The following is a 50922-nucleotide window of genomic DNA, read 5'->3' on the forward strand; positions in this document are numbered from 1 at the left end:
AACTCTTTCTTCAACTCTTCTTCAGGTCAATATTTATTCAAGCACTCATCGCGGAAGCGAAGCATCATACACAGAATCGACTAATATCAGATATTGGGGTTCATGGCATAAGGAGAAGACCGTGGAGATGATCCAGAGCGCGTGGAGATCTAGTGGGCTAGAAGGCGACGAGGTTGCCTTATTCGCAGCTGCCATCAGCATTGTTGCTGCATGTCTATCGTGGGTTAGCTTTAAACGCACCCTTCAACTCGATGAAAATAGCACTGCCGCCGCATTATTCTTGCAGCTGCGCTCTCAATATAAGGATTTCTATTCAAGGCTTCATGAAAGGATTCAGGACCTGCACTATGCGGACGAGATTAATCTTCCAAAGAGTTGGGGTTTATACACGGAAGAACAAAAGCTCTTAGCCAAAGAATATTGGATAATTTCATTCAACGAGTGGTTTGCCTCAACCAAGTTCGCAACCGCTTCATCAATCTCTCTGTGGGAGGAATTTTATGGTCCCGCCATTGCCTCAGCCCTCAGACATTATGTACTTCGTCGTGCACTTGAGGAGGCCGTTGACAGTCTTTACTCTTTTGGCCGTGATGAGCACAAGTTTGTTGCCGCCCTCTACGCAGTGATTGAAAAAGATATAGTGAGACTCCTCCTCGGACAAGATCCCGATAATCTGTCATTGCGACACGCAGAATTTGCCGATATGGAAGACCTAGGTAAAGGTGAAAAGACCGACCAGGATTTCTTTGAGTCAGTTAAACAAACCTACAATTTGCAGCCAGACCGAAATTACGCTGACCTTCAGGATTCAGTCGTCGATCTTAGCAAACTGGACTGCCGTCTGGATCACGTAAGAAACCTGTTCACTTTGCTCTCCAAGCTGACGACGCGTGCAGTGCCGATGAAGTTCGATTCGCCTGCACAATCAATTGCCAGTAAAGCCAGCCAGTTTCTTATTTCGATGGATCCTGGGCCCCAGAGGGATCTGTATAGACGTCTATTGGCGGAATTTTATGACATCTTTGGCATAGATCTGCGCCACCTTGCGGAGGCCGAAAAGCGTAACCTTGTGCCCATCCCGCTGGTGCATGAGCAGATTAAGTCGTCGGTCGACATCGCTGCGGCTGAGGCCTTGCTGGTTTGTATTGTAGCCGCCCAAGCATCTTTTTCGGGTAACTATGGCGTTGCGGCTGTTGCATTCAACGCGCAGGGCTTTCCAGTTGCCATTGGCGAAAATGCGATTTTTAAACCGCGTTTTGACAGTCAGGCTCATGCAGAAATGGTGGTGATGAATAAGCTTGAACGGCGCGTATTGTTTGACGATCTACCCGAATGTCGGGTGGTGACGTCGCTAGAACCTTGTCCAATGTGTTTCAGCCGGCTGATATCCTCAGGCGTCAGAACCGTTCGCTTCCTATGTACAGACGAAGCCGGCGGCATGGTTCACATTAGTGATCAGCTACCGCCGGTGTGGAAAAACCTCTTCAATAGTGGAAGGGATTTCAACGAGAGTGAAGAGATACCCCTTTATAGTACGAGGCCGACAATAAAACTTGGCAGCGCCACCGATCCGAATCAAAATATCAAGACATTTAGTCAGTTGGCCCAGGCGATATTTGAGCATGATCGCCACAAACTAGATGTTTTGCTCGAGAGGGTGAGTACAGTGGTTCAGTGATTTTGGAAACCATCTTCAAAGTTTCACGATTAGCGACCAAGAGTCGTCGTCCCAGTGACTGGGCCTTTTAAGAGTCTTTGCTTAATTCGTGTGCTTTGCTATCGCTTGCTCTATCAAAGTAAATCATCAACAGACCCGGTGGTTCATAAGAAAACAGATTTGGACTCCCGATAACTCTGCATCCATTCTGTTGTTATATCTGATAAAAATCGGGTATTTGAGCAGCAGCTATAAAAACTGGTTCTTGAGCCATGCATGTGCTCCGAGCAAATCAAACATACGACGCCCATAACCTTCCGTTAGTAAATCCTCCGGTAACAGCTCGTCAAACTTCTCTATGTGCTTTTCCGGCACCATGTCGGCCAATTCATATTCCGATGGCAGCTCTTTCTGAAGGACCCCTTTAAAACATGCTAGGACATCATCAGATGAGGTCTTCTGAACTTCGATAGCGCCAGCATAATGACTTGCCTGGAATCCGGCTCTAACGAGGATCGCGGAAAGGGTATTTACCACTTTGTCTCCCAGCCAGGGAAACACATATACATGCCCATGTTGCTCTATCACTGAACTATTACTCAGGCCCGTACGTTCAAAAAACTCAACTCCTTCCTTAAAAAGACTGCGAGCCTCGCTATCGGCGAAGTCGACCTTGCCATTGGCGGTAGCTATACGGTAGTCCCCGGATTTATAGATCGAGAACATTTCTTTTCGGATAATGTCGTGAATACCTAGCCCTTCACCACCAAACCTTGGTGGCTTGCCACCCTTCGTTTGTTCGACATAGATGACCTTGCCATCGGTATCCACGTCGATGACTTTCCATCGTCTACCAGCAAAGATAATGTGTTGGTTGGGCAGAATCATGGCGTCAACAGGGAGTTGCCCAATCGTCTTTGCCCCGTTGACTACGCGGAACTCCTCCGGAGTCTTAAAAACAGCATAGAAAGTGTACTGGTTGACTAGTCTTTCACCCTCAATACCAAGTACCAGTTCTCCGCTACCGAGCTGGGTAACACAATCTTCCGCACCGAGATGGCGTAAAAGCGCCATGAATTGTGAAGGGCTAATCTGTTGAAATGGCCCCTGACGACAGAGCAGGGCATACAATTGATCAGCGCGAATCCCCCCCCACTGGGCAATTGTGGCCATAATTTGGTGCACGAGTGTGGAAAAGTGAAACTGTCTCGTGTCCGCCGGTTCGAACCATTTGTCAGTAATCATTAGTCTAATCATCGCCAGCGACTGAACAAGCTCCATGCGCAATCTATCATTAGGACTTGATTCCATTTTGATATCGCTTTCGGAAATCAACATTCGCAGAATTGCTGGATCGCCTCTTCGGCCTGACCGGCCCATGCGCTGGCGCAAACTTGATACTGAGTGGGGAGCTGTTACTTGAATGACCGAGTTAACCTTGCCGATGTCAATTCCCAACTCTAGGGTCATTGTGCAAATCGCTGTAGTCGGCAACGTTTCTTTTTGTAGACGTGATTCCAGCCCCTCACGAAGTTCTTTCGACAAAGATCCGTGGTGCGGAAAGAACTCATTTGGTACGACTGCTGTTTCGCAAAAATCGCTGAGCTGAGCTGCGATAGCTTCTGTTCGCTGACGACTGTTTGCGAACACTAAGTGAGACCCACCTCGACAAAGAGTATAAAGCTCCTCACAAATCCGATACTCGGCCGGGACCCGAGGATCATTTGCTTTAAGATCAACCGGATCCCGATATCCCTTGACCTGCATTTTCAGCGTGGCCTGCCCTTGGGAGTCTGTGATAGTGATACACGGCATGCTGCCATTTGGCCGCAATGATCGTGGCACAGACCCCAAGTCGCCCAGAGTTGCGCTAAGTGCCACTCTGGGAATTGGGTATTCCATACGCACGAGCAGGTGGTCTAACCGGTTTAACAGTGACAATAACTGCTGGCCACGCTCCGTACCGATGAATGCGTGAAACTCGTCGATCACAATGTATTTGGTATTAGCAAAAGCGTGACGAGCCCATCCGGCGTGTTTGATAAGCATCGCCTCCAAGGACTCTGGCGTAATCAGCAGAATTCCTGAGGGGTTCTTCCGAGCGCGATTTTTTAAGCTTTGCGAAGCGTCGCCATGCCATGGGGTTACTGGCATTGCCATCATCTCGCAAAGAATATCCAAGCGACGATACTGGTCATTGATCAATGCTTTGAGAGGGCTCAGATACAGAATACCAAAGCCCTCGTCGTCATCTGCAACCGCAGACATTGCCGGAAGAAAGAAAGCTTCAGTTTTACCAGCAGCGGTTGAGGCGCTTATCAGAACATCCGTGTCGCCGGACAGGATTGGATCTATTGCTTTTTTTTGGATCTCCCTGAGATCAGGCCAGCCTTGTTTGAAAATCCATTTTTGGATACGCCTGTCCAGCTTCTGATATTCATCCATTAGATTTTAAATCCGGCTAGTCCATCGTCGTCTGCTTGATAGTTTCCAGAGACCGGCCCGCGCTCGCTGTCATCAATTTCGATATCTACATCGCTGGGTAGATCCTCCTCAAGCTGTACACTTGCCACCAAGTCTGACCATTGGATCTCTGGGTTCTGATCCATGGTCGATAGCATGTCGAGGAAAGCCTTTATAATGCTTCGAGGTGTTCTGAAGTAAGCTTCCCCAACATTCTGATGACAGTGATTGAGAAAGGATTTTAAGGCGTCATCAGGAACCAGATATTGCTCTGGGTCACCGCTGGAAAACACATGCCTAAGGTTTCTTAAAAGAATGAACAACTCTTCCGGTGTCAGGCTTGCCAGGTGCAGGGCGGGGGAAGAATAATCAGCAACCCCTGCACGTTGAGCGAAACTGTTTTCAGCCAATCTGGATTGAAGAGCCTCGTAACTGTAAAGGCCTTTTCGAGGATCGAGAAGGAACTCCGGTGTGCCACCGAGTAAAAACCCGAGGCCTTCAACGGATCCTTGCAAACAGTCATTGAGCATCCGGAGAATTTGTTCGTAGTTTGAAGTCCGAGCCTGAGTGGAGTTCAATTTGTACAGGTTAACCATCTCATCAAGATTAACGAGCAGGCCAGTGTAGCCAGCCTGGCGCACAAACAAACTCATCAACTTAAGTGAGTCATAAAACCCTGCATCATCAATGATTGTACGGACGCCAAGATCGCGGCGGGCATCGGTTTTAGTGGAATATTCAGCACGTAGCCACCGAATAGCATTCGCTTTGAGGTCGTCATTACCTCGTTCATGGCCATTCCAATAGGCCTCAATGACAGTGGCAAAGTCGTAACCGCCTACCATTTCAGATAGCTTAGAGAGTTTGCTGTGAATTACGGCATTTACCGTCTCATTATCACTATTGGCTTCTTTACGCGCCTGAGTGACAAATCGCTCAACAACACTGGTCAGCGCGTTTCCATCAGGTTTATTGCGGGTAGACATATTCCGCATCAGTTCCGAGTATAAATTACGCGCTTGACCAGACGATGCTTGGATCCTCCGGTCAGGAGACAGGTCTGCGTTTACAGTAACCATTTTTTTTTCTAACGCTATGCTTCGCACAACGCTCAAAAAAAACGTCTTACCTGAGCCATATTCACCGATAATCAAGCGGAACGCAGATCCGCCGTCTGCAATCCGCTCAATGTCGCGGTAAAGAGCTTTAATTTCATTCACACGACCCACTTGGATATGCTGAATACCAACCTTCGGTGTAACGCCGGATCTAAGAGACTGAATGATCGAGTCCCTCTCCCTTGGCCGGATGCGCTTCTCTCTCATGAATTAACGCTCCTTATCGGTTTGCGATGTCTTCGGCGACATCGAGCATGACTAATATGTCCTCATCGTCCTCGAACACAGGCTCGTCTGAGAGATCAAAAGACCAATCATTGATTGTTTCCAAGGCTCCATCCACCATTAACCCTAGTACTTCGCACATGGACTCAACTTCTGCACGGGCCCACTTTTCTCGTGTAATCAATTGTTCAAATAGCCTGCGATGTTCGGGATCCAGATTGCCCTCATCGCTTTCTTCCAGTTCTCCTTTGGGTTCTGGCTCATCGATCACCAAATCGTCTTCATCGGACTCTGTAAAGATCGACCCAAGCATTTCCTGCACGTTTTTGGTCTCGGATTCATGCAGGGCTAATACGCTTTCATCCAACCTAAAGCCAGGAGTCCTAGCAGGCTCCGAAGAACTTGCAACCTCCGTCGCGCGCCCCGGCAATTTCGTAGCCGTTAAACCATGAATATCACTGGAAACCAGTGTCTTATCTAGACCAAGGGTAGTGTATAGTTTCTCCATTTGTTTTATTTCGTCTGGACTGATATTACCATCCGCTAAGGCGACACTGACTAAGATTCTGCTTATTCCATGCTTGCCTGTATCACTGAGGTTTTCAATTTGCCGCTTTAAACTGGTGCTATTCTGAGGTGAGTTCAATCGCCAGGTAAGATATGCATGGAGGCTTGCCCTCGCGCTTTTGGATAAATTTGATTTACTCTCAATCAGTTCTTTCAGGACGATGACTTCCGCGTTATGCACGTGATCGTCGATCTTGGCTACCATTGCTCCAAGCCGCAAAGCCATACCCACTTCATTAAAGGTCTTTGACGGCTCCTGAAGGTCTTTATGACCTCCAAGAAACAACACCACATTGCCAGTAGGTGAAGGCTTGGCATGATGAAAGCGTGGATCTGGAGCTATACCAAACTCCGTCCTGTCGAGAACTGCTTGAATGAAATCGACTTCTCTTTTATTTACCTTCTCCACCGGAGTGTCTGAAAGTTTTGACCAGAAGTCCGAGAAGGACGTTAGACCCTGGTTCTGTTGAACGACTGTATTAGCCCATTCTGCAAAAGAGGAGAGGGGGGGTGAACCGGAAACATCTGCCAGTTCAACTGGTAGCAGTAGTAATCCTTCAATGTCATCACGAGAGTTCCCTTCCTTGCCCAAATAACGACTATAAGAATCGAGCTTTTCGGATGCTACGTCTGCTAACTTAATAAGTTTATTCGCTACAGATTTTAAGACTGTAGGATCAGGCACATCAGTTTCATCAAGAGTGGTTTGGGACAGAGATCCACTAGCTGGACGGTATGAAGGTTGTACAAGGGTTTTGTTGGGTTTGACCTTCAATCCCTCAGCATATTGTTCTCTATAAAGGTTGCAGAAAAGTTTTTTGAACTCAGCGCGGCACCGACGTGCAGGAGTTCTCGGAACAAAGTCGGTAAAATTTAACCAATCGAAAGCCATTTTAGCGGGTATCGGTTGGCCAGCCTGAACCAGTCTTCCCGCAGACAACGAAAACAATAATCGGAGGTTATGCTCATCTACTTCATCACTTGAAATGGAGATTTGCTCAGGACGCAGAAGCTTCATCCATTCAAGAAGACGAAACGCATAATTGTTGAAGGCTGGTTTTTTCCCGTAGATTGTCAGCAGACGCCGTATTTCTGAAGCTATAGCTGCGAATTCTGTATCGTCTACTCGACCAGACACTAGTGAGTCAACGATGATGCGACGTTCCAGGCCATAAAAATAAAGGAACACGTAGCCAAGCAGGGCATCGGGATCTTCACGCCTAGATGAGAGCCAGTTTAAGTAGGCACCTCGACATTTTGGTGACAGGCCGCTGTATCTGGGCCAGTAGCCCAGGGATTCATCTGAATCCCGGCAGGTTGCTTGTACAACTTCCAAGCTTTCATCAATCAACGACGCTTCGGAGCCATACTGATTCGTTGCACTTAATCTGCCACCAAAATAGAAGTTCCCCCCCGCGATCTCATAACCAGCAACTTCTACAGACTCCTCAGGTGATACCCATCGTCCGGGGCTTTTGTTGCGGCTTTTCTCTTCTGTTTGTCCGAATGAAATGGTGAAAGTTGCCAACCCATCTTCATCATCACCGTAATCCGATGAGCCACGGACATCACGATACTGTGGTCGCTCGTGCTCTCGTGCGTTGATCGCTGGAGCATGCTTGTTGCCTGACTTTCGAGATAAGGGAGCAGGTTTTTTCGAAGGTGATAGATTTCGAAACTTTGAGAGAACTAGCCCGATTATAATTACCACCCCCACTATGACTATTGCGTCCATCCGAGATTCCTCATATCCAGTTCCTTGAAAAAGCAGGCAACAGCTTATAGCAGGCTAACAGACTTGCAATGTTAGGTCAGTGTTGTAACTTCAATCACGAAACTCATCGCTAGGAATTCATTCGATTTTTTACGCCCAGAGCACGCATCCCTTCTGCTATAGAAGGGAGTTGGTAAAGGCACAGTGGAGGTTAAAATGAACACCAAGTCACTAATAAAAAGGTGCAGCTATGGGTGAGGCACGCCGAAGAGGAACATCGAGAGAAAGAAAATCAGCGGCAACAGCACGATCTAAACGTGAGCTGATTGAAGCGGCAGGTGGAAGAGATGAAATCAGGGATAGCCATATTCGATCTGGTCTTGAACTGTTGAAAGAAAGGCTCCGAGATGGGGAGTGGAATAACCGTCGGAAAAAAATTATCAGCGCTCTCAACACCAATCCTCAAGGTCGTCGTTTAGAAAACGCTAAGTCCATAAGAGTTAGAGAGGATGAGATCGGCTGGTATATTTTTTTAGCGGAGCAATGGCTCAACGATCCTTTATGCATAGATGTAAATCAAGCGGCTCGCAACCTTCCGTTTGTATCTAGTCTAGGTGAGAAATCCCAATACCGGCATCGCATTACTGGCCTTGAAGAGAAACTTGACGAATTGCTGGGGAAATTCAAATCTGAACCAGACGGTACTATTTTTGAAATACTGACAGCGTTTTCTTATGCGGCTGAGGGATGGGACGTTGAATTTTTGGCTGAGATCCCTGGAAAAAAAACGCCAGATCTCCTTGTTAAAAAGGATAATCGCGAGCTTTTTATCGAATGTAAACGCCAATCTAGGCGTTCTGACTATGCGGAAGATGAGCGAAAAGAGTTTTTAAGGCGCTGGGATAAAGCAAAAGGCGTAGTTTTTAAAAATAAACAATGGCTTTGGTTTAAATGCGAAATTCACACAGAAGTAAAACTGCTGCCTGAAAACTTTTTGAAGGACATTTTTGAAAAAAGCCTGCCAATATCGCAGGATGAGGTTTTAGTTTTTGATGGACCAGAAGCCACCGTTTCCGCGAGAAGAATCGATTGGCGGCCTATAAAAAAACACTTTTCTGAAAATCTTGTGAAACAAAACTCCCCGACGCTAAACGAAATCCTCGGTGGTGATTGGGCGCTACCTACAGACTGCGTGACTGTTCAGATGATTGCAAAAAGCAGCCAAGTCGTAGATTGCGACGCTGATATATTAGGGTGTTACATAGAGGATGTTGATTGGGTTTGTGGGATATCCCGGATAGTCGACTCCGAGGATGCAATTAACAGCAAAGCTCGCGATATTAAAAAGCTACTAGCCAGAGCTGTAAAGCAAGTCCCAAAAGACAAGGAGTCTATTATACATCTTGCGGTAGAGACGCTTGAGGGGAATAGCGTAGAACACCGGAGGACAGAAAAAGTAATGGCGTCGATTCCAGCGTTCACGATAGAAAAATTAGTTTCTTGTGTTCGGCTACACAGTTTTCGACCTCAGGCTACAACCGACAAGTTGTGGGATTTTGAGGAAACTGTGCAAACTTTCAATCGAAGTTGGGCACGCTTGGAAGGAATTCCAGACGCTGTTGTGTTACCAAGTGAATCTGATCTCCGTGATGGCAATCACTGGGACTAGAGTTACCCTTGAAGCCAAAATGCAAGTTAACTCCGGCATCTTAATCATCAAACGACCTAATAGTACATCTTTTTCTCGGTTGATTGATTGCATCGAAAATGCCCGAGCCATATATACTTTCCGCAAGAACGTGTCTACGGTCTGACAAGGATGTATCCGAATGATAGAAATACATGCCAAGATAAGAGAGTGGCTCCTTACACAACCGAATTGGTTGCAGGAGGCAGCAAAAAGGCTTTTAACGAAAGGTGAAATGGATCAGGACGACATTCTTCAAGTAAGCGAACTGCTGAAAACCGACGATAATCCAGCTTCCAACAATCAAACCGAAAGCTTTTTTCAAAACTTCGCGCTCACATCCAATTCTAACGAAACAGTACGAATCAGCAGCATAAGTGAAGTAAAGGGAATCGAAAACCTGTCTCCTCGGGTGCCTTTGGAGCTTGGAAGTGGGAACCTGACTGTAGTTTATGGTCACAATGGCTCGGGAAAATCGAGCTACACGAGAATCCTTAAAAGAGCATCGGGTAATCCCAGAGCAGTTGTATTGAAACCAAATGTTTTTACTGCAACGCCCGTAGAGCAATCCTGTAAGATTACTTATCAAGTTGGCGAGAAGTCTGAATGCCGTGAATGGAGCGCCAACTCAACCCCTATCGACGGAATTAGGGCACTCGATATTTTCGATACTGACGAAGCGCAGCACTACCTTTGCAAGGAAAGCGCCGCTTCATATATTCCCCCAGTTGTGGCGTTGTTCGAATCTTTAGTGTCTGTCTCCAACAGGATAAAGGAGCTACTACTAGCCGAGCAAAACCAATTAATTAGCTCGCTGCCAGTCCTCCCGGTAGCTTACTCCAATACCAATTACGGAAAACTTTATCGATCACTGACTGCAAACTTCAATAAATCGGAGCTAATGGGACTAGTCTCTTGGACGGAGCCAAACGAATCTGATCTAAAAATGATGACGGAGCGTCTTAATGTTAGTGACCCTAGCGCCGCAGCAGCAAAAAAGCGGACCACGAAAGAACAAGTCGATCGCCTCCTCGCCAGCCTGGAGCAATCGGCCTTGGCTTATGGTGCCGAAGGCCTAGAGTCACTCTCTATCCTGCGCAACAACGCGATACGCAAGAGAAGAATTGCCAGCGAGGCCGCCCAAGTTGTTTCCGCGAAGCTAGAAGGAGTTGGCGCACCGACTTGGCAAGCTCTGTGGGAAGCGGCACGAAACTTTTCTGAAATGGCGTATCCTGGAGCAGTTTTTCCAGTAACCGGTGATGGGGCGCGCTGTATATTATGCCATCAAACCTTGGAAGCAAATGCTCAGGAACGGCTCAACGACTTCGAAACGTTCGTTAAAGGTAAGCTTGAAGAAGATGCAAAGAGTAGTGAGTCCACGTACAAGCTTGCTTTAGAACATCTGCCACGTGTCCCAACGCAGAATGAAGTAAGTACCCAATGTGAAGCCGCAGGACTATTCGGACAGGACTGGAAAGAGTGCCTTTGGTCGTTCTGGAGCGCCGCCTTAAAAGCACGGCAACAACTCTTTGATTACTCTGAGCATCACATCACCCCAGTTGCTGACATATCGCCAAGTCTAATAAATCTGAAGGCCTATTCTGAAAACCTAGCGGGCGAAGCGGCTCAGTATGATCAAGATGCGTTGAATTTCGACCGGCAACAGGCACAAAAAACTAAATTGGACCTAGAGGCGAAGCAATGGATTTCAGCGCAAGGATCGGCAGTAAGTAAAGAAATTGAAAGACTGCAACGCTTTCAAATCTATGAGCGCTGGAAAGCACAGCTCAACCCGACAAAAATTTCCCGAAAAGCGGGCGAGATTTCAGAACTGGCAATTACCAAGGAATACGTGAAGCGTTTTAATGACGAGCTAACAAGGTTGGGTGCCAAACGGCTCAAAGTTGAACTTGCTAAAACTCGCGTTAAAAGTGGAACCGCTCTTCATCAACTGCAATTGAAAAACGCACAGAAAAAAGAAATGCCTGATGCTGTTCTCAGCGAAGGAGAGCGGCGAATTGTTTCTTTAGCAGCGTTTCTCGCTGATGTTTCGGAAAAGCCGCAAACCGCGCCATTTATCTTTGATGACCCAATTTCATCTCTTGACCAAGATTACGAATGGCACGTGGCTCAAAGACTCGCTAGCTTGGCGAGAGATCGGCAAGTAATTGTTTTCACACATCGCCTATCTCTCTTTGGCACTATGGAGGATGTGGCTAAGAAGTTGGGTTCGAATTGGAAAAATGCAAACTACACAGCTTTATGCATCGAAGCGTACGGTGGAATTTCCGGACATCCTGTGGATCCAGCGACGTGGAACGCCAAGACAAAAGCTGCCAACAATATCCTTTTGACTCGATTGCACCATGCAAAGAAAGCAGGAGAGCAATCTGGGAGGGAGGCATACACCCAATTCGCGCAAGGAATATGCAGTGATTTCCGAAAACTACTTGAGCAGACCGTTGAAGATGATCTTTTGAACGAGGTTGTCAAACGCCACCGCCGAAGTATTACTACTGATAACCGCCTGGAAGGCCTTATTCACATCGAGGCGCAAGACTGCAAGTTCATCGATGATCTGATGACGAAGTATTCGTGTTTCGAACACAGTCAATCCCAAGAGATGCCTGCTTTTATCCCAGAGGAACCTGAATTGCGAACCGATATTGAGTCTCTGAAGATCTGGCGAGAAGACTTGGTAAAGCGCAGAAAAACAGCCGCTCCCTAAACCGAAGCCAAGGTCTTTGGACTGACCTTTTGTTGGGCGATGTCGCCTAACTCGACAATTTTCTCCATGAAAATATGAGGATAGGGCGGTTTCCTCTAAGTTGAATCATTTCACTCCAAAGTTTAATCACCATTTGGTCTCTGGTTCATGGCACAACATAATCAATTTAACATAATATACATTATGCGCAGTAGTAACTGTGGGTAAGAACGACGTTCGGTATAGTACTTCGGGTGGAAATCAGAATCTGCCATCTATTCCGGATTCTACTTTAAGTTTGTTAAGTTCATGCCAGTACGTCGTAAATACTTTCGTAATTGCCTGCCACGCGTGACCAAATGGCGACCTGGCCGTCACCTTTTCTCTCTCGGATATCAACGTGCAGCATGTTGCCAGGCTGGGTATCTGTGTAAAGACCAATGCCGGTGAAGCCTACCTGCTTGGCTGTGTCGTAAGCGCGCTGGCGATCAGTGACGCTTTCCATGTAGCTGTAGTCGCCCGGACGAACTTCAATCAGCGGAAACACATCAACTGCGCGGACTTCACCCCACCTGTCGACGTTATGTTGGCTGGTGCCGTTTGGACCATCGTGTCGACCAATGCCTTTTGAGGCCGGGCTTATCCGAACCGGTGCACCCCAAGCTTCGCGAAAGGCGTCGAGCTTTACTAAAAGATCGGTGCTCATTAAGGAATACCAGTTGCGGAACTCTGAGGGTTTGAAGTACTTCAGAGTTGGGCGTGTTGCGGTTTTGGTTGTCATATTCATTTCCCCTGCCGCCAACAGTGAGTCATGTTGTTTATACTCTTTCGAGTAAAGACCGGTTATGTGTGTAATGCAAGCATATGACTGGCATTCAACCCCGGCCAGACACCAGCCAGGTGTAAAACCAGTAGCCGCAAACATTTCGTTTAAACTTTTCCACTCCTTCATAACTCTTGCGCAAGTTATAACTGATTGTTTGTTAATTAAATAATACGGAATCTGGTCATTTAAATGTCCTTGTTGTCAGGTAAGTGTATGCAAATAGCACATATACACATACATACACATTTAGGTACATTCGGTTACATGGTGAAGGTCAGGGAGTAAACAGACGTCCATCACCTGTACCAGAAGTAAACGGTTATAACGGCTGTAAAATGGAACCAGTCAGAGTTTTTCTGGAAAACGGATTGCCCTCTTTGGCTTAGCTTACGGGCAAGTCCCCCACCCTGCCGGTTCCTTATCTTTTTGTAAGGAGAAGCGCATGTCTAACTATCTGGCACCGGGTGTTTTTGTTGAGGAAGTCAGTTTTCGTTCCCGCTCCATTGAGGGAGTCAGCACCAGTGTTGCGGCCATGGTCGGGCCTACACGGTTCGGGCCAGTTCGGGGCCGCCCTGAGGTTGTAACCAGTTTTGCCGACTTCCGCCGGATTTATGGTGACATCCAGGATCTGACTCTGGGTGGAAAGCACACGCTTAATTACACCGCCATCGCTGCAAAGTCCTTCTTCGATAATGGTGGAAAGCTGCTTTACGTAGCCCGCACGGGGAATTTTCCGGATCCCGACAACAGCTTCGGTATTGCCAGCGACACCGACAACCACGTCACTTTCAGTAGCCGTTTTCCAGGTGCTATGGGTAACTTCACTCTGGAGTTTGATTGGCGTGACAGCGAAAACCTGTTGCAAATACAGCCAGTTTCAAGCCCCGCAGTTGACGAAGTCCTCTTTCTTGAAGCCACCGGAGTTACAAGTTCAGCCCGATCAGGGGCTAGCCCTGCTGATGGCGCCTTCCCTGTAACCATCCGCGCGCTGGTACGGCGAGTATCCGATACAGCCTACGCGATACATCAGAACCTCTGCCAGATTACCGATAAAGACGACGCCCCTGTTGATCCAGCCTCTTTCGAGACGAATGCGGAAGGAGAGGCCCTTCTGGAATCTGCCGGACTGTCACGCGATAAAACCGAATCGTTGCGTTTCTCAAGGGTCAGTATTCGCCAGCCGGCATCAGGCAGTCTTGATGGTGGCGCTTTCGGCGCGCTTAGCTTCTCAGCACCAACTGACCTAAGTGCCTTTTATGAAGGTGATCACTGGGGTGATCGGAACACGTTGCTAGGTGCCATCAATACTGAAGGAACCAGTTTCCAGATTAATAGCGAACTGAATGAGGGGGTCGACAGCAATATTGATTTGCCACTGGCCGCCCTTGCTGCTTCTGCGGACACTGTGCAAGCAGTAATGGTTCAGCGAACCTTTGACATTGCTGTACACAGCGGCGGGCCAGACGGGCCGATCGTTCACACCTACAGCGGAATCTCTACTGCCCATGATGCGGATAACGGTCTTCCGCACATACTTCCCTCAGAACCGGATTCCCGAAACGACCAACTCACCAGCCCGGTAGCCTGCGAATTTGCGGATGATATTTCCGCCGGTGAGGTGCTGCCAGCTCTTTACAACATGTTCGATGAAGAGGCCATGAATCCCAGCGGCCTCTCAGTTGAAGGCCCTCGTTTTCTGATTACCCTTGAAGGCGGTTCTGACGGCGACGCGCCTCAGGCACTGCATTACGGCGGTGCAACCGATGAAGTGAATGGCAGTAGTGGATTTGCCGCCTTGGAAGAAGTGGAAGATATATCCATTGTGATGGCCCCGGCTGCGGCAGCCGATGCGGATCAGCATCAGGCCGTGGTGGCAGAAATGCAAAAGCACTGCCGCCGAATGCGTTACCGCATTGGTATTGTAGACAGCAGGGAATCCATGGCGCTTTCTGAAGTGCGGGAGTTCCGCTCCAATTTCAATGACTCCCGGCTTGCACTTTACTATCCATGGGTAGTGATCTCCGATCCGCGGGGTATCCGCAAGACAATCAATGTGCCACCCGCAGGCTTTATCGCAGGCATTTACGCCTATACCGATGTTCAGCGCGGAGTGCATAAAACCCCTGCGAACACTCCTGTTATCGGTGCATTGCGCTTTGCGCAGGAGATCAATCAGTTCCAGCAGGAGCTATTGAATCCCACCGGTATCAATTGCCTTCGCTCATTCCCTGGCCGAGGCCACCAGGTCTGGGGCGGTCGGACCCTTTCTGATGATCCCGAATGGAAGTACCTGAGTGTACGGCGCTACTTCTTGTACTTGGAGCGCTCCATTGAAAAGTCCACCCAGTGGGCTGTGTTTGAGCCCAACGGTGAACGGCTCTGGGAAAACGTGCGCAATGCGGTGGACGCTTTCCTTTTCAATGAGTGGCGCAACGGCCGCCTGCTTGGTTCCGAAAAAACGGCCTGGTTCGTGCGTTGTGATCGCAGCACCATGACTCAGAACGATCTGGACAATGGCCGGTTGGTTTGTGAAGTCGGCGCAGCTGCACTTAAACCAGCAGAGTTCGTTGTCTTCCGGGTTGGCCAGAAAACTGCCGATAGTTGATAAACAAGGGCTCAAACGGAACCACCCGACACTGCTCACCTGAATCTTCAAGAAGGATCGCGATATGGCACAGTACAGAGAAACCCCATACGGCGTTTTCAACTACTTGGTTGATCTGTCGGATTCAGACGCCGGTGAAACTGAGATAGCCGGTGGCTTTTCCGAAGTTTCCGGTCTGAACATGGAAGTAACCGTCGCCGAATACCGGGCCGGTAACCATAAATCAAATTACGTTACCAAGGTTCCTGCCATCCACAAATCCGGTGATATCACCTTGAAGCGTGGAGTGATTGGCGCAGAAAACCTTTATAACTGGCTGGACCAGGTGCGATCCGGTGATGTGACTGCCAAGCGTAACGTGGTGATCAAATTAATGAGCGAGAACCATGGCGAGTTAGCAGTCCAATGGAAGCTGATCAACGCAATGCCCATTAAATGGACTGGGCCAACGCTGACTGCAAAAGGTGGTAGCGATGTAGCCATCGAAGAGTTGGTGCTTGCAGTTGAACACATCACCCAGGATTAGATTGCCTTATGCAAACCTTGCTGGCATCCCGGATTGAGCTAACCCCTCGCCCCCACCAGAACCATACTCCGGTTCTGGCGTGTGGTATGGCGGGTCATTGCCCCGGGAGAGTGCGTAAAGAACGACTTTTTGCTCTCCCTGAGGCGATCAGTGCAATCCGATCTGCCGGGTTTGATAGCAGGCTCGCTCAATTGGAGACGGCGGACGAAGCTATTTTCCATTTGCCAATCCCGCTAAATTCCAGTGCAGAATTTCATGACATATTCCCGGATGCCGCAACCGCCACAACCAGCTACCGAAGCACTCTGGCAGGATCAAACGCTTGGTTACCAGGCTGTGTCGATGATTTTTTCGCCAATGGCGGCTCCCGTTTATGGGTAGTTGCTGTACCGGAAGAGAATGACCACCAAGCATTTCTTCCCGACCCTGGAGTGGCACTTCATAACACAGGCTCTTTACGCGGCATCGCGTCGCTTCTGGTGATATCCGAAGTTGGACTGATAGTGCTACCGGATCTTGAACGCCTGCAAATTCCGGCAAAACTTCCGGGCGTACCTGCACCGGCCTATACCAGCGAATCTGTGCAATTCATACCCTGCTCCACTTCACTACCGGGTTCTGAAAGTAGCTTTCAACCATCGTCGCCACTGCTCAGCGAACCCCTCGAAACGGAAGTATTGTTGAAGGGTATCTTGCCATGGCTGAATCAGCACCGCCCAGACATACAATGGTTGTGGCCAGTCTCACTGATCTATGATCAGGATCGCCAGATACCTGCAGTCAGCGACAAGGCTCTGAATAAAATCCGCAATATAGCCAATAGCCCAAGTGGCCACCGGCTGCGGCAGTTGCAGTTTGTTTTCCCCTACCTGGCCCGAGCCGACGGCCAACTTTCAAGCCCCAGTGGAGTGCTTGCAGGTGCACAATCCAGAGTGGCTCAAACTCAGGGCCCTTGGCGATCCATTGCCGGCCAGGTTCTGGTCACCAGCGGCGAGCCTTTCCCGCTACAGTCGATCCCCTCACAAACGGCCTTGAGGAATAATCCGGGAATCAGTGTGTTAACCCGCAAACCTCAGGGCGTGATGTTGGATGATGAGCGTCTCGCTGTTCCCGCGCTGCACCCTGACGACTACAGTTATTTCCAGCAGCAGGACAGGTATGACTCGTTCAGAAGCGCCGAGATCATGAGGTTTCTGGGCCACCTGCGTCGCCAACTAAAACAACTGGGCGAACGCCTGGTGTTTCGCGCTGACCACCGTGATTCTGCTCCCAGGCTGGCTTTGGAAAACTTTCTGCGCCAACTGCATCGTCAAGGTGCACTTCGAGGCGGGCTCCCGGAAGAGGCGTTTTACATAGAGCAAATACAGAGCCAGGAGGGAGTGATCCTCATCGAAGTCATATTGGCCCCCTCGTTGCCCATCGACAGGATTCGCCTTACGTTCACCAACCGATTCGGCGAATGGCAGGGAGAGCTGAAAAATGACTGAATTCGTACCTTTTCGCTTTCTCGTCAACCTGCATGATAGCCGTTCCGGCGATCTTCTGTGCAGTGGGTCCTTCAGCGAAGTTTCCGGTTTTGAGCTAACCATGGAACCAAGAAGCATTGCTGAAGGCGGCCGCAACTGGGGTGAGCATCAAAGAAGCGGTGTTACCCGATTTGCTCCAATGGTTCTGAAGCGCGGGGTTACACACGTAAACGACCTCTGGAGCTGGTTCGATATTACCACTAGAGGGGCAAACTACGGCTACCGTATGCACGGAGAAATCATTCTGCTTGGTAACCCTCTTAAAGAGAGTGGAGGGTACGAATACAACCCGGTAATGACCTGGAAGCTTACTGGCGTATTGGCGACGCGATTCAAAGGACCTGACATGAACGCCACGGCAAGCCAGGTAGCTATTGAAGAACTGCATCTGGTACATGAAGGGCTGGAACTGAAAAGAACTCCAAGCCCCGGTTCGGGAACTGCAACGGAGGGCTCGCAATGAAGCAACCTGAAAGAGGCAGGCTGATACCCGTATCCGGAAAAGAGAATAGCCCCGACCTGGAAAACGCGGTAGACGTGCAATTCAATCCTACAAGTTTGAAGGTTGGGCTCTCCAATTCATTGAATACCGGTGAGCAGCAAAAATCTGGTAAAGCAGCTCAATATGTTTCATCCAGCTCTTCGAATCTCAGCATTGAGTTGATTTTTGATACTACCCTTCCCGATGACTATGTTGGAGAGCAGTCCAGCCAGGACGTTCGGCTTTTAACCCGAAAAATTCCCGACCGGTTCATGAAGCCCGGAGACCTCCTCAACGAAGACACAGAAGACAGGCAGGCACCGAGTCGCTGCCTTTTTCAGTGGGGAGCATTCGAGTTTGTAGGGCTGTTGGAAAGGTTCGATGAGACGTTGGACTTTTTCTCCCCCGAGGGAACGCCGTTAAGAGCAACTGTATCCCTAGCCCTGAAAGAAGACAGCTATCAATTCCGCAACCGTGATGCCGCTGCGACTGAACGGGCTATGCCAACGCTTACTTCAACCGGCAACAACAAACTGACTGGTTCACAAGAAAACACGCGTCCTGTTTCTGGTGCGAGCGACAGCGAAAAAGGAAACTGGCGCGATACCGCTCTTTACAACGGTGTGGAAAACCCCCGACTGCCATCAGGTAGTGAAATTGCCAACCCTCCCCTTTCCCCTGCCAAAGCGCTGGGGATGGCCAAAAGCCAGACTACCACCGCAGTTAAAAACGCAATGAGCACGGCCTCCCCGGCTTTTCGCTATGGAAATTCCTCCAGCCTCGGCAGCGCGATTGAGGGGGCATTCAGCCACAGCCTGAGGGCCGACCTGACAGACGGAGTCAGTGCAGAATCGTTGCGCGCTGCACGGGATCGAAACATTAAGGATTTACGGGAAAACATGGATCAACCCTGGATGGAAGGGCCGCGACGGGCGGCCAGGGATTCAGGTGTTGGGTTTGACTGAACGACACAAGGGCAACTGATATGCCATTGCTGATTGACGAAGTTATTGCGGAAGTGGCGAAAACACCCACTCCAGATAACCAGGCACAGGTAGCACCACGGGATAGCGGAAGCGATCAGAGCAACATGTTTGCGCAACTTGAAATACTGCGTGAGCGACAGCAGCGGTTGGAGGTGGACTAATCACCATGCAGAGCCAGCCACTGATTAATATTCGCCCAAGAATATCGGTAAACGGCGAAAACCGTGCCGACCTGGCAGCCCAGCTGAATTCTTTAACCATTCAGCTCCCCTGGCATGGCTGTGCCAGCGCCGAACTGTCAGTCACCAACTGGGGTCTTGCAGACGGCAGCCCATACCCATCCTGGTTGTTCAATCATATTTCCATGGGAGACCAAGTACATATTGCCCATGACACGCCTTCTATTACGCTGTTTGAGGGCGAAGTAACCGGAATTGAAGAGCAATACGGAGCATCCGCTCCTGTGCTGACCCTGCTTTTACAAGATCGTCTGCATTTGCTTGGCCGGCTTCGCCAGAGCCGTTGCCACGAAGACCAGACTCCTGATCAACTGCTGCAGACACTGGCCAGCGATGCCGGGCTGGAAGCAGATACCCGCGTGTCTGATGTGGCTGCAGACTGGCATCAGCTGAATGAAAGTGCCCTGGCTTTTGCCCTCAGGATTTGCCGGCGGTTCGATGTGGGTTTACGGCTGGATCGTGGAGCTTTGCGAGCCATGCCCGAGGACCCTGATCCTGAACCGGTTGTATTAGGACCAGGCAACGGAGCCCTGAACATCCGCATTTTGGCAGACCTGAACCACCAGTATCAGCATTCAAAGGTAACCGGATATAACCCCACCACCGGAGAACCTGTCGAGGCTACTGCCGATCAGCCCAGGCAATCTGCCCCGGGAAAAACAGCCGGTGACACCCTTGCGGATTTGGGTTGGGAGAGTAGCGACACCCTGCCCCACCCGATGGCACGCAGCCATTCTGAAGCAGAAGCTTATGCTTCGGCAGGGTTCCACAGACAAGCCCGTAAATTCCTCCACGGCGAACTGATCTGCATGGGTGAGCCCAATCTGAAGCCCGGCAAGGAAATCGAGCTTGAAGGTGTCTCACCCAGGCTTGCAGGAATCTGGCAGGTGGGCCTGTGCCGACACACCTTTGATAGCCGCAATGGCTTTCGCAGCCATGCAAAAATCCATCGCGCTCAATGGAACCCGGAACCATGAATAGCCACATCCCCGGAAACCTTCAGAGCCTACAACTGGCTGAAGTGATTGATAATGCCGACCCGGAGAACCGAGGTCGCATACGCGTTCGCTTCCACGCCACGGAGCTGGAGTGCTGGGCGAGCGTTATTGCCCCCTCTGCCGGCCAGGGCTATGGAGCCAGTTTTATACCTCGCTTGGGTGAAACCGTGGTAGCCGCCTTTGCAGCTCCGGACATGCCGCTGGTATTAGGCAGCATCTGGACTGGCACCGAGAGCCGCCCGGATGAAGCCGAGCCACAAGAGGAGCACTACGTGGTGCGAACGCCTTCCGGAACCGTTATGGAGTTTGACGATAGCGCCTCAGGCCCTTCATTCGAGGTTATAACCCGCTCGGGATACAGCGTTCGTATCAGCGAAAGTGGCGGAGGCGAAATCAACATAGAGCGAGGAAGCCAGAAAGTCACGCTCACATCTACCTCTATAGAAGTGAGTAGCTCGGGGCCCGTAGAAATCAGCGCCGCAAATGTCAGCATATCCGCCAGTATGGTTCAGGTGGATGCCAGCATGTCACGGTTCAGCGGTGTAGTTCAGGCAGACACAGTCATTGCCAACTCGGTAGTGGGAACCAGTTACACCCCAGGCGCCGGGAACATCTGGTAGGAGGCATAAGCATGAACATGCAACAAAAGCTGCACCCAGTCAGGCTTAACGCCCCCTTCTACAAGCCCGAGGGCGGCGCTGGGTTACACCGCTATCTGGATTCGGATTTCATAAATCGATTTCGCCAGGATGTAATTTCGGGGCACCTGGATGGCGAGCCCTTCAGCCAGTGGCAAAACGAAGAGCGACACAGCCAATGGGATAATCGGCCAGTCCTCCGCCTTCCCACCCACCGCACCTTCCACCTGGTTAGCTGCGAAGCAGTTTGTGATCAGCTTGGGCAACCTGCTCTGAATCCACGAAGAGTCACTTCTGCAGGTTTTGTTGTTCGCCGGATAACACCAGAGGGTGAGCAGGCATGGATGCTGGATGGCGGCGATGCCCTTGGCTGGAAGCCAGCCCCCACCCACACTGGGGATCCGGATCTTGACCGCAGGCTCTGTGCCAGCGGTGTACTCGGGAAGCGTGCAGCGAACCCCTCCTACACGGGCGAGCAAACCCACCCTATGCATATCCTCAGTGCCCGGGATATGGAGGGAAAAAACCACACTTTACTCTATGGATACGTGCCTCTGGGGGGCTTTCGCTATCATCGGGAAGCCGAATCTCCAGTCAATACAGACGCTCTGACGGAAGCCGGCAGATTCGATGCACAGCAGTTGCACTGGCCGTTCGGTTTCAAAAATCAGTCTGGTGGCCACTGGCGGGATGAGCATGCCAGTCAGGTAGCTTCCGGAGAGACTTCGCCGGCATTTCTCGGCCTGCTGAAACTCCTGGTAGAGCGCTATCGAGTTGGTTCTGACATAGCCGGGAATAGTGAGTTGGAAGAGCTTTGCTCGAGCATTTGGTTTCACGACATCCCTTCTCACGTTTTGTTGTCTATCCCAGCACAGGAATTACAAGAGGGCGACAGGATCCGGAAATACCGAACCAAAACGGTATTGGCTTACCTGCAAGATAGTTTCGGGCGTGCCCAAAATCCTCTTATTGCCTGGCTGGATCAGCAGGAGGAGCGCTCTTCCAACGGCCTGGAAACGCAGCCTTTGCCAAATCCAAACGGGTCAGGATCTATCTCCTGGCACCTGTATGTTTCTGAGGAGCAGGCTCTGGCCTTCCGACAACTACTCGGCCAGCGTTACCAACAACTTGTACTTGAACAGGCCAGGGAGATCCCGGTGCCCAAGTTCGGTGATGGTAAAAGTGATCTCTACCGGATTATTCCATTCCTCAGAGCCCGTAACGATCAGGGACGCGAACAAATTTACTGGGCAGACGAAGGCAGCCAAACAGAAACGTTTCGGGTAGCCAGCCCCCTGGATCCGGAAGCTTGTCGACCGTCACCTATACCGGTTCCAAGCATGCGGGATCTGCGACGAGGTATGGCTAAAGGCGCCAGTCTTCTCACGCCTTCAGACACTTTCGCCATGCTTAAGCGACTGCGACCAAAAAAAGGGCTTGGCAAGGAACTCATGGGTGGCGAGGTATCGCAATCCGGCATGCAGTGGATACTGGTCTTCAGTTTGCCCGTGATCACCTTGGTGGCAATGATTCTGCTCATGGTGATGGTGTCACTTCTGAATATCGTTTTTTTCTGGCTGCCCTGGGTGAAAATCTACTTACCTTTTCCGAAGATAAACAGGTAACCCGACTATGCAGGCACCTACACCTAACATACAGAGTTGGCCTCTGGGCGGCATTGATGAAAATGGCCAACTCGACTGGGCCAAAGATGATACCAGCATCCGCGAGGTGATGCTGAATATCCTCCTGACTCGCCAGGGAGAGCGCATCCAAAAGCCCACTTTCGGCGCTGGATTACCTGATTTTGTACACCAGCCCAATAACGAAACGACACGTAATCTGATTGCCGGTGTAGTGCGCAAGAATCTTGCACTGCTTGAGCCCAGAGTGGTCGTAGATCAAGTGCTGGTGCAGCCGGGCGGTGCTGAGCGACTTTCGGATGTACACATAAATATCCGTTACCGGCTGAAACATCGCCGGGATATGGCGGAACTCGGTTTCACGCTCAATCTGGGAGCATAAAGAGGACTGTCTATGCCATTACCTGTTCCCAATCTGGATGACAGACGCTTTGACGACTTGGTTAAGGAAGCCAGAGAGCGTCTTGGTGCCCACCTTCCGGAACTTACCCAGATCAGCCCCGGTGATCCGATACACACAATCACTGATCTTTTTGCGTGGTTTACCGAAACTATTCTCTACCGGGCAAATCTCATTCCAGAACGCCAACGGCGAGCCTTTCTGAATCTGCTTCAGGTACCCGTGCGCCCCGCTAAGGCTGCCACGGGCGTTGTGTGCATCGACAGTGCACCAGGCAGTGCAAGCTTGCCTGCTCTTGTGCGAGATGGTGCCCAACTGAGAGGCGGCAAACAGTTTCTGACCGCAAGTGGAGAGTTGCAGCCCACAAACCTGAGCAGCAGAGTATTGATAAAAGAGGTTATTGGGCCGGAAGCTTTGGGCGAATTAGGCATCACGCCCCGAGACTTGAAAGAACAGTTCGGTCTGGCCGATGGGCAAGAGCCTACCCCTTTTCGCCCCCGCCAGTTCAGCGTGGGTCGGGAAACTCTGGCATTGGCTGACAGTCTCGATCAAGCGCTTTACGTAGCCTGCGTCGCCCCAAAAGCTCTCGCAGGCCAACTCAGCGTTCTCAGAGACAACCTGGCTGGCATCGTTATCAACATTGCAATAGCTCCCGCTGATGATCAGCCCGACGATCTGGTCGACAGCATTGCACCCCGGACTCTGGTTTGGGAGTTGGTAAATCAAGGCAACGATGGCAGAACGCGTTTTCTCCCTTTGGAAATAATTGCCGACAGTTCCGGTGGTGGACGCCTGGCTGGTGTTGTTCGCTTGAGAATTCCACGTAACCCGCACCTGCTGCAGAGCTTTACCGATGCAGATCCGATGTTCACCGGGTTTCAGGATTTGCCCCCAGCCCTGGAAGATCCGGAAGAGTCTGCTCGCACCGCTTTCTGGTTGCGCTTGCGATGCCCGGATGAGCCCGGGTTGGCGCTGGGTTATTTGGATCTCAACGGGGTCGATGTTGTTGCCCAAGGCCTCCGAACCAATCAGATAGTCGGCATGGGGACCGGTATGCCTGACCAGGTGATCGTCTTGCCAGACAATCAGGTTGATGCCGCCTCAATTCAGTTGCAAGTAGAGGAAAATGGTCATTGGCGAACCTGGGAGCAGCAAGATTTCCTCGCCGGACAGTCCCCGGAAGCAAGGGTGTACAGGCTAAATCCGCAAACGGGCTATGTGTATTTTGGTGATGGTGTCTCCGCTGGCAAAAGGGTATCTGCCGGGGTCCGGGTTCGTGCTCTCGAATACCGTTACGGCGGCGGCCAGGAAACCAACCTTCCAGCAGGGTCCATAAAGGAAATTGTCGGAAACAGCAGCTTGCGCGTAAGGCACCTGTGGCCATTAACCGGGGGGCGGGATGCAGAAACCGTCGAACAAGCGGAGAAACGCATCCCTAAGTTTTTAACCCACCGCAATCGTGCCGTTACGGCTGCAGATTTCAAAGTAATTACCGAGGGCAATCCTGTTAATCCGGTTGCCCGCGCAGAAATCATTGCGGGTTTTCTTCCAGGCGGCAGCATTCACGCCGTGCGCAGAAATGTACCAGGTGCAATTAGCGTATTCGTGCTTCCACCACTGGCGCCCGCCCTCGGATCCACTCCGCGGCCCACCCGCGGTTTACTCAAGGATGTATTCGGGTATCTGCTTGAGCGTATTACCATCGGCACGGAACTGAATGTGCTGAGTCCCGAGTTTATTCCGGTGGCGGTTTCTGTGCGAGTCGAAGTCAGAGACCGGCAAACGGAACAGCAAACTCTCCAGAATATTCGCGATGCGCTTATTCGGTATTTGTGGCCTCTCGCACCTGGCGGCGCTGACGGTGAGGGTTGGCCCATGGGGCGGGCAGTGAGTGCCAACGAGCTTGCAACCCAGGTTGCGCGGGTAAACGGGGTTCAATCCTGGCATGGACTCGCGCTTTACACCCGGCCTGACGAAAAAGCTCCGTGGCAACCGTTGGATGAGGGAGAGCAGCTCGCACTGTCAGATTACCAGCTACCGGAATTGCTCGGTGTTCGAATCGAAAGCGGGGCAGGCTCTCTGAAACTACCCGACGGCATAGGCCCTGCATCGGGCGAACAGGCGGTATCTGTTCAAGGCATTGCCGTCCCGGTTATTCCGGATCTTTGCTAGGTGAAATATGGACATTAATAGCACCCGGTATTTTCTGCTACGCACCGCCGATGAGTTTTCGAATGCCTCGGCTCGACTGCAGTGGCACCCACTACGCCAGGCGCTGACCCTCGCACAAAATCAAGCTTTGCGCATTCCAGTAATAATGCCCGACACAGCCATGGAAGTATGGAAGTCAGCCACGCCGATGGCACAGGATAGTTTTGGCCAGATTGCATACCTGTCAGATGATCGCACCCGGGTATTGTTCAACAGCGGCCATGGCGACATGCCATTGAGAGACGCCCAACTGGATGAGGTATCACCACCAGATGGCTGTCAGTACCTCGACATGAATCTGAATCGGGAAGGCCTGCTGGCATTGCCATGGAGCAACGGAGAGAACCTGCACGGGCTAACGCTGTTTCATCTGGGAAAACGCTGGCAAGCGCAATGTTCACTACCGGAAAAAGCACACCGGGTCTGGCTGGATCCAGAGAATCGTTCCTGGTGCCTTGGTGCCAGCCAACTCATGCTGTGCGCAGGTGAGCCATTATCTCTGCCCTATAATCCGCAACCTGGCCGCTTCGAACCAGAAACAATCAATCCGGACCAGCTATCAATGTCCTGGCAACAGGCACTGCCTGAAACTGAACACACACTGGCACTTTGCGGCGATGACGAGAACCTGTACGTCCTGGGCACAAGAGCAGACAACGTGCAATCGGTATTCGCCCGCCCATTAACATTGAGCCCGGATATTTCATGGCTCCAGTACGGGATGGATGAGCAACTTCCCCTGTGTATAGACCTCGCCGTTACCAGAGACGGGCGGCTGGCAGCCCTGGCACCAAGGGAAGATGACGACAAGGATTATGCAAACCGGGATTGCCCTGTACTCACGCTGCAACGGGACAATGAGCACGGTAACCACAGGGCGCAGTTAGTTCGTGAACGCTATCCGATGTTGTCCCAAGCCATACCCCGTTTTGTGACCAGTGCCGATGGAAAACTCCGCTATCAGGCCTCTTCGGGCCCAGGATTTGAGGCAAGCCCCGTGCGCCCCCGGGAACTCCACCCTCTGCGCCAGGTTTGCTATGAAAGTGAGTCCAGTGCCCTGCTGGCTCACACACTTGATTCCGGACACCCGGATACCCTCTGGCACAGGGCGTACCTTGACGCCTGTATTCCTGTGGGCTGCAGCCTCCGGCTCTCTGTACGTGTGTATGACCATCCAGACGATCGCACTTCAACTGCGCTTCTCGATCAGCCAATGCCCACGTGGAACAGCTTGCCTTCCGAATTGCCTTTCCAGCCTGCGTTGTCCGGGCACGAACCTGGGCGACGAGGGCTGTTCGAAATCCTGTTGCAGGCACCAGATGGAGAAGTACGGGAACTCCGGGGGCGTTATTTACAGCTGCAGGTGCACTTCAGAGGAACAGCGCGACAGACACCCGCGCTGCATGCGTTGCGCATTTACCACCCACGCTTTTCATACCAACAACGTTACTTTCCTGAGCTATACCAACAGGAAAAGCGTCGTAGTGATGGAGCAAGTACCGGGCCTGCCAATGGTGCTGATGTTCGCGAACGCCTGTTAGCCAGTTTTGAAGGCATGTTGACCCCTCTGGAGGGTCGCATCGCTGCCTGCGAACAGTTAGTACACCCGGATTCCGCGCCCGCACAACACCTGCACTGGTTGTCAGGCGCCATAGGCGCAGAGCTTCCCGGTCACTGGCCACTGGAGCGCCAACGCCGCTGGTTAAAGCACGCAACGGTTATGCAGCAATACAAGGGAACCCTCGCAGCTACAAACCTGGCTCTGGACATAGCCTGCGACGGAGCGGTCAGCCGCGGCGAAATAGTGCTGGTAGAGAATTTCAGGCTGCGTCGCACCATGGCCACCATTCTTGGCCGAAACATGGACGACAAAGATCACCCTCTGACCCTTGGTACCGGTATGAGCGGCAATAGCATTGTCGGTGAGAGCCTGATTCTTGCCGACATCAAGGCCCGGGAATTTCTTTCTCTGTTCGCGCCAGAGTTGGCGGAAGAAGAAGATGAAAACCAGGCCGTAGAAACCTTCTTCCAGGAATACGGCCACAAGGTGAGTGTTGTATTGAACGGGCCCGGGATACTGCTTCGCACTCAGGTCAGCGACATCCTTTCCGACAGTATGCCCGCCCATGTCCAATGGCAATTTGTAGAGAGCGAGCAACCATTTGTTCTGGGCACCTCTCCCCTGCTGCAAGTAGACACTTTTATGCAAAACCGGCCCGCAGTACGACCGATAGAACTTGATAATACCTGGCTTGGACGAGAGGGCGTGCTGCATAACCCTGCAGCGTTTTCCCCTGCTGATGTCCACGCCAGAACCTGATAACAAGGAGGCCACATGAGTAGTGCTGAGGACTTGCCCACACTCGAACAGGACGATCAGTTGGCGGAGCCGCTGCGCCGGGTTGCCTATGAGGCCGGTATGATGCTGGGGCTTGAGGCCACAAGAGACGAGCAGGCTTATCACCGCCGCCGGCTCACACGGCATCAATACTGGCTGAACGGTTACGGCACCCTGGCAGGCATGCGTGTGACCATGACTCCCGGCACCCACGATAACACTGCAGACAGTTTAACCGGCCTGCAGCTTAGGGTGAGCCCTGGAACAGGCATAGACGGTCTTGGCCGGGAAGTCATGATGCACGAAAGTCACTGCATTCGGCTTGCACAGTGGCTTGCGGCTCAGCCCAATGAACGATTACTTGAAGGTTACGACAGCGACGCCGGTGAGCTGTGGCTTAAAGTAACCGTGCGCCACAAGGACTGCCCGATCGCCCGGCAACCGGTTCTTACCCGAAGAATAAATGCGGGCAGTGATGCGGTTCAACCCAGCCGGACGGCCGACAGCGTTGAACTGGAACTGATTCCGGAATTACCTCCTGGCTCACCGGATGGCCGATTTAAGCCTTGGGGAAGCCACAACCCGATACAGGATGAACTGCCAACACTGTCTGGTGATGAACAACAGACGTTAACCGACTTGCAGGCCAGCAACGCAATAGCCGGCAGGCAGTTGGCCCTGCATGCTCAACTGCTTCACTCGCTGGAAGATAGTGGGCTGTCTACACGCAACCTGGCCCATGAACTGGAAAATGGCGCTCGTCTTCTGCTTGCCCGTATTCGTATCGAAACCTCCGATCCGCTGAATACCGTGGTTAATCCGGGTCTGATTCATATCAACAATCTTGTCCGCCCATTTCTGGCAACTGCCAGCCAGCTTGCCTGGCTCGGCAGCCAGAATAGTAACGGATAACAGGCTTAACAAGGAGCGGTTATGAGCGACATACTCTTTCAGCCACTCGGCGATCCTATTGCCGGAGGCGACAACCTGCAGACACTGGCGGACATTGATCCGCGGATGACACGAACCCATTACTTCGATGGCCGTCTGTTGACAGCAGAAGACCTGGAACGCGACCAGATATACCTGGATCAACGGCTGCGGGAAGTTGGCAAAGCCCTGGGCAGCGGCATCATCAGGGGGTTGGAGTTAAGCTTCAGCTCCAATCCTTACCGTCTTATTGTTGAACCCGGCAATGCCATGACACCCGCGGGGAGAGTATTGCATCTTGGTACCAGAATGACGGTAAACCCGGGAGACAGGGGCCTGATATCACAGCTCAACCAAGGCCAGCATACCCATTTAAATCGCGGTCTCTATGCCGTGGTTTTGCGCTATGTAGACGTACCCACGGATATTGCCGAGGTGTTCCCTACAGACCTGAAAAGCCGCCGGGGCTCGGACTATGCTTTGGTAACTGAATCGGTCCAGCTGGGTCTGGTTCCACTGCCCCTTCCGTTACCCGCCACGGATACCCTGCGGTTAAGGGCCCGGCTGATGGCAGAGTTGCTGGACAATAAACTTGCCAGCAGCGTTATACCCGAAGATTCAGTGGCTCTCGGCTTGTTGTCTATCACCAACGACACACCCCAATGGGTCGACAGCGAACTGTTAAGACACCCGGTCCGCCCGGAACCAGACCATGATGACCTGCAAGAGGATCTTTACCGTCAGTACCAGTCACTACTGAACGATATTACGGAGTATCGTGCAGCAGGCGGGCTGGCACAGCCCTTTGCGGCCTCAGACTATTTTCAGGTCATTCCTCCTGCTGGCCGACTGCCGAAAAACACCTTGGACCCTGAAATTGGCCTGCAAAACTATTTCCCGGAATCATTCGATGTTTCTGTCACGCCTGTCAGGACGGCAGACCTTGATCTCATCCGGCGGGAGTCAATGGCGCTTCCACCAATTGATCTTACCAGGGACGCCAATCTCGGCATCATGGTATTGGCACCGCTTTCCGATGCAGATTACCAAACCTTGTCCAGGCAACTGGTATCTGAGACACCGAACATTGAAAGACAATTTTTACATCCGGATCCGTTGGCTTTAAGGCTATACCGAACCCGCGCATCCCACGCTCTTGATACCGATGCCAGTGTTTGGGCCGATATCTGGAAACGAACAGATAGTGACAACCTGCTTTATGTTCGCCGGGCGGTCAGAGTTGCAGAAACAGGTATCAGCGCAATTGTTCTTGCAAAAGGTTCCGATCCTGACTCCCTGCCCGATGCATCTGATGGTGGTACCGCGGAACCTCGACTACCACCTGCGATAGAGGATGAGCACACAGTATTTCTGCGCATGGTGAACGTGCATTCGCTTGCAAAAATACGACAAGCAAACAGTGAAGAAGGAAAAAGAGCCATAAAGGTGCTTGCCGATATTCTGCCAAGAGAACCGAAGGCCATTGGTGCGGTGCTCGACATACTGCTGTGCGTGGAAGCGCACTACAACCCGGTTATTTGGCAAACCCTGGAGCAAGCACAGCAGCGTGGCAATCTGCTCAAACTACGCGAACTTTTAATAAGCGCAGAACCGGAGATAAGGAACACCGCCAAGCAAGTTATTACCGCTGGAACAGACCTTGGCCTTGCGGATGGTTTGCTGGCCCAATGGAAAGAGCGACTGAATGCCCTGCGCTGAGGATGCCACCATGACACTGATCACCCTGAATCGCCCTGTTCGCAGTGACCACAGGCTGGAACGAATTCACATGTTCCCCGGCCGGCACCTTGGGGAACAGGAGCTTGACCGCCAGCAAGCATGGGCAGACGCTCGGTTATCCCAGTTGCTTGTGCACTGCCACCCCGGAATCGTTAATGGTCTTACCCTGGCCGATGAATCGTTGGATAGCCTGACCATTACGCCCGGCCTTGCTGTGGCGGGGAACGGTAAAACCATTCACCTTTACTCTGAACTGAAAACCAGTTGGCAGGCGCTGATCGACCAATATCTGGAGCCTCTGGCAACGGGCGATGCAACCGGGGTGTATTACCTTACCTTGAGCCAGTCACTGCGACATGTAGACAGCCCGCAGGTTGAGCCGTGCCAGCGTTCGGAGTTTGATCCTACCCGTGATGCCCAGCTAATCACCGTGACCACCCTCGCCCTGCGCCGGCTTGCTATCAAGGGCATTTCAGCCCGGGACCAACCACGCTCGCTGATCGAAAACAGGGTAGCAAGTACCGGTGTAACAGCCGCCCTTCTGCACGAACATCCAGACTCGATTCCACTGGCAGTTGTATGCATCGATCCAGGGGCAAGTGAAGAATCACCAGTGCGCTGGGTGTCGCCCGCCACAGGCCGATACCGAGCAATCCCGAACAGCGGTTACCGCGTACTTCTGGAACAGACCAGCACAGCCATAAACCGTGCAATGGAACGCTTTGCAGCCCGTGAGCTGGCGGAATCGGACGATCAGCATGCATTCCTGAGAGAGAACCTGGCTCTGGATTACCTGCCTTCAGCCGGCCAGTTTCCTGTTAGTTGGTTGCGTAATCCGAACACGGGGGAGGCAAAGCTCGACTGGCTTCCAGCACACTTGGCTGTAGATATGGTACCGGTGCCGGAAGCCCGAATACCGGATTTGATCCTCCGCAACCTTCCTGGTCCGCCCATCAGCCTGCACACACCCCGAGGGGAACGGCTAAGATTATTGCTGGCTTTAAAGGCTGCCGATTACCGGCCCGACTTACTGGACATTCCGCCCACTGACAAACGCCTGGAAGATGATCTGTTCCGCTATCACATGCACGCCCACAAAGCCTGGATGCATTGGAAATCCCAGTTCTATCGGCTGTACTACATTGTGATTTTGCCCAGCCACCAGCCGTCAGGTGACACCAGCGAGGAGGAGGGGGAATTGGAGCCTATCATCCACGACCCCTCCAAGCTCGGCGACCTGGGCTTGCCCAAGCCCGATGGTCCACCAGTAGCACCCAAATTATTTTTCACAGAACTCAGAAACAACGCCAAAGGTAGCCCGGAAGCTCCCGTCTACCCATATGATCAATTCGGACAAGAAGGTCCAGACGGACCTGAGGATTACAAGGCATGGCTTGGCCACGAAGGCGACAGTGAAAACCAGTCCCCTGAGCCCGCGAAGCCGAAAGACGATGGGCTCGTGGTTCGCTATGCCGCCTTGTTGGTGGATATCGAAGAAACGCGCAATCAGATTCGCGACTTAACCAGCCGGGGTGGGCGCCTGCGGGACTTTTTGCTGCTGCAACGACAGCAACTGGATGTTCAGTCTGCCTCCATGTCTGCTTTGGCAAACGGCGTGGCGCCTGGCGACAACGCAACGAAGGGGAAAGGCACCTTGCAGTATAGCTACGCTCTGACCCCTGATACCTACAGCCTCGCCACCACTGCTCAGAACACCCAACGAATCACTCAACAAATAAAAAAGTATCAGCAAAGTGGTGCGTTCAAAAATGCCTCTATGGAGCTACTTGAAAGAAGCGCAGTAAAACAAGCAACGGCCCAAAAAGACAGGTTGCTCCGCAAGAATCCAGATAACACCTCAACCTTTGAAATTATGGCACAGACCCACGGCCAACCATTGGCTCCGCTGGCGGGTGCCATACCTGTGGTGAAACAGGCATTCCCGTCATCTGTCTCCGGGTTCACGGTAATGGAAGATGCCAGCCCGGCTACGGCTCAGTATCAGAAAAATCACGCCAAATTACTGGAACTGAGCACTCTTGCCCATCAGCAGCTGGCAAAGGGGGATGCCAACAGTATCTATAAGCTGCTCAAAGCCGACAAACTCATCGACCCGGGAAAACTGGACCTGAACAAAGACGATGTTAAAGACATCATAAAAGACCAGTACGATGCTCTGCTGGATGCGGGCAAGGCATTAACCGGTTGGATAAAAGGTACGGAATCCCGTTTCAACAATCTGGAGCGACGGCGGGAGGCAAAAATAAGCCAACTCACCCGCATGGAAGCTGAAGCGAAGAAACTTTCAGCCAGCATACGCATTGCCCGCGAACAACTGGACAATCTGTCTCAAACACTGGATGAATGCAAAGGGGATTACAGCGTTGCCCAGCAACTGTTAATGGAGGACTGGGAACGGGTTCAGGCTCGAAATGAGGAGCGTACCCGCATACTGACCACTGGTATACGCGGGCTCTATTATGTTCGTGTTCGCAGCGCCGAGACCTCTCTGCCTCCGGCCGACCCTCTGCAACTCCGCTTCAGACAGGGCAACGACAAGATGCCTGCCTGCAATCCGGAGAACCTGTTGGAGCTACCCGAGACTCTTGCCGGCTTTATGGATGCGGTGACGGAAATTCCCCTTGCAGACTGGGGAGCACTGAAGCATTTGATCCCCCAGATACAGCCAGGCTGGAAGATGTCTTTTGCTGACCGGTTCCGGAAGGTTCGGTTTGATAGCAAACGGCAAAACACTAAAAGAGGCAATCTGCCTGCAATTCTTGAATCCCGAATGGGATCCTTGCGCATGAGCAATCAGGCTCTGCTCATCAACTGGTCGCAAGGTTTTATACCCGCCAAGTCCAACAGCCTTCGGCAAGAGCAGAAAGAGACCGCAAAAATACTGGCACTGGATGATGTTAGCAACATCCAGTCCGGCGCTCTGCGAAAAGCAGCAGAGACGCTACGCGATGACCTGGAACTGGCACAGCGCTGCCTGTTACAGCACCTGCGAGGGCTTTCCGGTTCCTTGCGTCTGACCTGGGGACAGTTGGCAGAAGACGACCGTCTGCCGGCAGCAGATGTAAACCGCTGGCCGGGCCTTGAGCGTGCAGAGCAGGAAGATTTCAACCGGGTAAGGACCCTCTCCGAGCTGGTCGACTGGTGGTTCCGGCAACTGACCGATGAGCCATCGCCGAACAGTCGACAGGCCATGGAAAACATGATCCGCGCAACGCTGATTGTGGCTTCTTTGGGAGATCCCGAAGACATTATTCGAGGCGCGGTGACCGCACCACCGCGACTTGTTCGTCTCGGTGAACGGCTCAAGGTACGCCTGAACCGGGCTCCCCTGCCCGGCATGGAACTCCAGCTACTGGATGAAATGCAAAGGGTGACAGCTATATTGACTGTGGAAGATCAGGTTGCGGACAGCACCGAAGTCCGAATCTCCCGGGTCCTGCAGAAAGATATCCATATCAGCACCCGGTCCAAGGTTACCGGCAAGGTGCGGAGGTAACAGGGCATGAGCTTGCACCAGCAACCCGACACCACTCATATCCACAGACTGACAGTGCGTGGGCCCCGGGGTACCCTAAGCAGTTTGCAGTCCCGTTTGCAAGCTGGTAACTGGCCTGCACCATCGGATGGTAGTTGGGTGCTGGTTCGTGAGGTTCATGCTACAGCAAGCACCAATTATCTCGCTGACGAATTAATGGAACGCACTCAGCGACTGATCAACAAGGGTGACCCTTCGGATGTGGTGCGGTTCCCCTGTTTGGCGGCATTGCTTGCAGCTCTGATTGGAGATATATGCAAAGGCTTGGCGCAAGACCGCTGGTACTGGCAGCGCTGGTCCCGATTCTGGCAAATGGCCCCAGGTGACGCAGCTCAGAGAATGATACAAGAACATCCGCAGCAACTAGCCGCAATCTGTCACCAGCTGGCAGTTGAAGGCAACCTTTTGACACTCTGGCAGAAGCTCAGCCCGGCGAACGCCCTGGAAATTTTTTATTCTTTCGCCCATGAGCTGAACGTATCCCCTAACCGCTTCAGCAAAATAATCTCGACGGCGACGACTGGCGAATTTGAACTAAAGATATCGTCAGCCGGGGGGAAACGATGGCAATCTGTATTCGCCACCTGGCCCCATACCGACAGTCGAGCCAGACTTGCGGCATTGATACTGGCTTCGGAATATACAAGCCTGGCCTTACAAACCGCCCCGAATGAAACCCTGGATGAAATTCTGCGGCGATGGGTTCCGATTAGCACCAGCACAAAAGCTCCTGTATCTGAACCAAACCACGAAAATCGCGCCTTTCGTCCAGCTGTTGCAACCCCAAACCGGAATACCGACGCGCCGGAGCAATCTATAAACGTCGATCATGAGCACTCAACCCCCAAGCTGAAAAGATCCGCAACCGTTTTTCTGCACCCCGCGGAACCACTTGCAAACCCTGCGGGCCGGATCATCGATGGAGAGGCCAAAAACCTATCAGTTCACCATAGCGACATACCAGCCTCAGTTGCTGAACAGAATTCAAGCCAGGGTATAGAGACCAACAGAGTGTATACCAAGATGGGCGGTGTGCTTTATCTGCTCAATGTACTTAACCGCCCGCCCATACAAGCTCTGATTGAGAAAGCATGGCAAATAGCTCCTAACGGCTGGTACTGGCTCTATCAACTTGGATGCGAGCTTGATCTGGACTCCGGCGACGCACTTTGCGAATTTCTGGCCGAGCGCCTGGGTCTCGATACGGTAACTGCTCTGGGGGCATTGCCCCCTCTTCCTTACAGGGAAGAAATCCTGTCACTCACAGCGCAATGGTTAAGCCCGGAAGACCTATGGGTTCCGTCCTTAATCCGGGCCCCGGCAGAGTTCAGCTATACCCCCGGGCATTTTGATCTGTATCTGGACAACAGTCAGGTACGCCTGGAGCTTCGGCTGGCGGGACTGGACTTCAATCCCGGATGGCTACCCTGGCTGGGGACAGTAGTGACCTTCCATTTTGACGATTTTCCGCACCTGCAGGGAGCAGTAAATTGAGCAACTACACCATTATTGAGCGGGTCAGCAAAGAAATACGCCAACAAATTTTCGTTGCACTGAGCGAGGCCCCAGGTACCCAATTTTCGGTAACCGGTGCCGCCAGCAATATTGTCTTCGCAGCGCCGGGAGAAAATCTCAACAACCAGGTGGTTGTATGCCTTTACCTTTACAACATCAGCCAGCAACAAAGACAGCGCAACCCCATGCCACTGCGCTCCGGAGCAGGCGAGGAAAAGTTCCCACCACTGCCTGTGCAGCTAAGGTATCTGATGCTGCCGGTAGATAACGAAATCAACAATCAGTTGATGGTGGGCCGTATTCTCCAGCACTTTCACGACCACCCGGTGCTGAAATCGGTTGGCGGCGAACCGCTGGATAGCAGTTTTGGCCGGGAGCAGGATCAGATACGGGTCATACCCGAAGATATTCCAATGGAGCAAATTACGCAGCTTTGGAATGCCTTCAATCAGCCCATGCGACTGGCCTCCTTTCTGCGGGTAGACGGCGTGGCAATCGACTCGCATCGCAGTCCACAGCAGTATGGGCCCGTTCGCGAAACTTACACTGTGCTGGGCCAAAAATAGCCCGGAACAAAGGATGGAGCAATGAGCAACACCCAAGTGATCGTCTCGCAAGCCATCATCAGCGGCCGCATACGTAACCTGATAAGTGGGCAAGCTGTGCCCCAGGGCCTCATGGTTAAGCTTTGGTACCGCCCTGTTCCGGAAGGCGCCGCCAGCCCCGCCGATTACAAACTGTCCAGGCTATATCTCAAATTGACTGCAGATGGGTATTTCTGTTTCTCCGCCAGCGGAGGCTCGGTATTCGGAGGTCGATCCCCAGCGCCTGATATGCAATTCCGGTTGGACATAAACGCCCCTGGATTCCAGCCCCTTAGCCACAGCTTCGAGCTGGGCTCTGAGCAATTGACCAGCATGCGTTCAACCCTTGAACTGGCAGGAGCAGAAGAGGAAGTAACGCGGGTCGCAGGCCCCTTTGAGGATCTGGATGTACAAATCTCACCCTTGCCTCTTCGGCTTGCCGGCCAGGTGCTTAAGGACGGCGACCCGGACACACCCCTGGCCCATGCCAGCGTAACCGTGTCTGCGCCAGAACCAAGGCCGACTGTGACTACCGACGAGCGGGGGTTCTTCATCATCGATAATCTTCCCCTGGCAGGAGAAGTCACAGTGACTCTGAGCGACGGCAACAATGATGTGAACCAAACCCTGGTTCTTGATTACCAGCGACCGGTGAACAGTCACCGTTTCACGTTCCAGTAAACCGGGAACCACCATGACGCAACACGAGCAGTTGGCCGGCTACCAGAATGATCTGGACTACCTCACGGACGTTCTGGAACTTATCACCCTGCAGATGGAGCAGGCTGTTGCCCAATTTCGAGCAGTAAGGGGTGACCACAACCGTGAAGGTTTTCTTGGCCTGTTTCTTAACGATGAAGACATCAACCGCACGCTGACACAACTCAAAACTGTAGAAAGGCCACCAGCAACTCCGCAAAGCATTCGCCACTTGCGCCAGAACATCATTCTCAAAACCCGAGCCACCGCGCGAAAGCTGCCTCCCCAGGCACTTGCCGAATCTCTTGGCCTTGGGCAGCAGGAATCAGACCTGGTCCTTTACCTGCTGGCCGGCGAGACCGACCCTCGTTTCAATCGTGTATGGGCATTCCTGCAGGACGATGTTCAGCGACGTTATTTAACACCCGGGCTAGTAGCACACCTTTCTGATCTCCCCCAATCCAACCACACGGCAGTGAATATTCGAGCCATGCTGTCTGCTGAGGCGCCACTGCTCGAACACAAAGTCATTTCCATGGGGGAGCCAAACCGGCCACTCCTTGAACGCCCCCTTAAACTGGATGACCGCATTGTCGACTTTTTATTGGGCCGCGATACTGTCGACCGGGAGTTGTCGGGATTATTAGAGGTTTTACCCTATCCCCAGCCCCGTGTTCGCCCGCCACTGCCTGAGGCTCTGCACTCGGTGATTCGTCACCTTAAAAGCAGTCAGCCCATGCCACCTTTACACTTAACCGGCGAGCCGGGCCAGGATCATGAGCTTTGGCTGGCACGCAAACGCGGTCAGAACTTACTGCGGTTGCGAACAGCGGAATTGGCAAGAAACCCGGACTGGCGCGAAAAGCTCATTTACCTTCGGCGCGAGCAACTGCTACGGGGTAGTCTTTTAAGCGTGCCAACGGCTGAACAGCTTTCTGGCGAACAGCAGTCGAGCCTGTTGCAAACCATTTCCGATAACCTTGTGCTGCAAACGGAAAATCCCGGTGCGTTTCCGGCAATTTCATCAGCAGTAGAAATAGCCCTTCCTTCAGCTACCCCCGGCATTCGCGAGCTGGCTTGGCAACAGCACCTTCCCGATTACTGGGTGGCACACCAGTATGACGGGATGATTCGAGATCTTGCCCTGACATACCGGCTGACACCTGCCCGTATTGCAGATGTTAGCCAACGGTTAGGCAATTCCCTCAGACTCGACCCCACTATGGGTGCCTTGGATCTCAAAGCAATGTGCAAAGCTGCAGCTGCAGAAACCATGTCCAGTGGTGCCCAGCGCATGAAGTGCGGGCAGACCTGGGAACAACTGGTACTGCCTTCTGCAAGCAAGAAACTACTTGAAGAATTGATTCTCCGGGCAAGCTATCAGCAGCAGGTATTGCAGAATTGGGGTATGGAGCAACTATTTGATCAGCAGCCCGGGTTAAGCGCTCTGTTTGTAGGTCCCTCAGGGACAGGGAAAACTCTTGCGGCGGGCGTGATTGCCCGATCGCTGGGGCTTGAGCTTTTCCGTATCGACCTGGCCACGGTAGTCAGCAAATACATCGGCGAAACCGAAAAAAACCTTCAGAGAATTTTTGACAATGCTACCCGAGCCGATGTGGTGCTCTTCTTTGATGAGGCGGATGCCTTGTTCGGCAAACGCTCCGAAGTGAAAGACGCCCACGATCGCTATGCCAATATCGAAACCAGCTATTTGCTGCAAAAAATCGAGGCCCATACCGGAGTGTGCATACTCGCCTCAAACCTGGCGCAGAACATTGATGAAGCATTCATGCGACGCATACAGGTAGTGGTGGATTTCCCCCTACCCGGGCCGAAGGAGCGGGAGACAATATGGCGGCAACTGCTCACAACCTCAGCCCCAACAAGAGAGAATCTGGATCTGCCTTTTCTGGGTCATCAGTTCGAGCTTACCGGAGCCAACATCAAAAGCATTCTGTTGCTGGCCGGCTGTTATGCAGCTGGAGAACAGCAGCCTATAGGTATGGACCACCTGGTTCAGGCCATTGCAAGGGAATACAGCAAACTGGGCAAGCCCCTGACCAAGACCCTGTTCGGCCCTTACTACAGTCGATTAAGGCAATGAGACCAAACCATGAGCCAGCCTCCTACTACAGTCAACACTCAGGTGCAGCGCCCTACCCCAGGCACTCATACTCAAACGGTGCCTGCGGCCCAGCAACCACAGAGTGCAGAGCAAGGTGCCAGCAATGCCGCGGTTACTGGCCTGATGGAAGATGGCAGTTTTATGGTTGGGCTGGGGCGCGGCATCCGCATCAGTGCCGACACCATTGAGGGCGAGAACCAGCTAAGTGCTGATCTAACCACCCTGAACTTGGGTATTCCGGGATTGCACCTACAAGCATTCAGGTACAACAGCCGCCGTAACAGTGGGCAGCTGGAGGCCAAACTTTCAGTTCCTTTCATGGAATCCGGCAGAGCAACACTGGCACTCGACAACAGCGGCCTCGCAAGCCTCAGAGGTGAAATCACCGCCGCTGCCCAGTTACCTGCGCTGAACAACCCCACACTGACACTATCCCTGGATGAAAACCGTGAATTGTCTGCCGCTGTGGACATTTCGGGAGCAAGTCTGGTTCCGGCGCGCATGAGAAATCTCTCTGTCACTGGCAGCGGCCGGATTGAACTGACCCAAGGAAAGCTCAACGGCAATCTTAACTTTGATCTGGAATATGAAGGCTTGGGCTCCGGCCAGGTCAATATGCGTTTTACCGAAAGCGGTCGTTTGGCCGGTGGCGGCCATGCACTAGTCACCCAGCCACTGCTAGCCGGTATTCGGGCAGAGCTTGGTATTGATGAAGCAGGTGATCTGGCCGGCAGCGTATCGCTGCCGGCATCGCGGCTGGAGCCCCCCATACCTGGCCTTTCTATTGCAGAGGGCACCGTTACTTTGGCCTACCGAAACCAGCAGCTTTCCGGCGACATCGCGGGGGTAAACCTCCGTTACCGTGAATTGGGTGATGCCACCCTGAACGGAAGGTTCAACGGCGATCATGCGGAGGGTAGTGGCGAATTTAATGTGGCTATTCCCGGCCTTTCTCAAGCTACTGGTAGCATCGGGTTCAACAACCAGGGCAGATTTCATGGTGGGTTTCAGCTTGCTGCAAATGATTTTCCCGAGGGCCTGCCCATTGAGTCCAGCGAAATTGCCGGAAGCCTCAATGAATCCGGGGAATTAAGCTTCAGTGGCAAGGCTGTTATTACCCTGGCAAGCGTAGGCCGGGGCGAATTTTCTGCCGCCTATGAAAACGGAAGCACACGAATCTCTGCGAACGTAGAACTTACCGACCTGCCCGGGCTGGAATCCGCTACTGTTCTGATCTCTCTCAGTAATGGCCAACTGGAAGGCGAAGCTGACATAGAGGTAGACAGCGAAGCACTACCTGGTATTGGCACGCGCCTGCATATCACTTACCGCGAAGGCCTTTGGTCTGCGGAACAGCAGGTCGATTTCAGCGTGGACAATAACCGGTTGCATGGAACCGTAACTCTCGGGGTTGCTCAGGATGAAGATGGAAGCCTCAATGTGCACGGTGGAGGCGACGTAACTGCAAAGATTGCCCCAAACCTTGAAGGTACCCTGGCCCTTACCATAAACCCGGAAGGAACCATCGATACCCGTGGTGAGATTCGCGTACCGGATCCCGTTGAACTATTTCCTGAAAAGCGGCTGGAAAAAGAGCTGTTCAGTCACAGCCAGAATATTCCCCTGTGGGCGATACTGGTTGCAGTTATCCGTATACGCGCAGGAATGAGAGCCGGCATAGGCCCTGGTGAGCTGCGCAACATAGTCGTTGCGGGTGAATACACTATCGGCGAAGAAGAGCTTCCATCCTTCTCGGTAACCGGCGAGCTTTATATCCCGGCATTTGCGGAAGCCTACTTGGGAATTGGTGCAGGCCTGGGGCTGGATGTCGTCCTGGGCTCCCTCACTGGTGGGATCGAGGGCATGGCCACTGCTGGTATTTATGGAGCCATTTCCGTAGTTCCAGAGTTGGCCTATGAGAATGGTGATTACATGATTAACGGCACCGCCACCCTCGCCGGTGCCGCTAAATTCAAACTGGGTCTCAATGCCTGGGCGGAAATCGAGGCCCTATGGGTTACTGTATGGGAGAACGAATGGGAGCTGGCGGAATGGGTCTGGGATTTAGGGCCAACCCTGGCCTTGCAAGCCAGGCTCAGTTACAACTTCTCTAACCCCGAACCCCCGAGCCTGGAAGTGGAAACCGGCGATATACCAAATGCCGATCAATTGATTCAGGATGCCATGCCCAAGGATGGCCCGCCCTCCTCTGGCGCTCGGGACGCCATGAGAAATCGCGCAGAATGGAGTGGTCCTGCCCGGCAGCCCGGCAGCGACAGTGAGCTACCTGACCAGCTTGCAAACCAGGCCGAGGGCTCACCCAGACTCCCCGGCCGCCCCTCCGCGCGCGGTGGTGGCCGACCTAGTGAGGACCAACACCGGGAGCAGCAAGCCCTGACTCAGCGCGAGTTACAGGGACAGACCGAGCAAGCTAACCCGGAAAGTGAGCAGACAGCCAGCAGCGAGAACTCAGTTGCGGAGACAGAGACACCTCCCCAACAGCGAACCCGGCATCCCGCCTCGCCGAACCTTGCCAGCCTGGATGAGCCCCCAGTGCCTATGCCAAGAACAACCGCGCAGCAGCACGAGGATCTGCAGGCGGCCAGTAAAGTATTGAAGCTAGCGTTCCGGCAGGCGGAGGATTCAGAAGATCTTAAAACCCGCTACTTTGCAAAAATTCGCCAACGTTACCAGCTAAACCGGATCCGCTTTGTTGAAAAAGGTGATAACACGGCTGTGGAGCTGGCAATCAACCCCGAGTTGGATGTTCTGGAAACAATTGAGGCAACCGGGCTGGGCCTGGGAGGCAAGCAAACCCGGATAAGGTACGGAACAGAGTCGGTGATGGGGCACACCGTGGGCGTACTAATGGAAGCTGAGCTGGGACCGGACCACCCTTCCGGCAGTGATGCCAATGGTATCCACTCGCTTATGAACAAACTTACCACAACCCCCACGAATCTGGCTGGCGATCGACGCTACATACGCGGACATCTCCTGAATGGGCAGCTCGGAGGCGAAGGCTCAGACATGAACCTGTTTCCGATCACCCACCAGGCCAATATGGCGCACCGTGATCAGATTGAAAACAAAGTAAAAGACTGGGTCAATATAAAGCGCTACTGGGTAAATTACCGAGTGAGCCTGGAAACTCTTGGCGATCCTGTTCTTAGCCACCCGCAAGAGAACAAAACACTCAATTTTATCAACTGCCACATGATCTGCGAAGCAGCAATTATTACCCTGGACAACAAACAGGTTAATAAGGTCGAAACCACGATAATTTCCAGGTACACACTGCCGGCTGAAAGCGACCGGGAAAATCCGAACTCCATGGCCAATGTCGAAGCAAATACGGATTATTTCGAGGCATCTCCTTCAGACAGAAATGTTGCCGACCGCAGGAATGTAATCCAGGCAAGACAAATTGACGGTGACGCTACTATTAATGAACAAACCGGCAGCCGCACCTATAGGCGCAATGCGCTAATCAGCTCGGCTATTGCCGGTGCCCGTGCACGGGGCTCCAGTAAGGATAAGGTCAAGGAGGCTGCGATGGTGAGTGGCATTGGAGATGAAAGGGCAAGAGTTTTGTTAAAGATTTATTGGGAACCCGGCCCTGATGTTCTCACCGGGCTTACCACGGCGGAAAAAAGTGCACTCACCACCATAGACAGACTTGCTGGAAATATTATTGAAAGAATTAAAGCCCTGGGCAACGAATCCTGATAAGCCTGCCTACCCGGCAAACAGTTTACGTACTGCCAAGACATGCTATATTCAAAGATGCAATGCTGCGGTGCGCGACGACTGGAGGGCAGCAACACGCTGATCCCGTTCCCTTAGTCGGTCGGTGAAGAGGCAAACCAAGCGATCCCGGGCAGAAGGTTACGCAAACTCAGGGTCTATTCGGGCGTCATGCGCTAATCAGTCACTAAGACTGGGCAATTGACTCTCTCGGAAAAGCTCTATAGAGAATGCTGGCTCGAAGCTCACATGGGTTCTGCGCCTCACAGGTAAATTCATCGGCTGACAACGGTTAACACTGTCGACGACTCAAGCGGTTGGCCGGTGGATGATCCACCGGCCTGCTATCGTCCCCTCTCAGGCTTACTGCCAATGCCACAGTCAGCCCCTTGCGTTTGGCCTCAAACATAGCTGCGTCGCTGGCTTCCATCAGGGATTTTTGGGTTTGTCCATGCTCTGGGTACAGGGCTATTCCGATACTTACACCAACGCTGATGATGTGTCCGTGCACATCCAGAGGCTCAGTGATGGCTTTAGCAATACGCTCAGCCACTGCGCAATACTCGCTCTCTTGTTCCAGGCCAACAACAATCCCGAAGAACTCATCGCCACCGATGCGTGCAATGGTATCCATAGAGCGCACGATGCTCGATATTTTCTGGGCAATCACCTGAAGAACTATGTCACCCACTGCATGACCATAACGATCATTGATCGGTTTGAACCTGTCCAGATCAAGGTACATGCAGGCAAACGTCGTTCCTTGGCGAATGGAGGTATTCAAAGCAACCTTAAATCGGTCGCTCAGGAGAAGCCGGTTAGGCAATTTGGTAAGTGAATCATTGCCTGCATAAAACCGTAGCGTTTCGTCTTTTATGCTGCGTTCGGAAAAATCGCTCAAAATTAGTGTAAAATGAGCGGCTGCATTTTCCGTTTTATTCACTTTCGTTATCGCAGCCCACGTAGCCTGAATGCCACCTTCTGCGTCCCGCAGCCATAACTCTCCGCGCCAGTTTCCATCCGCTTCCAATGCTGGCCAGATAGTCGACGCAAACAAATCTTCGGAACGGCTATCCAGGGAAATCTCATCAAGACGCCGGCCAACCCAAGCGGCCCTGTTATTCCGAATAATGCGCAAGAATGATTCGTTTACGTCTTTAATCACGCCATTGGCATCGGCAATAACAATTGCCTCGCCACTGAATCGATAGACCGTAGACCATCGCCTTAACTGATTCTCCCGCTCTATTTGCTCAGTAACGTCGTTGAATGAAACAACCACCTTGGCCCGCCCAGGCTCTTCACAACCTTCAGAGTGGACTGATCGTGAATTGATGGAAATCCAGCGGTATGAGTTCCATTGGGAATTATGAACACCCATCAACACTTTGCTGCATGCCTCTCCCGAACGCAGAGTAATCGACGCAGGATGCGCCTCTGGAGGAAATGGAGTCCCGTCGGGGTGTATTGATTGCCAGTGCGGATCTCTAGGCGCCCTGCCCGCTAGCTCATCTGTGCTCATGCCAAGGATGTCGGCTGCCCGTGGGTTGTGCGCGATGATTCGGCCTGCTTCGTCATGGACAACAACCCCTTCTTCCAGGCTATCCATAGCAACCCGATATAGGGCCTCACTCTTGGCCAGTTCGTGCTCAAGACTGACCTGCTCTGTGACGTCTCTGGATATCGTCTGAAGCTCCAGAACTTCACCTTTGTCATTCTCGATTGGCTGGGTTAGCGTTTCGAACCAGATGTACTTTCCCGAAGCGTGGCGGATGCGATAACGGATCCGGATATTTCCTTCCCCGGTTACCGCGGGCTGATGGGTTTTACTTCGGATAAGTGTCTTGTCGTCCGGGTGGAACAGGTCATAAGGGTTTGTTCCGACAAGCTCCTCTGGGTCGTAGCCGAGAATCCTTTTTACGGATGGGCTGACCCATACATAAAGCCCATCCAATGAATGGAGCGCCACGAAATCACTCATGTTCTGAGCTACACGCTCGTAGACACTGTCGGTTAGGAGCATTGGTAAGTGCGGCCGAAGTTGTTGACTCAACGTTTCAATCTTTCGTGGGAATTTACCCTACTACAGGAGGGAATACTAATGACTGACGTTAGCCGCTCATGTTGCCATTTGTTCCTGGTGTCTCCAAGGTGCACTTGTTCATGACTTTTCTTGCGAATGGGTGGGGCTATACTAAATTAATAGTAAGTACATTCACTTGTTGGTCAGGCCGTGCTGCCACTCCACGGAACGTTCAGAGGCCTGAATTTATGACAATTAAAAAACTGCTGCCAATCACCTTTGCATTCGTTGCAATCGGCACTGCCCTTGCTTCAACACCGGCATACTCGGCCACACTTGATGCCAGAACCACCCCTCCTGACCGTGGAATGCTTCAACTCGGTGCATTGTTCGTTTTTGATTCGGACACAACCTTTTCTGCTAGCGGCTCCAACTTGGGGCTTGGCACGACGATCGACTTTGAGGAAGACCTGGATGGCGACTCCGCAATAACCACCCCAACCCTGGAGTTTTATTACCGGTTCACAGACCACCACAGAATCGAGTTGGGAGCGTTCCAGTTGGAGCGCAAAGGCAGCCAGGTATTGAACAGAAGCTTCACGTTCAAGGATCGAACATTTTCGACGAGCAACCAGGTGGACAGTCGAATTCAAAACAACATTTACAAGCTGGCGTATGGATATAGTTTCTACCACTTGGACAAAGTTGAGCTGGCAATATCTGCAGGGCTCACCGTGTTGGACTATGAGGTCGAACTGGTATCCGCTGTCGGGGGAATCACAGAAGCTGCATCGACGACGGCCCCCATGCCCGTCTTCGGGTTTAGAATGGACTATTCGGTTACACCACGCCTGACCGCCAGATTCCGTACTGACAGTTTCTACTTCGACTTTGAAGACAAGGTTCGTGGTTCACTACTCGATATCCAGGTAGGCTTGGAATATCGCGCACTTGATAGCTTTGCACTTGGTGCTTCGCTATCGCGTCTTGCTATCGCTGTTGATGTGAACGACACAAAGTTCAAAGGCCGGGTAGATGATCTTTATCGCGGTGCCCGGTTATACGGCGCATTCTTCTTCTAAAACCAGAGAGACCAACAATGCACAAGCGTCTTGCACTCTTCAGGGCCCTGCTCGTCTGTAGCGTCGGCACACTTTCACTAACAGGTTGTGCGGTGGGCGGCTCACCCAAGCTTGGTGTTGATGATGCCTGTGCCAGCCTTAAGGCCATAGCGGCGGATTACGAGAACGGATTCGACAAGTTTAAAGGCTCCGGATCCAACTACCGTTCTTTCAAGCTATACAGTGCCAAGGTGGAGCTGGTTAAAGGGCATTGCGAAATTTGGGAGTGGGCGGGTGGTGAATTAGCCTACTCCTGCTCGGCAACCACGCCACAAAGTGAAGTGGCCGAACAGCGTTATTCTGCAACAAAGAACTTCGTTCAGGCATGTGTGGGTAACAGCTGGAAACAAAAAGAAGTAGAGCGGGAGCAAGACGGAAGTCCCCTGGGGCCCGCGACCATCTTTACCTCACCTTCTGTACCGGGGCTTATTATATCTGTACAGAACAACGTACCCCCCAAAGCCCACCGACAGCTTCAGAGCAACGTTCTTTACATTGGAAGTAAGGGAAAGCACCCAATGTAGAGCGCTTTCGAGTAACTGCAAAGCCGCCTGATAAAAGGCGGTTTTGCGTTGCTACGGGAGGCTACTGACTAACTTTAGCGTGCCATCGGCTTTGGCGTGATTTCCACATAAACTGTCATAATTCTATTTTCAACAAGATCGTCGATGCGGCTTGTGAGAGACGAAAGCTCCACCTCAACTGCCGTTTCTTCTGATTGACCAAACTTGCAATCGAAACCCCAGTATTTCACGCCTTCTGGCAGGGGCTTTTTACGTTCATTCTTCAAAAACTTTTTGATGTCGTGCTTGATAGAATCGACAAGGCGCGGCACTTTAATTTTAGGATGGTCTAGCTTAAAGGTCTTTTTCATTGGAATCCTGCTGGAATGGGCAGCCACTGCGAATGCTGGCTTGGTTCAATGGCGCGCAGTGTAAAGGCTATGGTGAGTTTCTACCAACAATAGCAGATCCGGATATTAAGATGAGCAGCTGTAATGGGAAGCGCCGCCAATGCCGAAGAGTTCCAGAGGTTTCAACCGGTAGTACTTATCTTCAACGTATTGCGTTTGCTCGGCGTATGGCTGCGTCATCACCTCCTGCAGTTCTCGGAGCAGCCTGTAATCTCCCTTTGCCGCCTGCTGGTACGCCGGCACCAGATGCCACTCCCGCAGGCTGTATTTCGGGTTAACACGCTTCATCTCGCGGGAAATCTCTTCTCCAGAGCGCACAGAGGCTGTGCTTTTCGAAGTGTTGCTACCCAGCAGCGCTTGCCACTGGCCAAGCCACGCAGCCCAACGTTGGTCCAGGCTTTCTGATTCCGCCTGGTAAGCCGGGCTTTTATAAAAACTCTTTTGCAGCGGGCCTATATCATTCGGCAGCTCTGAAAGCTCACGGAAAAATAGCGTGTAATCCACTGGTGTTTGCGCCATCAGTACAGCCAAGCCGCGAAACAACTCCGGGTTAAATTTATCCAGCCCAAGCTTGGCTGCCCACATCTTTTCCATCTCGGTCTGCATAACTCCGGCAAAGCCCTCTCTGATTTCGTCGAGTTGTTGCAGGCATTGCGGGTGCGCAGCCAACAATGGGCGCAAGGCCACGCAAAACATGTGGAAATTAGCCTCGGCGGCCATTGGCTGGTTCAAAAATGAGTAGTGCTCTCCCCCGCCCGTCCAGGGCTGAAAACGTGGATTGAAAGCATCGCAGAAGCCGAAGGGGCCGTAGTCCAGAGTATAGCCGCCGGCAGCACAGTTATCGCTATTGAAGTTGCCCTGGCAGAAGCCGACCCGAATCCAATTCGCCACCAATGACGTGAGCCGACTGCGAAATTCCTGTGCCAGCGCCACAACCTTATCAGGCGTTGTCAGGGTATGCTCAATTACTGCATGGTATTCACGTGCAATCAGGTGCAACACAATCTGCTCGAGTTCTTCCAGGGCTTTCGGGTGTTCATTTTTTCGGGCTCGACGCCCGAACAACTCGAGTTGGCCGACACGAATAAATGATGGTGCCACCCGGGTTGTGATCGCCACTGGGTCTGATACCAACATATCCGGATCCCGTGCCCGTGAGCCTTCAGAATACCAAGGCCGCCTGACTTTCTCCGTTTTCGACACGTACAAGCTTAATGATCGTGACGTGGGAACGCCGAGCGCATGCATATGCTCCTGTGCGAGAAATTCCCGAACACTGGAACGTAAAACGGCCCGGCCATCGCCGCCACGACAGTAGGGTGTGCGGCCACCGCCTTTTAACTGCATTTCCCAGCGTTGACCGCTGATCACCGCCTCCAAAACCGAGATGGCACGGCCGTCGCCGTATCCGTTACCGGTCTGAAACGGGCACTGTTGAACATACTCGGTGCCATATATAGACAAGGCGTAGCCGCAAGCCCACCCCGTTTTGTGCATGGGCGCTGGAACAAACGACAGGTCGCCTGAAAACACACGCATAAAGTCAGCAGACTGCGCCAGTTCGTCGGCAAGACCTAGCTCGCGAAACAGAGTGAAACTGTGGGCCACGTATTCGGGACTTTCTATGGGCGTCGGAGCAACCGGAACATAGTGGCCACTGAAGACTTGTCTTGGCTCGTGATCCTGCCCGTCCGGGTTCGCCTCCGGGTCGCAGTTCATCGTGTCCATCAGCGAAAAATCAGCGAGTTTTGCCAGTTCATTGAGGGTTGTGAGCATAGCTTAAACCAGCACCTGCCGTGTTGTAGCAATATAGTGATGCACCTGCCGCTCGGTTTCCGGATCAACCATGTTTTCCGGGCGACGTTCGCGGGGGCATGGCATGCGGGGTGTTGTGCCAAACAGCCGACATATCAGCGGGCGCTCCTCGTACACAGTGCATCCATCTGGCCCCAGGTGTACGCAATTGAACTCCTTCAATGCCGCTTCATGTTCTGCAGCTGATTTAACGGGCAGGCGGGAGATTTCTTCTGAAGACGTTGTCACCGGGCCACAGCAGTCGTGGCATCCCTTCACGCATTCAAACGTTGGAATACGCTCGCGCAGTCGCGCGATGATGTCTCGATTACGATACATTGATGATCACCGTTTGGCTCTCTGCCACTTGTCGTATGTAGGTATGCCCTAAGATACAATGCCCGGCTGCCACTTTACCAATCCGGGAAATTTGTATTTCATACCTGAACCCACACCTGCAACGGTGATTCATTCTCGCCGGAACGTCGTTCTGATCATATTCTCCCTGGCCAATGCGATCGGCCCCTGGTTGGGTGGCATGGCCATCAATGCGGGGCAGACCAGAGCGGCCGTCATCAGGATGCCTCGCCACCAAGGCAGTCGCTGCAGGTTATTCGCCGCTTCCCGCCACGAAAGGCATAACCAAAGTACGATAGGAATTCCGATCAGAACGATGGCCAACGGCCCTTTGGACAGGAGCCCGATCACCATTCCAAGAAAGAAAATCCATCGCCACAGACCTCCCTCTCCTGCCATCACCAAACAGAAGCTGACGAGAGTAAGGGTTGTACCCAATGCCAGGAAGGCATCTGTCATAACGGCGCCAGCACTGATGTAAGTGAGCGCCATGGTTGCGAAAACCAGGCAACTCCATTGAGCAACCTGCACACTCCAGATTTGCCGCGCCAGTCGCCAAACAAGCCACACCATAGCGACCGTTGCCAGCCAGGCCGGAAACCTCAGCGAAAACTCCGAAACACCAAAAACCTTGATGGCCGCCGCCTGCGTCCAGAACGACAAGGGCGGTTTACCCCAAAAAGGTACGCCGGGCTCGAACCACGGCGTAATCCAGTCACCGGTTTCCGCCATCAGGCGGGCAATTTCCGCGTAACGCGGCTCGGTGGTATCGGCAAAAGGGAAAAGTGCCATGCCTATAAAGCGACTAACCAGCACAGCAACCAGGATCAGCAGCCAAACATTAAACCGCTTTGACATGTCGCACCCTCGTTGTTTTACGATGCGCCTGTTGGCGTGTACCACTCAGGTTTTCGATCACCTCATCTGTCAGGTACACCGGGCGCTGCTTTGATTCCATGTAAGTCTTGCCGACGTATTCGCCCACAATGCCCACACTCATAAGCTGAATACCGCCGAGAAAGCTGATGATGGCCACCAGCGAGGGGTAACCGCTGGTAGCATCACCCAGCATCAATGCCTTGACCACAATCCACGCCCCGAATACCGCACCCATGCTGGCGGCAATTAGCCCGATCAAAGTGGCCCAGCGCAAGGGCGATATAGAAAACGACGTCAGTCCTTCCAGTGCTAACCCGACCAGCCCGGGGTAATCCCATTTCGTTTCGCCGGCCGCTCGGGGTTCACGATCGTATTGGATGACTTGGGTCGGCATACCAATCCAGGCAAATAAGCCTTTCATATAACGGTTGCGCTCTTTCAGACCCAACAGCGCATTAACGGCTTTGCGGCTCATCAACCGAAAGTCACCGGTATCCACCGGGATATTTGTCCGGCTGGTCCGGTTCAGCAGTCTGTAGAAAAGATGCGCGCTCCAGCGTTTGAACGCGGTTTCGCCAGCCCGTGAGCGCCGCTGCATCAGAACAACGTCAACACCCGACTGCCAGCTTTCGACCATGGCCGGAATTTGCTCAGGCGGATCTTGCAGGTCTGCATCCAACACAATCACCGCATCGCCGTTGGCGTGCTCCAGTCCTGCAGTCATTGCAGCCTCTTTGCCGAAATTACGACTCAGTTTGACCAGTCGGACGCCGGACGTTCGGTCAATAACGCTGCGGATGTATTGGGCACTGCCATCATCACTGCCGTCATCAATCAGCACGATTTCCCAGTGCAGGTCCAGGGTGGCAAGCACCGGTAGAACCCGCTCAAAGAAAAGGGGCAGCATCGGGCGCTCGTTGTACAGCGGCACCACCAGCGATAACAGCGGCTTGCCAAACGGGTCATCCAAAGGTACGACGGGGAACTCAACGCGTTTGTTCATGGAAAACCAGCCTCTGGTAGACGATGTAATTCAGTGCAGCGACAAGCCCTGTGGTCACGATTTGTGACAAGGTGACGGGAAGTCCCAATACGTTATTGAGTAGAAAAAAGAAGGCGAGATTGCAGAACCAGGCGCCAAGACAGGAGACGATATAGCGCCACAACGTGACCCTGTGAGGGCCGGCATTGCGAAATGCCAGGCGCCGCTGGAGGCCGTAATTTAGCAGCGCACCAGACACGCTTCCGCTAACGGTTGCCAGCACTGGTTCAAGCCCGGCAGCGATCAATGCTGCCATTACAAACCAGTGGAGCAACGTAGAAAGGCCGCCGGCCGCTACAAATCCCTGAAGTTGGCGCGATAGGAGTGTGCTCATGACAATAA

At 52.4% G+C, this 50922-nt stretch carries 36 protein-coding genes; 25 read left to right on the forward strand and 11 right to left on the reverse strand.

The window, feature by feature from the left end:
* The first annotated feature begins 127 nt into the window (after positions 1-127).
* Complete coding sequence (locus RKA07_RS11670; protein ID WP_310966399.1) at positions 128-1678, forward strand: nucleoside deaminase; 1551 nt, start codon at positions 128-130, stop codon at positions 1676-1678.
* 228 nt (positions 1679-1906) lie between these two features.
* Here RKA07_RS11670 and RKA07_RS11675 read toward each other — a convergent pair whose 3' ends face one another.
* Genes RKA07_RS11675 through RKA07_RS11685 form a run of 3 tightly spaced genes read right to left on the reverse strand, consistent with a single transcriptional unit; the run spans position 1907 to position 7765 of the window.
* Positions 1907-4102 (reverse strand): DEAD/DEAH box helicase, encoded by a 2196-nt coding sequence (locus RKA07_RS11675; RefSeq protein WP_310966388.1) that lies wholly within the window; start codon positions 4100-4102, stop codon positions 1907-1909.
* Positions 4102-5445, reverse strand: coding sequence for an ATP-binding protein (locus RKA07_RS11680; protein WP_310966389.1), 1344 nt, complete (start codon positions 5443-5445; stop codon positions 4102-4104). Before RKA07_RS11680 ends, RKA07_RS11675 begins: the two co-directional genes overlap by 1 nt.
* A 13-nt stretch (positions 5446-5458) precedes the next feature.
* Positions 5459-7765, reverse strand: a complete 2307-nt coding sequence (locus RKA07_RS11685; RefSeq protein ID WP_310966390.1) for a tellurite resistance TerB family protein — start codon at positions 7763-7765, stop codon at positions 5459-5461.
* Between the two features lie 229 nt (positions 7766-7994).
* Here RKA07_RS11685 and RKA07_RS11690 point away from each other — a divergent pair, with 229 nt between their 5' ends.
* Positions 7995-9413 carry a hypothetical protein gene (locus RKA07_RS11690; RefSeq protein ID WP_310966391.1) on the forward strand — a complete coding sequence of 473 codons (1419 nt, stop codon included), beginning with the start codon at positions 7995-7997 and terminating at the stop codon, positions 9411-9413.
* Positions 9414-9573: 160 nt separating this feature from the next.
* The gene (locus tag RKA07_RS11695; protein WP_310966392.1) at positions 9574-12159 is read left to right on the forward strand and encodes an AAA family ATPase; all 2586 of its coding nucleotides are present in this window, start codon (positions 9574-9576) and stop codon (positions 12157-12159) included.
* 286 nt (positions 12160-12445) lie between these two features.
* Here RKA07_RS11695 and RKA07_RS11700 read toward each other — a convergent pair whose 3' ends face one another.
* Positions 12446-12919 (reverse strand): hypothetical protein, encoded by a 474-nt coding sequence (locus tag RKA07_RS11700; RefSeq protein WP_310966393.1) that lies wholly within the window; start codon positions 12917-12919, stop codon positions 12446-12448.
* Positions 12920-13406: 487 nt separating this feature from the next.
* Between RKA07_RS11700 and RKA07_RS11705 the strand changes: the two genes are divergently transcribed.
* The 20 genes from RKA07_RS11705 to RKA07_RS11800 all read left to right on the forward strand — a co-directional run bounded on the left by RKA07_RS11705 (position 13407) and on the right by RKA07_RS11800 (position 42433).
* Positions 13407-15569, forward strand: coding sequence for a phage tail sheath family protein (locus tag RKA07_RS11705; RefSeq protein ID WP_310966394.1), 2163 nt, complete (start codon positions 13407-13409; stop codon positions 15567-15569).
* A gap of 64 nt (positions 15570-15633) precedes the next feature.
* Positions 15634-16095: a phage tail protein gene (locus RKA07_RS11710; protein WP_310966395.1), complete on the forward strand. Its 462-nt coding sequence runs from the start codon at positions 15634-15636 to the stop codon at positions 16093-16095.
* An 8-nt stretch (positions 16096-16103) separates the two neighbouring features.
* Positions 16104-17582, forward strand: a complete 1479-nt coding sequence (locus tag RKA07_RS11715) for a hypothetical protein (protein WP_310966396.1) — start codon at positions 16104-16106, stop codon at positions 17580-17582.
* On the forward strand, positions 17575-18084 hold the full coding sequence (locus tag RKA07_RS11720; RefSeq protein ID WP_200205048.1) for a phage tail protein: 510 nt from the start codon (positions 17575-17577) through the stop codon (positions 18082-18084). The genes RKA07_RS11715 and RKA07_RS11720 overlap by 8 nt, the downstream gene beginning before the upstream one ends.
* On the forward strand, positions 18081-19067 hold the full coding sequence (locus RKA07_RS11725; RefSeq protein ID WP_310966397.1) for a CIS tube protein: 987 nt from the start codon (positions 18081-18083) through the stop codon (positions 19065-19067). The genes RKA07_RS11720 and RKA07_RS11725 overlap by 4 nt, the downstream gene beginning before the upstream one ends.
* A 20-nt stretch (positions 19068-19087) precedes the next feature.
* On the forward strand, positions 19088-19249 hold the full coding sequence (locus RKA07_RS11730; RefSeq protein ID WP_200371843.1) for a hypothetical protein: 162 nt from the start codon (positions 19088-19090) through the stop codon (positions 19247-19249).
* A 5-nt stretch (positions 19250-19254) separates the two neighbouring features.
* Complete coding sequence (locus RKA07_RS11735; protein ID WP_200371844.1) at positions 19255-20304, forward strand: phage late control D family protein; 1050 nt, start codon at positions 19255-19257, stop codon at positions 20302-20304.
* Positions 20301-20945, forward strand: a complete 645-nt coding sequence (locus RKA07_RS11740; protein WP_200205044.1) for a phage baseplate assembly protein V — start codon at positions 20301-20303, stop codon at positions 20943-20945. The genes RKA07_RS11735 and RKA07_RS11740 overlap by 4 nt, the downstream gene beginning before the upstream one ends.
* 11 nt (positions 20946-20956) lie before the next feature.
* Positions 20957-22588, forward strand: a complete 1632-nt coding sequence (locus RKA07_RS11745) for a hypothetical protein (protein ID WP_200205043.1) — start codon at positions 20957-20959, stop codon at positions 22586-22588.
* Positions 22589-22595: 7 nt separating this feature from the next.
* On the forward strand, positions 22596-22988 hold the full coding sequence (locus RKA07_RS11750) for a GPW/gp25 family protein (RefSeq protein WP_200205042.1): 393 nt from the start codon (positions 22596-22598) through the stop codon (positions 22986-22988).
* 12 nt (positions 22989-23000) lie between these two features.
* Positions 23001-25178 carry a baseplate J/gp47 family protein gene (locus RKA07_RS11755; protein ID WP_200371845.1) on the forward strand — a complete coding sequence of 726 codons (2178 nt, stop codon included), beginning with the start codon at positions 23001-23003 and terminating at the stop codon, positions 25176-25178.
* 7 nt (positions 25179-25185) lie between these two features.
* Positions 25186-27537 (forward strand): phage tail protein, encoded by a 2352-nt coding sequence (locus tag RKA07_RS11760; protein ID WP_200371846.1) that lies wholly within the window; start codon positions 25186-25188, stop codon positions 27535-27537.
* Between the two features lie 15 nt (positions 27538-27552).
* On the forward strand, positions 27553-28467 hold the full coding sequence (locus RKA07_RS11765; protein ID WP_200371847.1) for a hypothetical protein: 915 nt from the start codon (positions 27553-27555) through the stop codon (positions 28465-28467).
* A gap of 21 nt (positions 28468-28488) precedes the next feature.
* On the forward strand, positions 28489-30204 hold the full coding sequence (locus RKA07_RS11770) for a hypothetical protein (RefSeq protein WP_200371848.1): 1716 nt from the start codon (positions 28489-28491) through the stop codon (positions 30202-30204).
* Positions 30205-30214: 10 nt separating this feature from the next.
* Positions 30215-33742, forward strand: a complete 3528-nt coding sequence (locus RKA07_RS11775) for a hypothetical protein (RefSeq protein ID WP_200371849.1) — start codon at positions 30215-30217, stop codon at positions 33740-33742.
* 6 nt (positions 33743-33748) lie between these two features.
* Positions 33749-35275 carry a hypothetical protein gene (locus RKA07_RS11780; protein WP_200371850.1) on the forward strand — a complete coding sequence of 509 codons (1527 nt, stop codon included), beginning with the start codon at positions 33749-33751 and terminating at the stop codon, positions 35273-35275.
* Positions 35272-35862: a Pvc16 family protein gene (locus RKA07_RS11785; protein ID WP_200371851.1), complete on the forward strand. Its 591-nt coding sequence runs from the start codon at positions 35272-35274 to the stop codon at positions 35860-35862. The genes RKA07_RS11780 and RKA07_RS11785 overlap by 4 nt, the downstream gene beginning before the upstream one ends.
* A 21-nt stretch (positions 35863-35883) precedes the next feature.
* A complete protein-coding gene (locus RKA07_RS11790; protein ID WP_200205034.1) occupies positions 35884-36561 on the forward strand; it encodes a carboxypeptidase-like regulatory domain-containing protein in 678 nt (225 codons plus the stop codon).
* Positions 36562-36574: 13 nt separating this feature from the next.
* On the forward strand, positions 36575-38683 hold the full coding sequence (locus RKA07_RS11795; RefSeq protein WP_200371852.1) for an ATP-binding protein: 2109 nt from the start codon (positions 36575-36577) through the stop codon (positions 38681-38683).
* A 9-nt stretch (positions 38684-38692) separates the two neighbouring features.
* A complete protein-coding gene (locus tag RKA07_RS11800) occupies positions 38693-42433 on the forward strand; it encodes a DNA/RNA non-specific endonuclease (protein ID WP_200371853.1) in 3741 nt (1246 codons plus the stop codon).
* Positions 42434-42743: 310 nt separating this feature from the next.
* Here the strand turns inward: RKA07_RS11800 and RKA07_RS11805 are convergent, their stop codons facing one another.
* The gene (locus tag RKA07_RS11805; protein ID WP_200371854.1) at positions 42744-44474 is read right to left on the reverse strand and encodes a sensor domain-containing protein; all 1731 of its coding nucleotides are present in this window, start codon (positions 44472-44474) and stop codon (positions 42744-42746) included.
* A 248-nt stretch (positions 44475-44722) separates the two neighbouring features.
* On the opposite strand from RKA07_RS11805, the gene RKA07_RS11810 reads away from it, so the two are divergent.
* Both RKA07_RS11810 and RKA07_RS11815 read left to right on the forward strand, forming a co-directional pair.
* Positions 44723-45556: a hypothetical protein gene (locus RKA07_RS11810; protein WP_200371855.1), complete on the forward strand. Its 834-nt coding sequence runs from the start codon at positions 44723-44725 to the stop codon at positions 45554-45556.
* Positions 45557-45573: 17 nt separating this feature from the next.
* Positions 45574-46119 (forward strand): hypothetical protein, encoded by a 546-nt coding sequence (locus tag RKA07_RS11815; protein WP_200371856.1) that lies wholly within the window; start codon positions 45574-45576, stop codon positions 46117-46119.
* 74 nt (positions 46120-46193) lie between these two features.
* On the opposite strand, the gene RKA07_RS11820 is transcribed toward RKA07_RS11815, so the two are convergent.
* The 6 genes from RKA07_RS11820 to RKA07_RS11845 all read right to left on the reverse strand — a co-directional run bounded on the left by RKA07_RS11820 (position 46194) and on the right by RKA07_RS11845 (position 50914).
* Positions 46194-46469, reverse strand: coding sequence for a DUF6172 family protein (locus RKA07_RS11820; protein ID WP_200371857.1), 276 nt, complete (start codon positions 46467-46469; stop codon positions 46194-46196).
* A 105-nt stretch (positions 46470-46574) separates the two neighbouring features.
* On the reverse strand, positions 46575-48284 hold the full coding sequence (locus tag RKA07_RS11825) for a protein adenylyltransferase SelO (RefSeq protein WP_227715027.1): 1710 nt from the start codon (positions 48282-48284) through the stop codon (positions 46575-46577).
* Between the two features lie 3 nt (positions 48285-48287).
* Positions 48288-48641 (reverse strand): YkgJ family cysteine cluster protein, encoded by a 354-nt coding sequence (locus RKA07_RS11830; RefSeq protein WP_200371858.1) that lies wholly within the window; start codon positions 48639-48641, stop codon positions 48288-48290.
* Positions 48642-48770: 129 nt separating this feature from the next.
* Positions 48771-49517, reverse strand: coding sequence for an ArnT family glycosyltransferase (locus tag RKA07_RS11835; RefSeq protein WP_310966398.1), 747 nt, complete (start codon positions 49515-49517; stop codon positions 48771-48773).
* Positions 49501-50541 (reverse strand): glycosyltransferase family 2 protein, encoded by a 1041-nt coding sequence (locus RKA07_RS11840; protein WP_310966187.1) that lies wholly within the window; start codon positions 50539-50541, stop codon positions 49501-49503. Before RKA07_RS11840 ends, RKA07_RS11835 begins: the two co-directional genes overlap by 17 nt.
* Positions 50525-50914 carry a GtrA family protein gene (locus RKA07_RS11845; RefSeq protein ID WP_310966190.1) on the reverse strand — a complete coding sequence of 130 codons (390 nt, stop codon included), beginning with the start codon at positions 50912-50914 and terminating at the stop codon, positions 50525-50527. Before RKA07_RS11845 ends, RKA07_RS11840 begins: the two co-directional genes overlap by 17 nt.
* Between the last annotated feature and the right edge of the window lie 8 nt (positions 50915-50922).

Origin of the sequence: Marinobacter xiaoshiensis (assembly GCF_031631795.1) — a bacterium.
Classification (GTDB): Bacteria; Pseudomonadota; Gammaproteobacteria; order Pseudomonadales; family Oleiphilaceae; genus Marinobacter; species Marinobacter xiaoshiensis.

Bases quoted from the DNA above. Each gene is read 5' to 3' on its own strand.
- RKA07_RS11670 (WP_310966399.1), top strand. From the start codon at position 128: ATGATCCAGAGCGCGTGGAGATCTAGTGGGCTAGAAGGCGACGAGGTT.
- RKA07_RS11675 (WP_310966388.1), bottom strand. From the start codon at position 4,102: ATGGATGAATATCAGAAGCTGGACAGGCGTATCCAAAAATGGATTTTC.
- RKA07_RS11680 (WP_310966389.1), bottom strand. From the start codon at position 5,445: ATGAGAGAGAAGCGCATCCGGCCAAGGGAGAGGGACTCGATCATTCAG.
- RKA07_RS11685 (WP_310966390.1), bottom strand. From the start codon at position 7,765: ATGGACGCAATAGTCATAGTGGGGGTGGTAATTATAATCGGGCTAGTT.
- RKA07_RS11690 (WP_310966391.1), top strand. From the start codon at position 7,995: ATGGGTGAGGCACGCCGAAGAGGAACATCGAGAGAAAGAAAATCAGCG.
- RKA07_RS11695 (WP_310966392.1), top strand. From the start codon at position 9,574: ATGATAGAAATACATGCCAAGATAAGAGAGTGGCTCCTTACACAACCG.
- RKA07_RS11700 (WP_310966393.1), bottom strand. From the start codon at position 12,919: ATGACAACCAAAACCGCAACACGCCCAACTCTGAAGTACTTCAAACCC.
- RKA07_RS11705 (WP_310966394.1), top strand. From the start codon at position 13,407: ATGTCTAACTATCTGGCACCGGGTGTTTTTGTTGAGGAAGTCAGTTTT.
- RKA07_RS11710 (WP_310966395.1), top strand. From the start codon at position 15,634: ATGGCACAGTACAGAGAAACCCCATACGGCGTTTTCAACTACTTGGTT.
- RKA07_RS11715 (WP_310966396.1), top strand. From the start codon at position 16,104: ATGCAAACCTTGCTGGCATCCCGGATTGAGCTAACCCCTCGCCCCCAC.
- RKA07_RS11720 (WP_200205048.1), top strand. From the start codon at position 17,575: ATGACTGAATTCGTACCTTTTCGCTTTCTCGTCAACCTGCATGATAGC.
- RKA07_RS11725 (WP_310966397.1), top strand. From the start codon at position 18,081: ATGAAGCAACCTGAAAGAGGCAGGCTGATACCCGTATCCGGAAAAGAG.
- RKA07_RS11730 (WP_200371843.1), top strand. From the start codon at position 19,088: ATGCCATTGCTGATTGACGAAGTTATTGCGGAAGTGGCGAAAACACCC.
- RKA07_RS11735 (WP_200371844.1), top strand. From the start codon at position 19,255: ATGCAGAGCCAGCCACTGATTAATATTCGCCCAAGAATATCGGTAAAC.
- RKA07_RS11740 (WP_200205044.1), top strand. From the start codon at position 20,301: ATGAATAGCCACATCCCCGGAAACCTTCAGAGCCTACAACTGGCTGAA.
- RKA07_RS11745 (WP_200205043.1), top strand. From the start codon at position 20,957: ATGAACATGCAACAAAAGCTGCACCCAGTCAGGCTTAACGCCCCCTTC.
- RKA07_RS11750 (WP_200205042.1), top strand. From the start codon at position 22,596: ATGCAGGCACCTACACCTAACATACAGAGTTGGCCTCTGGGCGGCATT.
- RKA07_RS11755 (WP_200371845.1), top strand. From the start codon at position 23,001: ATGCCATTACCTGTTCCCAATCTGGATGACAGACGCTTTGACGACTTG.
- RKA07_RS11760 (WP_200371846.1), top strand. From the start codon at position 25,186: ATGGACATTAATAGCACCCGGTATTTTCTGCTACGCACCGCCGATGAG.
- RKA07_RS11765 (WP_200371847.1), top strand. From the start codon at position 27,553: ATGAGTAGTGCTGAGGACTTGCCCACACTCGAACAGGACGATCAGTTG.
- RKA07_RS11770 (WP_200371848.1), top strand. From the start codon at position 28,489: ATGAGCGACATACTCTTTCAGCCACTCGGCGATCCTATTGCCGGAGGC.
- RKA07_RS11775 (WP_200371849.1), top strand. From the start codon at position 30,215: ATGACACTGATCACCCTGAATCGCCCTGTTCGCAGTGACCACAGGCTG.
- RKA07_RS11780 (WP_200371850.1), top strand. From the start codon at position 33,749: ATGAGCTTGCACCAGCAACCCGACACCACTCATATCCACAGACTGACA.
- RKA07_RS11790 (WP_200205034.1), top strand. From the start codon at position 35,884: ATGAGCAACACCCAAGTGATCGTCTCGCAAGCCATCATCAGCGGCCGC.
- RKA07_RS11795 (WP_200371852.1), top strand. From the start codon at position 36,575: ATGACGCAACACGAGCAGTTGGCCGGCTACCAGAATGATCTGGACTAC.
- RKA07_RS11800 (WP_200371853.1), top strand. From the start codon at position 38,693: ATGAGCCAGCCTCCTACTACAGTCAACACTCAGGTGCAGCGCCCTACC.
- RKA07_RS11805 (WP_200371854.1), bottom strand. From the start codon at position 44,474: ATGCTCCTAACCGACAGTGTCTACGAGCGTGTAGCTCAGAACATGAGT.
- RKA07_RS11810 (WP_200371855.1), top strand. From the start codon at position 44,723: ATGACAATTAAAAAACTGCTGCCAATCACCTTTGCATTCGTTGCAATC.
- RKA07_RS11815 (WP_200371856.1), top strand. From the start codon at position 45,574: ATGCACAAGCGTCTTGCACTCTTCAGGGCCCTGCTCGTCTGTAGCGTC.
- RKA07_RS11820 (WP_200371857.1), bottom strand. From the start codon at position 46,469: ATGAAAAAGACCTTTAAGCTAGACCATCCTAAAATTAAAGTGCCGCGC.
- RKA07_RS11825 (WP_227715027.1), bottom strand. From the start codon at position 48,284: ATGCTCACAACCCTCAATGAACTGGCAAAACTCGCTGATTTTTCGCTG.
- RKA07_RS11830 (WP_200371858.1), bottom strand. From the start codon at position 48,641: ATGTATCGTAATCGAGACATCATCGCGCGACTGCGCGAGCGTATTCCA.
- RKA07_RS11835 (WP_310966398.1), bottom strand. From the start codon at position 49,517: ATGTCAAAGCGGTTTAATGTTTGGCTGCTGATCCTGGTTGCTGTGCTG.
- RKA07_RS11840 (WP_310966187.1), bottom strand. From the start codon at position 50,541: ATGAACAAACGCGTTGAGTTCCCCGTCGTACCTTTGGATGACCCGTTT.
- RKA07_RS11845 (WP_310966190.1), bottom strand. From the start codon at position 50,914: ATGAGCACACTCCTATCGCGCCAACTTCAGGGATTTGTAGCGGCCGGC.